The organism is Actinosynnema sp. NPDC059335 (assembly GCF_042752395.1).
Lineage (GTDB): Bacteria > Actinomycetota > Actinomycetes > Mycobacteriales > Pseudonocardiaceae > Actinosynnema.
In genome coordinates, this window is the sequence record NZ_JBHYXZ010000069.1 from 3272 (window position 1) to 43689 (window position 40418).

Annotated in this window: 34 protein-coding genes and 1 pseudogene; 21 read left to right on the plus strand and 14 right to left on the minus strand. The window is 74.5% G+C overall.

What is annotated here, in order from left to right; translation table 11 throughout:
- Positions 1–118: 118 nt before the first annotated feature.
- The 4 genes from ACFXGA_RS21755 to ACFXGA_RS21770 are packed head-to-tail and all read left to right on the plus strand — an operon-like array spanning position 119 to position 3761.
- On the plus strand, positions 119–1018 hold the full coding sequence (locus ACFXGA_RS21755) for a methyltransferase domain-containing protein (protein ID WP_378090628.1): 900 nt from the start codon (positions 119–121) through the stop codon (positions 1016–1018).
- Positions 1018–1656: a YncE family protein gene (locus ACFXGA_RS21760; RefSeq protein ID WP_378090630.1), complete on the plus strand. Its 639-nt coding sequence runs from the start codon at positions 1018–1020 to the stop codon at positions 1654–1656. The genes ACFXGA_RS21755 and ACFXGA_RS21760 overlap by 1 nt, the downstream gene beginning before the upstream one ends.
- A 14-nt stretch (positions 1657–1670) precedes the next feature.
- Positions 1671–2978 (plus strand): ABC1 kinase family protein, encoded by a 1308-nt coding sequence (locus tag ACFXGA_RS21765; RefSeq protein WP_378090632.1) that lies wholly within the window; start codon positions 1671–1673, stop codon positions 2976–2978.
- Between the two features lie 42 nt (positions 2979–3020).
- Positions 3021–3761, plus strand: a complete 741-nt coding sequence (locus ACFXGA_RS21770) for a winged helix-turn-helix transcriptional regulator (RefSeq protein ID WP_378090633.1) — start codon at positions 3021–3023, stop codon at positions 3759–3761.
- Between the two features lie 196 nt (positions 3762–3957).
- Here the strand turns inward: ACFXGA_RS21770 and ACFXGA_RS21775 are convergent, their stop codons facing one another.
- Genes ACFXGA_RS21775 through ACFXGA_RS21795 form a run of 5 tightly spaced genes read right to left on the minus strand, consistent with a single transcriptional unit; the run spans position 3958 to position 9736 of the window.
- On the minus strand, positions 3958–4599 hold the full coding sequence (locus ACFXGA_RS21775) for a hypothetical protein (protein ID WP_378090634.1): 642 nt from the start codon (positions 4597–4599) through the stop codon (positions 3958–3960).
- Complete coding sequence (locus ACFXGA_RS21780; protein ID WP_378090635.1) at positions 4596–6311, minus strand: ABC transporter substrate-binding protein; 1716 nt, start codon at positions 6309–6311, stop codon at positions 4596–4598. Before ACFXGA_RS21780 ends, ACFXGA_RS21775 begins: the two co-directional genes overlap by 4 nt.
- Before the next feature lie 28 nt (positions 6312–6339).
- Positions 6340–7629, minus strand: a complete 1290-nt coding sequence (locus tag ACFXGA_RS21785; protein ID WP_378090636.1) for an aminotransferase class V-fold PLP-dependent enzyme — start codon at positions 7627–7629, stop codon at positions 6340–6342.
- A 50-nt stretch (positions 7630–7679) separates the two neighbouring features.
- On the minus strand, positions 7680–8402 hold the full coding sequence (locus ACFXGA_RS21790; protein ID WP_378090637.1) for a DUF899 family protein: 723 nt from the start codon (positions 8400–8402) through the stop codon (positions 7680–7682).
- Complete coding sequence (locus tag ACFXGA_RS21795; protein WP_378090638.1) at positions 8399–9736, minus strand: DUF885 domain-containing protein; 1338 nt, start codon at positions 9734–9736, stop codon at positions 8399–8401. Before ACFXGA_RS21795 ends, ACFXGA_RS21790 begins: the two co-directional genes overlap by 4 nt.
- Positions 9737–9917: 181 nt before the next feature.
- On the opposite strand from ACFXGA_RS21795, the gene ACFXGA_RS21800 reads away from it, so the two are divergent.
- The 5 genes from ACFXGA_RS21800 to ACFXGA_RS21820 are packed head-to-tail and all read left to right on the plus strand — an operon-like array spanning position 9918 to position 14925.
- On the plus strand, positions 9918–10634 hold the full coding sequence (locus tag ACFXGA_RS21800) for a crotonobetainyl-CoA--carnitine CoA-transferase (RefSeq protein ID WP_378090639.1): 717 nt from the start codon (positions 9918–9920) through the stop codon (positions 10632–10634).
- Positions 10631–11893 (plus strand): aminotransferase class V-fold PLP-dependent enzyme, encoded by a 1263-nt coding sequence (locus ACFXGA_RS21805; protein WP_378090640.1) that lies wholly within the window; start codon positions 10631–10633, stop codon positions 11891–11893. Before ACFXGA_RS21800 ends, ACFXGA_RS21805 begins: the two co-directional genes overlap by 4 nt.
- A 29-nt stretch (positions 11894–11922) precedes the next feature.
- A complete protein-coding gene (locus tag ACFXGA_RS21810) occupies positions 11923–12789 on the plus strand; it encodes a class I SAM-dependent methyltransferase (RefSeq protein WP_378090641.1) in 867 nt (288 codons plus the stop codon).
- 8 nt (positions 12790–12797) lie between these two features.
- The gene (locus tag ACFXGA_RS21815; RefSeq protein ID WP_378090642.1) at positions 12798–13943 is read left to right on the plus strand and encodes a trans-sulfuration enzyme family protein; all 1146 of its coding nucleotides are present in this window, start codon (positions 12798–12800) and stop codon (positions 13941–13943) included.
- Between the two features lie 7 nt (positions 13944–13950).
- Complete coding sequence (locus ACFXGA_RS21820) at positions 13951–14925, plus strand: homocysteine S-methyltransferase family protein (protein ID WP_378090643.1); 975 nt, start codon at positions 13951–13953, stop codon at positions 14923–14925.
- On the opposite strand, the gene ACFXGA_RS21825 is transcribed toward ACFXGA_RS21820, so the two are convergent.
- Both ACFXGA_RS21825 and ACFXGA_RS21830 read right to left on the minus strand, forming a co-directional pair.
- The gene (locus ACFXGA_RS21825) at positions 14836–16197 is read right to left on the minus strand and encodes a metallopeptidase TldD-related protein (protein ID WP_378090644.1); all 1362 of its coding nucleotides are present in this window, start codon (positions 16195–16197) and stop codon (positions 14836–14838) included. The two genes, ACFXGA_RS21820 and ACFXGA_RS21825, sit on opposite strands and share 90 nt — an antisense overlap.
- Positions 16194–17642: a TldD/PmbA family protein gene (locus ACFXGA_RS21830; RefSeq protein WP_378090645.1), complete on the minus strand. Its 1449-nt coding sequence runs from the start codon at positions 17640–17642 to the stop codon at positions 16194–16196. The genes ACFXGA_RS21825 and ACFXGA_RS21830 overlap by 4 nt, the downstream gene beginning before the upstream one ends.
- A gap of 184 nt (positions 17643–17826) precedes the next feature.
- Between ACFXGA_RS21830 and ACFXGA_RS21835 the strand changes: the two genes are divergently transcribed.
- Both ACFXGA_RS21835 and ACFXGA_RS21840 read left to right on the plus strand, forming a co-directional pair.
- Complete coding sequence (locus ACFXGA_RS21835) at positions 17827–18441, plus strand: TOPRIM nucleotidyl transferase/hydrolase domain-containing protein (RefSeq protein WP_378090646.1); 615 nt, start codon at positions 17827–17829, stop codon at positions 18439–18441.
- A 210-nt stretch (positions 18442–18651) separates the two neighbouring features.
- Positions 18652–19713: a spore photoproduct lyase family protein gene (locus tag ACFXGA_RS21840; protein ID WP_378090647.1), complete on the plus strand. Its 1062-nt coding sequence runs from the start codon at positions 18652–18654 to the stop codon at positions 19711–19713.
- 7 nt (positions 19714–19720) lie between these two features.
- Here the strand turns inward: ACFXGA_RS21840 and ACFXGA_RS21845 are convergent, their stop codons facing one another.
- Positions 19721–20590: a GyrI-like domain-containing protein gene (locus tag ACFXGA_RS21845; RefSeq protein ID WP_378090648.1), complete on the minus strand. Its 870-nt coding sequence runs from the start codon at positions 20588–20590 to the stop codon at positions 19721–19723.
- A gap of 331 nt (positions 20591–20921) precedes the next feature.
- Here ACFXGA_RS21845 and ACFXGA_RS21850 point away from each other — a divergent pair, with 331 nt between their 5' ends.
- From ACFXGA_RS21850 to ACFXGA_RS21870, 5 genes are all read left to right on the plus strand, one after another.
- Complete coding sequence (locus ACFXGA_RS21850; protein WP_378090649.1) at positions 20922–24527, plus strand: hypothetical protein; 3606 nt, start codon at positions 20922–20924, stop codon at positions 24525–24527.
- 7 nt (positions 24528–24534) lie between these two features.
- Positions 24535–25539, plus strand: a complete 1005-nt coding sequence (locus tag ACFXGA_RS21855) for a serine/threonine protein phosphatase (protein WP_378090650.1) — start codon at positions 24535–24537, stop codon at positions 25537–25539.
- A gap of 56 nt (positions 25540–25595) precedes the next feature.
- On the plus strand, positions 25596–26159 hold the full coding sequence (locus ACFXGA_RS21860) for a PadR family transcriptional regulator (RefSeq protein WP_378090651.1): 564 nt from the start codon (positions 25596–25598) through the stop codon (positions 26157–26159).
- On the plus strand, positions 26156–26776 hold the full coding sequence (locus tag ACFXGA_RS21865) for a GyrI-like domain-containing protein (RefSeq protein WP_378090652.1): 621 nt from the start codon (positions 26156–26158) through the stop codon (positions 26774–26776). The genes ACFXGA_RS21860 and ACFXGA_RS21865 overlap by 4 nt, the downstream gene beginning before the upstream one ends.
- 89 nt (positions 26777–26865) lie before the next feature.
- The gene (locus ACFXGA_RS21870) at positions 26866–27147 is read left to right on the plus strand and encodes a DUF3040 domain-containing protein (protein ID WP_378090653.1); all 282 of its coding nucleotides are present in this window, start codon (positions 26866–26868) and stop codon (positions 27145–27147) included.
- A gap of 12 nt (positions 27148–27159) precedes the next feature.
- Here ACFXGA_RS21870 and ACFXGA_RS21875 read toward each other — a convergent pair whose 3' ends face one another.
- Genes ACFXGA_RS21875 through ACFXGA_RS21885 form a run of 3 tightly spaced genes read right to left on the minus strand, consistent with a single transcriptional unit; the run spans position 27160 to position 28606 of the window.
- Entirely contained in the window at positions 27160–27576 is a 417-nt protein-coding gene (locus ACFXGA_RS21875; protein WP_378090654.1) for a hypothetical protein, read from the minus strand.
- Entirely contained in the window at positions 27573–28292 is a 720-nt protein-coding gene (locus tag ACFXGA_RS21880) for a trypsin-like serine peptidase (protein ID WP_378090655.1), read from the minus strand. The genes ACFXGA_RS21875 and ACFXGA_RS21880 overlap by 4 nt, the downstream gene beginning before the upstream one ends.
- Positions 28208–28606, minus strand: coding sequence for a hypothetical protein (locus ACFXGA_RS21885; RefSeq protein ID WP_378090656.1), 399 nt, complete (start codon positions 28604–28606; stop codon positions 28208–28210). Before ACFXGA_RS21885 ends, ACFXGA_RS21880 begins: the two co-directional genes overlap by 85 nt.
- A 236-nt stretch (positions 28607–28842) precedes the next feature.
- Between ACFXGA_RS21885 and ACFXGA_RS21890 the strand changes: the two genes are divergently transcribed.
- Positions 28843–31905 (plus strand): NACHT domain-containing protein, encoded by a 3063-nt coding sequence (locus ACFXGA_RS21890; protein ID WP_378090657.1) that lies wholly within the window; start codon positions 28843–28845, stop codon positions 31903–31905.
- A gap of 28 nt (positions 31906–31933) precedes the next feature.
- Here the strand turns inward: ACFXGA_RS21890 and ACFXGA_RS21895 are convergent, their stop codons facing one another.
- Positions 31934–33088 (minus strand): oxygenase MpaB family protein, encoded by a 1155-nt coding sequence (locus ACFXGA_RS21895; protein ID WP_378090658.1) that lies wholly within the window; start codon positions 33086–33088, stop codon positions 31934–31936.
- Positions 33089–33282: 194 nt separating this feature from the next.
- Between ACFXGA_RS21895 and ACFXGA_RS21900 the strand changes: the two genes are divergently transcribed.
- The 3 genes and pseudogenes from ACFXGA_RS21900 to ACFXGA_RS21910 form a co-directional block, all read left to right on the plus strand.
- The gene (locus ACFXGA_RS21900) at positions 33283–34224 is read left to right on the plus strand and encodes a Leg1-related protein (RefSeq protein ID WP_378090660.1); all 942 of its coding nucleotides are present in this window, start codon (positions 33283–33285) and stop codon (positions 34222–34224) included.
- A 404-nt stretch (positions 34225–34628) separates the two neighbouring features.
- Positions 34629–34772: a hypothetical protein gene (locus ACFXGA_RS21905; protein ID WP_378090661.1), complete on the plus strand. Its 144-nt coding sequence runs from the start codon at positions 34629–34631 to the stop codon at positions 34770–34772.
- A gap of 5 nt (positions 34773–34777) precedes the next feature.
- A pseudogene (locus ACFXGA_RS21910) lies at positions 34778–35956 on the plus strand (MFS transporter); the annotation flags it as partial.
- 196 nt (positions 35957–36152) lie between these two features.
- Here ACFXGA_RS21910 and ACFXGA_RS21915 read toward each other — a convergent pair.
- Both ACFXGA_RS21915 and abc-f read right to left on the minus strand, forming a co-directional pair.
- The gene (locus ACFXGA_RS21915; RefSeq protein ID WP_378090664.1) at positions 36153–37754 is read right to left on the minus strand and encodes an ABC-F family ATP-binding cassette domain-containing protein; all 1602 of its coding nucleotides are present in this window, start codon (positions 37752–37754) and stop codon (positions 36153–36155) included.
- Positions 37755–37771: 17 nt separating this feature from the next.
- Positions 37772–39409: a ribosomal protection-like ABC-F family protein gene (abc-f, locus tag ACFXGA_RS21920; protein WP_378090662.1), complete on the minus strand. Its 1638-nt coding sequence runs from the start codon at positions 39407–39409 to the stop codon at positions 37772–37774.
- Between the two features lie 294 nt (positions 39410–39703).
- Between abc-f and ACFXGA_RS21925 the strand changes: the two genes are divergently transcribed.
- Positions 39704–40393 (plus strand): alpha/beta fold hydrolase, encoded by a 690-nt coding sequence (locus ACFXGA_RS21925; RefSeq protein WP_378090663.1) that lies wholly within the window; start codon positions 39704–39706, stop codon positions 40391–40393.
- Positions 40394–40418 lie beyond the last annotated feature (25 nt).

The window sequence follows — 40418 nt, forward strand, 5'->3', positions numbered from 1 at the left end:
GCGGGGTGCGGGGGTGGTCGTGTGTCGGCGGGGGGGGTGCGTGGGCGCCCGCGACCCGCGCGCCCCGCGCCCGCGGCCCGCCCCCGGCCCCCCCCCCGACTCTGGCAGGAAGGCGCCCATGGACCAACGGCTCCTAGTGATGCACCAGGTGATGCTCGCGGACCGTCCCCGGCTGAGCGCCTACGACCGGGCCCTGGCGTCGGTGATCGCGGAAGGCGACGTGGTCGCCGACGTCGGGGCGGGGACCCTGGTGCTGTCGATGCTGGCGCTGCGGCACGGCGCCGGCCACGTCTACGCCATCGAGGCCGACCCGGCGATGGCCGCGGTGGCCGAACGCCTCATCGCGGACAACGACCTGCACGACCGGGTGACGCTCGTCCAGGGCGACGCGCGGGTCGTCCGGCTGCCGCGCCGCGCCGACGTGATCGTCTCCGAGATGATGGGCAACCTCGGCCCCGAGGAGCAGATGGTCGAGATCCTGGACGCGGTGGCCCGGCGCAACCTGCGCCCCGGCGGCGCGGTCGTGCCGCGTCGGCTCACGACCGAGCTGGCGGCCATCGAGTTCGACGGCGAGGGCTGGGGCACCTGGGGCGACGTGGTGCCCGGTTACCGCTTCCACGCCGTGCAGGAGTTCGTCGAACCGCACCCGCAGCTGCACTTCTTCCAGCGGGAGCCACGCCTGCTCAGCCCGCCCGCCCGGCTCTCCGACGACCTGATCGGGCCGGGCACGCCCGGCGGGCCGCGCCGCGAGCTGCGCCTCCCGGTGCACCGGGAGGGCTGCCTGCAGGCCGTGATGGGGTACTTCACCGCCGAGCTGGCCGAGGACGAGGTGCTGTCGAACTTCCCGTCCTACCCCGGCTGCAACTGGGCCGTCTGGGTGTGGCCGTTGCGGCACACCGAGGTGCGCGCGGGCGACGAGGTGCACGTGACCGTGATGCCGCCGCGCGGGCGCGGGCGGGCGCGGGACGCCACCGCGTGGAGCCTGGACTGCCGCATCGTCCGGGCGGGGAGCCGGTGATGCCGTTCGCGGCGGGCACCGTCCGCGACATCCCGGTGCACGGCCTCAAGCTGTGCGGGCTCACGTGGACCGGCGAGTTCCTGATGTTCTCCGAGGCCGTGTCCAACCAGATCATGGCGCTGGACCCGTACAGCGGCCAGGTCGAGCACCGCATCCCGTGTCCCGAGGTGCGCACCGACCTGACGACCGTGGGCGGGAACCTGGTGCAGGTCGTGGGCGAACGCCGGGCGCTGCGCGTGATGGACCCCCGATCGGGTGACGAGCTGCGCGAGTTCCCCAACCCGCGGCCGGGCAACGTGCTGTGCGGGCTGGAGGCCACCCGGCAGGGCATCTGGCTGGGGTACGAGGACCTGCGGCGCATCGACCTGCGCGGCTACGAGGACTTCGAGCTGCTGGACAGCTTCGCGGTGTCGGGCCGGCCCGCCGGTGTCACGGTGTCGGACAACTACCTCGCCTACGCCGACTACGCCGCGTCCACCATCACCATGGTGGACATCGACGAACGGCGCGAGGCGGCCTCGTTCTCGGTCGCGGGCAACCCCACCGGCATCACCTGGGACGGCACCCGGATCTGGTACTGCGACTACACGACCTTGCAGCTCCGGGCCATCGAGGTGCCGGGCGTCGACAAGACCTGAGCAGGAGGCCGGGCATGGCCGTGCGCGTCGCCCGTTCGGATGACCCACCCGGTGCGGTGGCGGTCGTGCTGCGGCTGGGCCGGATCCTCCTCGTCACCACCGCGGTGCTCGGGCCCGCGGCCCTGGCGTGGGCGGCCACGGCGCTGGTGCGCGGCCGGCCCGCGGCGTGGCGGCTCGCGTGGCCGAGGCTGGTGACGCTGCTGACGTGGCTGGGCCCCGCGTTCGTCAAGGCCGGGCAGGTCCTCGGCACCCGGCGCGACCTGCTGCCCTCGGCGCTGTGCGACGCGCTGGCCACGTTGCAGGACTCGGTCGCGCCCCTGTCGGCGGCGCGGGCGGCGGAGGCGCTGGCCGAGGTCTACGGCGACGAGGTGGACACCCTGTTCGCCGAGGTGGACTACGCGGCGATCGCGAGCGGCAGCGTGGCGTGCGTGCACCGCGCGCGGCTGACCTCCGGCCGCGAGGTGGCGCTGAAGCTGCGCCGGCCCGGTGTCGACCGGGCGATGCGGCTGGACCTGCGCCTGGTGCGGCGGGGCGCGGCCCTGGTGGCGGGGCTGCCGCCGTGCCGGGGCGTGCCGGTGGTCGAGGTGGTCGACGCCCTGTGCGCCGCGGTGCTCGGGCAGCTGGACTTCGAACGCGAGGCGGCGAACCTGGTCCGGCTGCGCGCCGACCTCGCCGTCGTGCCGAGGGTGTGGGTGCCCCAGGTGGTGCCCGAGGCGTGCCGGCCGCAGTGCATCGTCATGGAGTTCATCCGGGACCTGGACCTCGACGCGGCGTCCCGCTGCCCGTCGGCCGCGCGCCGGAAGTTCGCCGCCTCCGCGCTGACCGCGATGTACGAGATGCTGTTCGTCAACGGCTTCGTGCACTGCGACCTGCACCCCGGCAACCTCTACTTCACCGAGTCCGCGCAGGTGGTGGTGCTCGACGCGGGGTTCAGCGTCCAGTTGACCGAGCGGCTGCGGCTGCTGTTCGCGGACTTCTTCCTCAACATGGCCATCGGCGACGGCGACAAGTGCGCCGCGATCGTCGTGGAGAGTTCCGCCGAGGTGCGGCCGGACGCGGACCTGGCCGGGTTCCTGGACCGGATGGCCGACCTCGTGCGGCGCAGCCACAAACTGCCCGCGCGGGAATTCAGCCTCATCGCGTTCGCCACCGAGATGTTCGACCTGCAACGCCGGCACGGCATCCACGCCGCCCCGGAGCTGATCTTCCCGCTGCTGTCGTTGCTGGTCATCGAGGGGACGATCCGCGACCTCGACCCGGAGGCGGACTTCCAGGAACTGGCCCGGCCGGTGCTGGTGAAAGGCCGGTTCGGCGCTCGCTGACCGCGACACTTCCGCCGGTTCGCTGCAGTTTATAGTAGTCAAATGGCAGCCAAGCGGACCTACCACCAGTACTGCGGGCTGGCGTCCGCGCTCGACGTCGTCGGCGAGCGGTGGACGTTGCTGATCGTGCGCGAGCTGCTGATGGGCCCGCGCCGCTACGTCGACCTGCTGGCCGACCTGCCCGCCCTGGGCACCAACCTGCTCGCGGAGCGGCTGAAGTTCCTGGTCGAGAAGGGCGTCGTGGAGCAGGTGGACCTGCACGGCACCGGGTCGCGGCTGGCCTACCAGCTGACCGCGACGGGCCAGGAGCTGCGGCCTCTCGTGGCGGGGCTGACCCGGTGGGGCATGCGCTTCGTGGGGGAGGTGTCGGAGGAGGACACCGTGCGCCCGCACTGGGGGTTCCTCGCCGTGGAGGCCATGCTGCGGCCGGAGAAGGCGACCGACGTGGACGAGTGCTACGAGTTCCGGGTGGACGACGCCGTCTACCACATCGAGGTCCGCGACCGCGTGCCGCGCGCGGTGAAGGGGCCGGCGGAGGCGGCCGCCATGGTGGCGACCACGGACGCCACCACGTTCGTGGAGATCGGCTCCGGCCGGCTGACCCCGCTGGCCGCGATGGTGACCGGCCGGCTGTCGCTGGTGGGGGAGGCCGACGCGGTGCTGCGGTGCTGCGACCTGCTGGGCCTGGAGGCCGGGGTGGCTCCCGCCGCCGGTCGGGCGACGGGCCGTGCGACGGGCCGGAAGGGCCGGTCGCCGGTGACCGCCGCACGTCGCCGGGCGTGACGGCAGTGCGCGGCGAGGTCCGACGGGCCGGGTCCGGCGGTTGCACCCGCCGGCGGTGGGGCGGGCTCGCGCCGAGCGCCGACGGGCGTGCCGGCGGTTGCCTGCGACGGTCGGGTGGGCTCGCGCCGAGCGCCGGCGGCGTGCCGGGTTCCGGCGGTGGGTCGAGCCGGGCTGGTGGCCGGGGCTCCAGGGCCGTTCAGTGCAGGACGTCGTCGAGCCGGATGGCCTTGAACCGGCGGGCCCGGAAGTCGCAGTACCAGAGGCTGTAGCCGTCCCAGGCCATCCCGGTGGGCGCGCCCTCGACCAGCGCCGTGCCCACGATCCGCCCGGTCCGGGTGTCCACGGCGCGCACCAGCCCGGTGTCGAACTCGCCGTACACCACGGTGCGGTTGACCACCGTCAGCCCCGAGGGCGACCCCACGATCGGGATCTCCCGCCGCACCGTCATCGTCTCGAAGTCCCGCAGTTGCAGCACCGCGGGCGCGCGCAGGCACATCCACAGGCCCTCGCCGCCCATCTCGACGCCGCACAGCCTGCCGTTGGACGGCTTGACCGGCTTGGTGCCGACGACCTCCCCGGTGTTCGGGTCGACCAGCACGATCCGCTTCGGCCGGTCGCCCACCTGGCACAGCACGCCGTCGTGGTGGGTCAGGTCCGCGCGCACCCGGTCGCACGCCAGCTCGCGCACCACCTCGCCGAACCCGGGGTGGATCGCCCAGATCTTCCCGGCGTCCTGGTCCGAGTGCCACAGCAGTCCGTCGGCCCAGGTCAGGCCGCACAGGTAGTGGCCCGGCGCGGGCAGCGAGCGCACCACCGGGATCGTCGTCGGCGCGGTCACGACTCACGCTCCAGCCACACGTTGGACAGGTCGAACCACCGGTCGATGGTCGGCATCGGGATGGCGTTGCGCACCCGGCTGCCCTTGAGGTGGGGGATGGTCGGCGCGTGCTCCAGGATCGGCACGATCGCCGCGTCCCGCATGACCAGCTCGTCCACCCGGTGCCAGATGTCGTGCGCCCGGTCCTCGTCGACCGTGGTGAGCGCCTCCTCGATCAGCCGGTCCACCTCGGGGTTGCTGTAGCAGCCGTAGTTGCTGGTGCCCCTGGCCCGGTTGGTCTGGAACATCGGCTGGAGGAACGCGCGGCCGTTGTTGCCGAACCAGTCCGGCGTCCACGACGGCGAGGTGAGGTCCCACTCGCCCGCCTCGGCGTGGGCCGGGTCCTGGAGGTAGGCGTAGTAGTCGGCGTGGCCCATCGGCAGCAGGTCGACCGTGATGCCCGCCCGTTCCAGGTCCGCGGCGCACGACTTGGCGACCTCGGGGTTGGCGTCCACGTCGCGGTGCAGGAAGGTCAACGTCAGCCCGTCCGGGTACCCGGCCTCGGCCAGCAGCGCGCGGCAGCGGTCGGGGTCGCCCCGGTCGCCCGGCGTCGGGTACAGGTCGAACAGCTCGTACCCGACGTTGCCGGGCGGGATCGCCGAGCGGGCCGGTCGCATCACCGTGCCCGCCGCGAGCCGGTCGTAGATGTCGAGCACCGCCACCTTGTCGAACGCGTAGGCGAGCGCCCGGCGCACCTCCGGCCTGGCCAGCGCGCCGCCGTTGTTGGGGCTGACCGTGTTGAACACCAGGTACGGGTTGAGCGCGTAGCCCAGGTCGTTGCCCGGGTCGGTCGGGTTCGCCGAGTACGGCTCGGTGACGGGCGAGGCCCACGACAGGTCCGCCTCGCCGGAGGTGATCTTCCGGCCGACCGCGGGCGGGTCGGCCCGCTCCATGACCACCTCGACCGCGTCGACGTGCTGGTTGCGCACCTCGTCGGTCGCCTTGTCCCACACCGGGTTGCGCTCCAGCCGCAGGTGCCTGCCGTGGTCGTAGGCCACGACCCGGTACGGGCCGTTGGAGCGGACGCCGCCGTGCCGGAACTCCTCGCCGTCCGGCACGAGCGCGTCGTACTCGACGGGCGCGGCCGAGGCGAACGGCACCGCCAGGATGTGGACGAAGTCGGCGGCCGGGCGCAGCAGCTCGAACACCAGCGTCCGGTCGTCCAGCACCCGGATGCCGCTGATCTCGTGGCTGTTCTGGAACGCCGCCAGCTCGGCGGGCGCGGCGTCGGCGTGCGGCACGGCGGCCGCGTACGCGGCGGCGAACTCGGCCATGCCCCGGATGGTGCTGGTGAAGTACCGGATCGCGCCCGCGCCGCACACCGGGTTGCACATCCGCTTGAAGCCGCGGACGAAGTCGTGCGCGGTCACCTCGCGCGGCGGCGTGGTGTCCCACAGCACGCCGCGGCGCAGGCGGACCGTGTAGGTCAGGTGGTTCACGCTCAGCCCGGCGTTGTACGTCGTCGGCACCTCGACCGCGACGTCGGGCACCGGCGTGATGGCGCGCCAGTCCCGCAGGTCCTTCACCGCCGGGTAGGTGAACAGCTGCCGGGCGAACAGCCGGATGACCTGGTGGCCCAGCGCGTAGTAGGCCGACGCCGGGTCGAGGTGGTCCATGCTGCCGGGGCCGTAGAGCCGGAGGGTTCCCCCGCGCCGCGGTTGCGTGCTGCTCATCTGCTGGTGACCTCCGGGTCGGGGCGGGTCAGGACATCTCGTCCGCGAGCCGGGCCATGACCTTCAGCGCCCGGTCGATCTCGTCGTGGTGGTTGAACAGGTGCGTGCAGACGCGGGCCGCGTAGTGCATGTGCGGCGAGCCCGGCACGTCGAACTCGACCCACCTGATCCAGATCCGGTGCTCGGACTCCAGGCGGTCGACGTACGCCATGATCTTGTTGATGTTCCAGGCGTCCTCGGGGTCGCGGAACGGCTTGAACGCGACCACCGGCGAGTGCAGGCGCGGGTCGTGCAGCGGCGAGTAGAGGGCGTCCTCGCCGAACAGCTCCACGACCCGGCGCTTGACGTGCCACCCCAGGTCCAGGGCGCGGTGTTCGATGCGCCGGCGGCCGATCCGGTTCCAGATCTCGCACGCCTTGGCCAGCCCGGCGGCGCGGCCGATGCTCGCGCTGCCCGCGCTCTGCAGGTAGTCGCCCATGTTGTAGGTCTCGACCGACGTGGTGGTGCGCTTGGGCATGCCGCCGACGAGCGGGTACCAGGTGGAGATCACCGGCCAGAACCGGGGCAGCGGCAGCGGGTTGTGCTCGGGGAAGACCTTGTTGCGCACGTACAGCAGGCCGGTGCCCAGCGGGCCGCACTGGAACTTCGAGCCCGAGCCCGCCATGAAGTCCACGCCCAGCTCGCGCAGGTTCGCCTCGACCATGCCGGGCAGCAGCGCGGCGTCGGCGATGGTGATGATCCCGTGCCGCTGGGCGAGGTCGCACAGCGCCCGGATCGGCATCCGGGTGCCGGTGTAGAGCGTGGTCGCGGCGAACGCCATCACCTTGGTGCGCGGGGTGATCGCGGCCTCGAACGCGGCGATGACCTGCTCCGCGGTGGTGTCCGGGCCGGACGGCAGGGTGACCAGGTCGACCCGGACGCCGTGGCGGTTGCGCGCGAGGTTGAAGTTCGACAGCACGGAGAAGCACTCGTGCGTGGTGGTCAGCACCGCGTCGTCCGGGCCGAGGTCCAGGCCGGCCACGATCCGCGAGATGCCCTCGGTGGCGTTGTGGCAGATGACCAGCTCGTCCTGGTCCACCCCGAAGTCCCGGGCGATCTGCGCCCGGTACCCGGGGTAGAGGCTGGGCGGGTAGATGTTGGCCAGGCTGCCCGCCCACTCCCGGGTGACCCGCTGGTAGGTCTCGACCACCTCGTGCGGCGTCGCGCCGACGGTGCCGGTGTTCAGGTGGGTGGCCGAGGGGTCGAGCGCGAAGAGGTCCCGGATCGCGTCCCACGACGCCGTGGCGAGGCCGGAGTCGAAGTCGATGCTCAGCGCCACGGTTCATCCCTTCGCGCGACTGCCGGAACGCCCCTCACGCTATCGGAATCTCAAGTGGACGAGGAAGTGACCAATCGGGTGCTCCCACCTTGCGGCACGTAGTCGTTGTCCGCGTACCAGTCGCCGCGGCCACCCGGTAGGAGGTCGAGCACGTTCCACACCGGGTTGAGCAGGTCGATGCCGCGCTCGGTGCCGTCGAAGTGGTTGGCGGGCAACGAGTAGAAGTGGCGCACGGCGTCGCCCTCGGCGCGCAGCACGCTCACCATCGGCCGCTGGTCGCCGTTGGCGCGCTCGGCGTTCAGGTCGGCGTTGAAGGTCGTGCCGTGGCTCGACAGGATGCGCAGGCCGTCCCAGCCGCGCCGGTCCGACCAGGCCCGCAGCTTCTCCAGCGGCGCCTTGCCGATCACCACGAACGCCGTGTGCTGCGCCAGGTGCGTGGCGACGCCGCGCAGCGCGTCCACCCACATCGAGCACATCGGACACGCCTCGGCGTGGTCCGGGTGGAACATCAGGTGGTAGATGAACATCGTGTCGTGCTCGCCGAACAGGTCGCGCAACCGGGTGCGCACCGGACCGCCCGGCCCGTCCTCGGTCAGCTCGTAGTCGCGCAGCACCGGGCCGGGCGGCATCGCCCGGCGCGCCGCGGCCACCGCCTCGACCTCGTCGCGCAGCCTCCGCTCGGCCCTGGCCAGCTCCATCCGGGCGGCCTGGTACTCCGGGCTCGCGCCCGCCGGCCAGATCGGCAGCACGGGCTGGTCGTGGGTACCGCTCATCTCGACCCCTTTCCGTCCGCAGTGGACCGCGCGGCGGCGGCCACGCCCTCGGGCCGCTCGACGCCGCAGGCCCAGGGTTGCCGATCGGCGGGACGGGGCACAACCGCCGCGCTCTGCCCGTTCGGGTGATCCGCCATCACCCCGTCGCGCAGCTCGTCGGGCAGGAACGGCGTGCGCAGCAACCGGTCGAACCGGTCGGCGACGGTCTCCCCGCCGGGCCGCGCGTCGAGCCACGCGGACACCAGCCGCCGACCCTCGACGTAGCTCACGGTGTAGGCGCGCCACAGGGGATCGGTCAGGAACTCGACCATGTGCCGGGCCCGCGGCTCGGGCAGCAGCAGCCACCGGACCAGGTGCGCCACGACGTCCTCGGCGGGCACGCCCCGGTCGTGCAGCATGATCGCCGCGTCCTGGCGCACCCGCATCAGCTTCCACCACGAGCGCATCACCGCCTCCACCCGCTCGCCGTCCACCCGGATGCCCTCCCCGGCCAGGACCTCCGCCGTCCACGGTCCCCAGCCGTCGCCGACGGACGCGTCCAGCGCCAGCTCGGCCGCGCCCTCCGCGACGAGGCACTGCGGGGTGTTGACCAGGGCGAGGGCGTGCTCGGCCTCGGCGCGCCGCTCGACCAGCCCGGCCTGCTTGAGGCAGTGCTCGGTGTGGTGGCCCGGGTAGGACTCGTGCGTGGCGAGCAGGGGCAGGGCGGCGAGGTTGCGGCCGGCGCGCGAGTCGAGCATCACCACGGAGCGGTAGTCGCCCAGGTAGCGGTTGAAGGCGTGCCACGGCTTGTCGTGCACGACCTCGTAGCGGACGTGCTCGCCCTCCGGCAACCCGTGTCGCTCGCGCACCAGCGGGCGCACCGCGTCGGACACGGATTGCACGGCGCGGTGGAGGTCGTCGGGTCCGACCGTGTTGGCGTCGTGGAACCGCTCCAGCCGCGCGCCCAGGTCCCCGTCGCCCGGCAGCAGGGCGCGGATCTCGTCGTGCGCCTCGGCGTAGCGGTCTTGGTCGCCGACTTCGACGTCCACCCGGAAGTAGGCGCGCACCTCGGCGCGGAACGGCACGTCCCGCCCGGCCAGCCGCAGCGCCGTGCACCTCATCGCGGCCAGGTGCGCGTCCAGGAAGCGCTTGCGCCGCTCGGCGAGACCGCCGTCCGCGACGCGCGCCCGGATCTCGTCGGCCTGCCGGGCGAGGTCCGCCGGCGCCGGCGCGGGCTCGTCGGCCACCTCGCGCGACAGCGCCGGGTCGCCGAACCAGCAGTCCACGTAGCCGTCGGCCAGCCTGCCCAGGCGCAGGCCCAGTCGCAGGTACTCGCGCACCTCCGGCTCGTCCATGGCGCCTCCCGCCCTCGGTGTGCGTCGGTGACCGTAGTGCGCGGTCGGGAGGCCGGCAACGCGAAGGTGACCGGGCGCCCGGTCGGGTGGCCGCAGCGTCCACCCGATCAGGTGGCTATAGAAATATATAGCGACTGACTACAGTCGGAACCGTTCGCCCGGCCCGTCGGGAGGTTGTCCTGTGTTCGACGCGATCGTGGACCGGATACGCCCCGACGTGCTGGACCTCCGCCTGGACGAGGCGTTCTGCCGCGAGGTCGCCGACACCTACGAGCGCGCGCCGACGTGGGCGCTGGACCGGGACCTCGCGCGCAGCTACCAGGCGCTCCAACGGGTGAGCCTGCGCCAGTTCGAGCGGGTCGTCGCCGCCGGCCTCCGCGTCGTGCCGTGGCGCGGCGAAGGGCTGCCGTACCGCGACTCCGCCGAGCTGCGCGGCCAGGTCCGGCGCACCGGGGTGCTCGAGCTGCACCTGACCAAGGACGGGCACGGCTCGCCCGGCGGCCCGGCGGACCACCCGATGCGCGCGTCCGCGGGCGTCGAGGTCGACGGCGAACCGTTGTGCCACAACGACGTCTTCCGCGTGGTGCACGACGTGTTCGGGCACGTGGCGTTCGACCAGGGATTCGGCCCGCGCGGCGAGTTCAAGGCGACGTACCTGCACGCGCGGATGTACCCGCCGTCCGCCCGGCCGGCGTTGTTCACCGAGCAGATCGGCCAGGTCTGCTGGTTCTTCTTCGGGCCGCACCTGAGGGACCGCGACGGCGTGCTCCGCTCGCCCGGCGACCACGGGTACGTGCCCGCCCGCGACCGGCCCTACCCCCGGCAGAAGGTGTTCGCCTTCGACCGGCGTTACCTGCACCGGTTCGGTGCGCTGTTCACCACGCAGGAGGCCCGATGAGCCAGGTCCACGCGGGCGCGCTGCCCGCGTCCGTGCGCGACGACTTCCCGCTGCTGCGCGGCGACCGCGCGCCGGTCTACCTCGACAACGCCGCCACCACGCAGAAACCGCAGGCGGTGCTCGACGCGATCGTGGCCTACTACCGCACCGCCAACAGCAACGTCGGCCGCGGCCACCACCGGCTCGCCCTGGCGGCCACGGACCACTACGAGGCCGCGCGGGCCGCGGTCGCGCGGTTCCTCGGCGCGGCGCACCCGGACGAGGTCGTGTTCACCGCCAACACCACGGACTCCACCAACCTCGTCGCGGACGTCGTCGGCCGGCGGGTCGTCGGCCGCGGCGACCGGGTGGTGGTCACGGGCCTGGAGCACAACAGCAACCTGCTGCCGTGGCGGCGGCTCTGCGACGAGGTCGGCGCGGAGCTGGTGGTCGCGCCCGCCGGCCCGGACGGCCGGGTCGACCTGGCCGCGTTCGCCGCGCTGATGGGCCCGGGGGTGCGGATCGTCGCCGCCGCCCACGTGTCGAACGTGCTCGGCACGGTCAACCCGGTGCGCGAGCTGGCCGCGCAGGCGCACCGGCACGGCGCGCTGGTGCTGGTGGACGGCGCGCAGGCGGTCCCGCACCTGCCGGTGGACGTGCGGGAGCTGGACGCGGACTTCTACTGCTTCTCCGGCCACAAGGTGTACGGGCCGATGGGCGTCGGCGTGCTGTACGGCAGGCGGGAACTGCTCGCCGGGATGCCGCCGTACCGGGTCGGCGGCGGCACGGTCAAGGGCGTCCGCCACGACGAGCCGGTCCGCTACGTCCCCGGCCCGGCGCGGTTCGAGGCCGGCACGCCGAACGTGGCGGGCGCGGTCGGGCTGGCGGCCGGCCTGGAGTACCTGCTGGACCTCGGGTGGCCCGCCGTCCGCGCGCACGACGAGAGCCTGGTCGCGGCGGTGCTGGACGCCGTCGCGGACCTCGACGACGTGGACGTGGTCGGCGATCCGGGCGCGACGCCGTGCGGCATCGTGTCGTTGTCCGTGCGCGGCATCCACCCCTACGACGTCGGCGGGCACCTGGACGCCCACGGCATCGCCGTGCGCTGCGGCGTGCACTGCGCCAGCACGTTCCTCGACAGCCTCGGCCTGCTCGGGACCGTCCGGCTGTCCTTCGCGGTCTACAACACGCCCGCGGAGATCGAGTACCTGCGGTCCGTGCTCAAGACCGTGCAACCCGGCACGTGGACCGCCGAGCACCCCGCCGACCGCTTCCTCTGATCGCGACCGACACCACACCGAGAGGCCCCATGACCGCCACCGAGTTCGACCCCGTCCGGTTCAAGGAACGCCAGCGCGACCACTGGGACGCCATCAGCTCCGGGTGGCTGTCCGTGGCCGACACGTTCGAGCGCGGCGCGGCGGTGGTGACCGCGCGCCTGGTGGCTCTCGGCGAGGTGGGGCCGGGCGACTCCGTGCTCGACGTCGGCACCGGGGTGGGCGAGCCCGCGCTCACCGCGGCCGCCGCCGTCGGCCCGACCGGCCGGGTGCTCGGCGTGGACCTCGCGCCCGGCATGGTCGACCTGGCGCGCCGCCGGGCCGACGGGGTGCCCAACGCGGAGTTCCTGGTCGGGGACGTCGAGTCGCTGGCCCTGCCCCGGGACGGCTTCGACGCGGTGCTCGCCCGGTGGAGCCTGATGTTCGTGCCCGACCCGGTGGCCGCGTTCCGCTCGATCGCGGGGGTGCTGCGGCCGGGCGGGGTGCTGGCCGCGTCGACCTGGGGACCGCCCGAGTCCGCGCCCATGCTCTCGCTGGGCTTCCGCGTGCTCGCCGGGCGGCTGCGGCTGCCCGCCCCGCCGCCGGGGGAACCGGGGCCGTTCAGCATGTCGGACCCCGCGGCGCTCCACGAACCGGCGACCGCCGCCGGGTTCGCCGACGTCTCGGTCGTCCCGGTCGAGGTGCCGTTCGAGCTGGAGTCCGCGGTCTCCTACGCCCGGTTCACCAAGGCGATCACGCCACTGGCCCTGCGACGGCTGGCCCGTGAACGGCTCGGCGCGGAGGAGCCCGAGCTGTGGACCGACGTCGCCGCGGCGGTCGCCGGCCACGCCCGGCCGGACGGCCGGATCCCCTTGCCCAGCACGGCGCTCTGCCTGCGGGCGAGCAAGCCGGTCGGGTGAGCCCGGCCATGCGCTTCGACACCAAGCTGGTCCACGAGGGCCAGCGGACCCAGGTCGGCACCGGCGACGTCATCCCGCCGATCCACGTCTCCGCGACCTTCGACCAGTTCGCCCAGGACCCGGCGCGGTACTACTACGCGCGCGGCGAGAGCCCGACCCGGGAGAACCTGGAGACCTGCCTGGCCGCGCTGGAGGACGTGCGGTTCGCGCTCGCCTTCTCCTCCGGCCAGGCCGCCGCCGCGGCCGTGCTGTCGCTGCTGGAGCCGGGCAGCCGGGTGATCGCGTCGGACGACGTCTACGGCGGCACGTACGCGTTGTTCGACCTGTGCCGCAGGCGCGGGGTGGACGTCCGCCAGGTCGACCTGTCCGACCCGGCCGCGGCCGCCGCGGCGCTGGCGGGCGACGTCGACCTGGTCTGGGTGGAGACGCCGACCAACCCGCTGATGAAGATCACCGACATCGCCGCGGTGAGCGACGCCGCCCACCGCGCGGGCGCGGTCGTGGTGGTGGACAACACCTTCGCGAGCCCGGCCCTGCAACAACCCTTGGCCGCCGGCGCGGACGTGAGCCTGCACAGCACCACGAAGTTCATCGGCGGCCACTCCGACCTGGTCGGCGGCGCGCTGGTGCTGGACGACCCGGCGCTCTACCAGCGGCTGGCCGAGCACCGGACGGTCGTCGGCGGGGTGCCGGGCGCGCTGGACTGCTACCTGGCGCACCGGGGGCTGAAGACGCTGTCGCTGCGGGTCGCGCGGCAGGTGGCGAACGCGTGGGCGGCGGTCGAGGCGCTGGTCGCGTCGCCGTTCGTCGGCGCGGTGCACTACCCGGGCCTGCCCGACCACCCGCAGTTCGAGCTGGCCGCCGCGCAGATGTCCGCGCCCGGCTCGATGGTCAGCTTCGAGTACCTGGGCGACGTGGACGAGCTGCTGCGCCGCACGGAGCTGTTCGCGGCCGCGGTGAGCCTGGGCGGCGTGCGGTCGCTGATCGAGTGCCCGGCGTCGATGAGCCACCGGCCGGTGCCGCGGGAGGTCCGGCTGCGGGCCGGCGTGGTGGACCACCTCGTGCGGCTGTCGTTCGGCATCGAGGACCCGGCCGACCTGGTGGAGGACCTGTCCGCCGCGATGGCCGCGGCGTCGTACGCGGAACGGAGTTGAGCACGGGATGAGCGCGACGGTGCTGCTGGACGGCGGTCTGGCGACGGAGCTGCAACGGGCCGGGCTGCCGGTGCGACCGCCCTGGTGGACGACCCGGGCGTTGCTGACCGACGCCAACCGGGCCGTGCTGCGCGAGGTGCACGGGCAGTACCTGCGGGCGGGCGCGCGGGTGATCACCGCCGGCACGTTCCGCTGCAACGAGCGCGCGCTGCGCGCCAACGGGCTGGACGCGGCGGGCCTGGGCTGGATGGTCCACGCCGCGGTCGGCGTGGCCCAGGCCGCGCGCCGCGCGGAGGAGGTCCCGGACGCGCTGGTCGGCGCGTCGATGGCCCCGGTCGAGGACTGCTACCGGCCCGACCTGGTGCCCTCGGACGACGAGCTGCGGCGCGAACACCTCTGGCTGGCCACGGAGCTGGTGCGGGCCCGGGTGGACCTGGTGCTGATCGAGACCATGAACACCCTGCGCGAGGCGCGGATCGCGCTGGAGGCGGTCCGGGCGGTCGGCGCCCGCGCCTGGGTCGCCTTCGTGTGCGCGGACGGGCCCCGGCTGCTGTCGGGGGAGGACCTGGGCGAGGCCGCGCGGGTCGTGGAGGGCGAGGGCGCGGCCGCCGTGCTGGCCAACTGCGTGCCGTTCGCGGAGGCCGAGCCGTGCCTGGAGGCGTTGCGGGCGAACTGCGCCGGTCCGATCGGGGTCTACCCGAACCTGGAGCGGCGCGACGGCGTCGGCCGGTGGGAGCACGTGGACGGCGTGCTGCCCGCGGCCGTGGAGCCGGAGGAGTTCGCGGTCACGATGAGCCGGTGGCGGGCCGACTACGGCGCGGACGTGCTGGGCGGGTGCTGCGGCAGCACGCCGGACCACATCGCCGCGCTGCGCGTGGCGCTCGGGTCGCCGTCACCGGCTGACGGAGGTCAGCGCGAAGTCCTCCACCCGCAGGGCGGGCATGGCGGTGCGGAACTCCCGGTCGTCCCACTCCCGGGGTAGCGCCCGCTCGGTGCGGCCCACGTCGGCGACGCGGGCCAGCAGCTCGACCGGGCTCTCGTCGAACCGGAAGTCGTGCGCCGTGCCCACGACCTCGCCGCCCTTGACGACCTGGACGCCGTCGCGGGTGACGCCGGTGAGCAGCAGCCGCGCCGGGTCGACCTCCCGCAGGTACCACAGCGAGGTCACCAGCAGGCCGTGGTCGGTGGCCGCCACCACGTCGTCCAGGGTGCGGTCGGCGGGGCCGCCGGACAGCGCGAGGTTGCCGATCCGGGGTGTGGGCGGCACCCCGGCGGTCCGCGCCGAGTGCCCGGTGGTGACCAGGTGGGCCAGCCGCCCGTCGGCGATCCACTCGGTGCGCCGCAGGGGCGTCCCGTTGTCGAAGCACGACTGCCCCGGGCCGGGGGCGCGGACGACGGCGAACGGCGCGCAGTCGAGACCGGGCGCGGCGGGATCGCCCGACAGGGTCAGGGGCGTCGCGGTGAGCCGTTCGCCGAGGCGGGTGCCGCCGTCCGGGCCGCTGAACGCCGTGCCGCCGCGCAGCGCCTCCTGCAGGTCCGCCGCGAGGTGCAGGTGGGTCATGAGGTCGGCGACGCACGACGGCGCCAGGATCACGTCGTAGCGGCCGGGGGAGAGGTCGACCCGGTGGCGGGCCGACGCCAGCCGGGCCGCCATGCGGTCGTGGGCCGCGACCACGTCGAAGTCGGCCAGGTCCGGCACGTCCGCGCCGGCCCACGCGGACGCCGTGTGGTCGGCGTCGTGCGCGGTCAGGTCCAGCACGCCGGAGGGTTGCGCGTGGTGCAGCCGCAGCCCGGAGGACGACGCGAGGTAGGTCGTGCGGACCCGGTGCTCGGCGTAACCGGACGCGGAGTGGCCGCGCGACCGGGCCGCGTCGAAGACCTCGGCCAGGCTCGCCACCACGCCCCGCAACGCCTCGACGGACGTCCCGGCGGGCGGCCGCGACCACTGCGACTCCCGGGCGGCGGGCAGCGGGTGCGCGTCCGGCGCGGGCCTGGCCCGGCCGGCGACGGCCGTCGCCTCGTCCACCGCGGCACGCACCGCGTCGTCGTCCAGCGCGCCCTCCCGCGACACGACCCCGACACCGGCCCCCGGGTCGAGGGCGATCACCGTCAGGGTCCGGCTGTGCACGACGCCGTTGCCCGTCACGGCGTTCCCGGCCCACCGCAGGTGCGCGGTCGAGGTCTCGTCCACGATCGCGATCCGCTCGCCGGGCCCGGCGAGCGCCGCCTCGGCGACGTCCTGCGGCGTCCTCACGTGCCCGCCGTGTTCCGGACGCGCACGCCCTGGAAGACCGCGGCCGGGCAGCCGTGGCTCACCGCGGCCGCCTGCACCGGCCGGCCCTTCCCGCACAGGTCCGCCCCGAACACCCGGTAGGACCGCTCGCCGCCGACCGCGGCCAACGCGCCCCAGAACTCGCGGGTGTCCGACTGGTAGGCGACCCCGGCGAGCTGACCGGCCAGCTCGCCGCGGTGGATGCGGTGCGCCTGCTGCGCGGTGAACTGGAAGTTGTCGCGCCGCGCGTCGATCGACCAGCTGTCGGACCCGACCAGGTAGATGCCCTCGCCGACGGACGCGATCAGCTCCTCGACGCCCGCGCCGCCGGGAGCGGGCGCGAGGTTGACGTTGGGCATCCGCGCGAACGCGGGTCGCAGGGCCGACTCGGCGAACGCGCAGCCGACCGACCGCGTCGCGCCGGCGGCGCGGGCCGTGCGCCGGTCGTACTGGAGGCCGACGAGCACGCCGTCGCGCACGAGGTCCCAGGACTGCGCGGCCACGCCCTGGTCGTCGTAGCCGACGGTGGCCAGGCCGTGCGGCGCGGTCCGGTCGGCGGTGACGGTCATCAGCGGCGACCCGTATTGCAGCCCGCCCACGTCGTCCGGCCGCACGAAGCTCGTGCCCGCGTAGGACGCCTCGTGCCCCAGCACGCGGTCCAGCTCGGTGGCGTGCCCGACCGACTCGTGGATCGTGAGCCAGAGCTGGGACGGGTCCACGACCAGGTCGTACGTGCCGGGCAGCACGGCCCGCGCGTGCTGCTTGCCGCGCAGCAGGCCCGGCAGCGCGGCCAGTTCGGCGTCCCAGTCCCAGCCCTCGCCGAGGAGGTACTCCCAGCCGCGCCCGGTGGGCGGGCCGACCGTCCGCAGCGTCGCCGACTCGCCGGCCGCCACGACCTGCGGGTGCACCCGGACCCGGTGCTGGGTGGTGGCCGTGCCGGCGAGGTCGGCGTAGAACTTGTCCTCCCGCGCGACGACCACCTTGGCCCGCACGTGCGCGATCCCCGGTGCCGCGAGCAGGCGTGCGCTCCACTCCGCCAGGAGGCCGGCGCGCTCGGACTCGGGCACGGCGAACGGGTCGATCCGGTGCGCCGACGACCACGAGCCGCGGTGCACGGGTTCGGGGACGGGTTCGTCGGCCCGGTCCGGGAGCGCGCAGGCCCGGGCCGTCTCGACGGCTTGGGCGGCGGTGTCCCGCGCGGACCGCTCCGTCAGGTCGCCCGCGGCGGCGAAGCCCCACGCGCCGTCGTGCCAGACCTCCACCGACAGGCCCGCGACCTCGGCGTCGTGCGCGGACCAGACGGAACCGTCGAAGAGCGTCAACTCCGCGGTCCGCACGCGGTCGAGCCGGAACGACGCGTGCCGCGCGCCGAGCCGGCGGGCGTCCGCCAACGCCGCCTCGGCGAGCGCGGTGGGTGAACTGGCCACGTCGATGAAGCTAGAGGACGATCAAGGCCCGGCAGCCGTCGTTGACTCGAAAGTATGACGGCCGCCCGCCTCGCGGCGGTGGTGGCCGAGCCGGGCGCGGGTGGAAAACCGGTGTCCGTCGGGGACGGCCGTTGGCGATACTCGCCACCGTGGGGGACCGGGTGGGGGAGCCGCGCTGGACGACGTGAGTGGTCCCGACGCGACCGACCGGGCACTGGTCCGCGCCCTGGCGGAACTCGACCGCGCGCGGGCCGTGGTGCTGGTCGAGGGGGTCAGCGACCAGATCGCGGTGGAGGCGGCGGCGTCCGGTCGCGGGCGTGACCTCGACGCGGAACGGGTCGTCGTCGTGCCGATCGGCGGCGCGCACGCGCTCGGCGGTTTCCTGGTGCGGCACGGCCTGCCGGCGACCGGGGTGCGGCTGGCCGGCCTGTGCGACGTGGGCGAGGAGCGGGTGTTCCGGCGCGGGCTGGCGGCGGCCGGGGTCGGGGAGCCCCGCACGCGTGCCGACCTGGCGCGGCTCGGCTTCCACGTGTGCGTGGACGACCTGGAGGACGAGCTGATCCGGGCGGTCGGCGTGGCCGGGGTGGAGGCGGTCTTCGACGTCGCCGGCGACCTGGGCCCGTTCCGCTCGATGCAGGCCCAGCCCGCGTGGCGGGGGCGGGAGCCGGCGGTGCAGATGCGGCGGTTCCTGGGCAGCGGGTCGCGGCGGAAGCTGCGTTATGCGCGGCTGCTCGTGGAGGCGGCGGTGGGGCGGGACGTGCTGCCCCGGCCGTTGGACGCGGTGTTGGCGGCGGTGTGACCGGGTGCGGCGCGGACCGGTGGGCGGGGTCGGTTCGGGCGTGGGCGCGGACCGGTCGGTGGCTGTTGGCGGCGGTCCGGGTCGGGCGCGTCGACCACGGTGCGACCTCGCGCGGGCCGGGTGCGCGGGTGGGTGCCGTCACGGGGTGAGTCGGGCCACAAACCGGGTCTCGACGTGCGGTTTCGTCGGTCCCGTTCGGACACTGGAGGGGTGAGCCCGCCGCTGATCTCGCCCACCCGCATCTACGTGGAGCCCGAGGCCGCGCGGCTGCCGCGCGGGCGCGAGGTGCTCGACCGGTTCCCCGACGCCGAACGCGTGCCGGTCGACGGCCACTGGCGCATCCCCGAGCTGCACGGCGACGAGGCCAACGCCCGCCGCTGGGTCCGCATCAAGCAGGAGGCGCTGGTGCTCGGGGTGAAGAAGTCGCTCACCGCCCGCCGCAACGGCCGCTCGGCCCACTTCATCGCGCCGTCCACCGCCAACGGGTGCGCGATGGCCTGCGCCTACTGCTACGTGCCCCGGCGCAAGGGCTACTCCAACCCGATCACGGTGTTCGCGAACATCGAGCAGATCACCGGCTACCTGGCCCGGCACGTCGCCCGGCAGGGGCCGATGACCGAGCCCGGCCAGGTGGACGACCACGCGTGGGTCTACGACATCGGGGAGAACTCCGACTGCTCGGCGGACGCCCTGGTCAGCGACAACGTGCGCGACCTGGTGCGCCTGTTCCGCGACCTGCCCACCGCCAAGGCGTCCTTCGCCACCAAGTACGTCAACCGAGACCTGCTGGAGTGGGACCCGCGCGGCCGCACGCGGGTCCGGTTCTCGCTCATGCCGGAGCGCACCGCGAAGCTGCTCGACCTCCGCACCAGCCCGGTCGCCGAACGCCTCGCCGCCCTCGACGACTTCCGCGCCGCCGGGTACGAGGTGCACGTCAACCTGAGTCCGGTCGTGGTGCACGACGGCTGGCTGGACGGCTGGCGCGAGCTGCTGGCGGCGTTGGGCGACGCGACCTCGCCCGAGACCCGCGACCAGCTCGCCGCGGAGGTGATCATGCTCACCCACAACGAGGCGCTGCACCGGGTGAACCTCCGCTGGCACCCCCGCGCCGAGGACGTCCTGTGGCGACCGGACCTCCAGGAGCCGAAGCGCAGCGAAGGCGGCGGCGTGAACGTGCGCTACCGGCGCGGCCTCAAGCGCGACCTGCTCGGCGAGCTGCTCGCCCTCGTCCACCGCCACGCGCCGTACCTGCGCGTTCGCTACGCGTTCTGACGGCCCGTCACCCGGGCTCGACCGGCAGCCACAGCTCGCAGGTCGCGGTGCTGAAGTCGTCCGCGCGGTCGAGGACCGTGACGATCGACGGACCCGGCCGCAGGCGCCACGGGTTGGACGGGAACCACTCGGTGGCGGTCGCCGCCCAGGCCGTCTGCAGCGCCTGCGGGTAAGGCCCCGAGGTGTGGAAGACCGCCCACGTGCCCGCCCGGACCTCGATGGCGTCGAGGTCGTCCGGCACGGGCGCGTCCCCGGACACGGCGACCCCGTGCAGGTAGGTCAGCTCGGTGCCCTCGGCGGCGTCGGGGTCGACGTCGTCGGAGACCTGGAGCAGGCCCTTCGGCTCGGTGTCGCCGAGCGCCTTCAGCCGGGTGTGTTCCTCGGGTGGGAGCGCGGCGATGTGCTGCTGGATGTGCGGGTTGACCCCGTGGTGGATGAGCGGCACGCGGGTGGCGTGCCCGACGAGCCGGAACGCGGGCCGGTCGGCGATGCGGGTGTCCATGGGCGTGCTCCCTTCGACGGTCAGGCGGAACCTGAGCTGTGGTTGTGCGCGAAGGGGGCCTCCGTGACGGCGGACGTCGCCCGGCCCGACCCCGTGGACCGCGCGGAACGCGCGGCCGAACGCCTCGGTCGAGCCGTACCCGTGCCGGACGGCGATGTCGAGCAGGTCCTCCTCGCCACGGACCACGTCGGCGGCCGCGACGGTCATGCGCCGGCGGCGCACGTACTCCGACAGCGGCATGCCGGCCAGCGACGAGAACATCCGGCGCAGGTGGTACTCGGTCGTGCCGAGGTCCCTGGCCAGCCCGGCGACGTCGAACTCACCGGTCAGGCGCTCCTCCACGAGGGCGACGAGGCGGTTGAGCGACGAGATCACGATGGCCTCCTTCCGACGTCCACCCTGGCCGAGGGCACCGGTGCGACACCCGATCGCCGCGATCCGATCCGATCATTCGATCACGCACCCGGCCGGCCCGGCCGTGTTGGGCGGGTGGGGCGGTCGGCTGGTGCGGCCGTGTCGGGGTGCGTCGGGCGGCCGGCGCGGCCGTGTTGGGCGGGTGCGTCGGGCGGCCGGCGCGGCCCTGCTCGGGCCGTGTTGGGCGGGTGCGTGGTGAGGCCGGTTCGGCCCTGCTCGGGCCGGGTGCCCGGTGACGCCGAATCACCCCCGTTCTCCCACCCGTGCCGCGTGGGGCGTGATGATGGTGGCGATGAGCGGTGACGGGATCGACCGGACCGGGTGGCCGTGGCTGCCGGCCGGTCCGCCGGCGGACCTCCGGGCGCGGCCGCGCGCCGAGGAGGGCGCGCCGTCGTCGGACGAGGTCGCCGCCCACCCTCCCGGCGTGCCGCTGGACGCGGTGCTGGATCCGTTCGACCTCGAAGTGCACCGGCCGATCACCGTCGAGGGCGTGGAGGGGCTGCCCGACCTGACCCCGTACGTGCCCCGCGCGCACGACCACCGCCTGGCCGAGGTGGTCGACCGGGCCGGGGCCGGCGGCGGGCGCCGGGCGGGGGTGGGCGGCGGGGGGGGGGCGGGGCAGAACACCCCCCGGGGGGGGAGCGGCGCGGCCCGGCCCCGCGCGCGCGCGATCGCGGTGCTCGTCGCGGAGTCCTCGGCGGGCAAGACCCGCGCCTGCTGGGAAGCGCTCGCGCCGCTGCGCGCGGCGGGCGGCTGGCGGCTGTGGCACCCGGACCCCACCCGTCCCGACGCGGTGCTGCGGGACCTCGCCCGCGTGGTCCCGCGCACGGTCGTGTGGCTCGACGAGGCGCAGAACCACCTGGGCTCCCCGAACGGCGACCGCGTCGCCGCCGCGCTGCGCGCCCTGCTCGCCGGCCGACGGCCGGTGCTGGTGCTGGGCACCCTGTGGCCGCAGCACCACGAAGCCCTCACCCGCGAGCCCGGCTCGCCGGTGCGGCACCTGCTGGACGGTGCGATCGTCCCGGTGCCCGACGCCTTCACCGACGACGACCTGGCCGCCATGACCCGCGCCGCCCGCACCGACCCGAGGCTCGCCTGGGCGGTGCGGCACGCCCCGGACGGCCGCGTCACGCAGCAGGTGGCCGGCGGTCCCGAGCTGCTCACCCGGTTCCACACCGCGCCGCCCGCCGCCAAGGCCCTCATCACGGCCGCGATGGACGCCCGCCGCCTCGGCCACCGCCCCGCCCTGCCGTTGCCGCTGCTCGCCCACGCGGCCGCCGCCCACCTCGCCGACCACCAGCTCGCCGACCTGCCCGACGACTGGCTCGACCTCGCCCTGGCCTACGCCACCCGGGCCGCGAAGGGAGCGCCCGGACCGCTCACCCGGGTCGTCGTCCGCCGCACCGGGCGCGGCGTCCCCGGCGACGGCCCGCCCGAGTACCGCCTGGCCGACTACCTCGACCAGTGGGCCCGCGACCACCGCGCCAACCACGTGCCGGCCCTCGACTTCTGGGCCGCGGTCGCCGACCACGCCCGGCCGGACGACCAGACCGCCCTCGGCCGCGCCGCCTGGAACCGCGGCCTGTACCGCGACGCCGCCCGGCTCCACCGAAGAGCCGCCGCGGCCGGCGACCTCACCGCCGCGCGCCTGCTCATCGAGGAGTTGCAGGCGGTGCACCCCGGGGACAGCCGACCGGCTCGGTGGTTGTCCGCCCAGGACCTCCAGGTCGACCACACCCTCGCGTCGACGCTGATGACGGTCCTGCGCCGCGGCGGTGAGGACGCGGACGAGCTGGCCCGGCGGATCGCCGCGCGCGTCGACCTGCGGGACGTCGAGGACGTGGCCCGTGCGCTGAACGCGCTGCGCGTCACCGGGGCCGACGACCGGGTCGCCGCGCTCGCCCGCGACGTGGCCGAGCACGTCCCCGTCGACCACCCCGACGTGCACGTCCTGCTGTGGTCGCTGTGGCACTCCGAGACCCACGAGCAGGGCAGGGCGCTCGGCCGCCGCGTGGCCGCGCACGGCTCCCTGCACCACGCCGAGCGGATCGCGGACCTGCTGACCGACCTGCACGAGGCGGGCGACACGGCGGAGGCGGCCGTGCTCGCGCGACGCGTCGGGGAGGCCGACCCGCCCGTCCACCCGGCCGACGCGATCGACCTGCTGGGGTCGCTGCACGAGGTGGGCGCGGAGGAGCCGCCGGCCGCCCTGTGCCGGCAGGTCGCCGCGCACACGGCGGTGGACGACGGCTTCTGGGCGACCGACCTGCTGGTCCGGCTCCACCAGGTGGGCACCGCGGCCGACGTCGACACCCTGGCCGACCGGATCGCCGCGACCGCGCCCGGCGACCCGGTGAGGACGGCGTACCTGCTGTTGGCCTTGCACCACGTGGGCCGGCCGCGGCAGTGGGCGGAGGTGGCCCGGCGGGCGCTGGGCCGGCTCACCGCGGAGCACGCCACGTCCGCGGACTGGCTGGTGTGGGCGCTGCACGAGGCGGGCGGGATCGGCCTGGTGGCCGAGTGCGCGAACGTCGACAGCCCGGACGTGGTGGTGTGGTTGGCGCGGACGCTGCGCGAGGTCGCCGGACCCGGGCACGTCGCGGCGCTCGCCGCGCGCGCGGCCGGGCACACCGCGCTCGACCGGGCCGACGCCGTGACGCGGCTGCTGGACGCGTTGGGGGAGCTGGGCCTGGCCGACGAGGCCGCGGTGCTGGCCCGTCGGGCGGCCGCCGAGGCCGCCCTCACCCCGCACTACGCGATAGCGAGGTTGGTGGCGACCGTGCGGGAGTCCGACCCGGACCTCGCCGCGGCGTTGGCCACGCGGGCGGCCGCCCGGTCCGACCTCGAATCCACCGCGCGCGTGGCGATCCTGCTGCGCGGCCTGCGCGCGGCGGGCTACGCCGAGGCGGCCGGAGCGCTCGCCGCGCGGGCCGTGGCGCACGACCCGCTCGGTTCGCCGTTCGACCTGGTCGACCTCGCCGAGGCCCTGCGGGACGTGGGGGCCGTCGAGCAGACCGCCGTGCTGGCCCGGCGGCTCATCGAGGCGGCCGGCCGGCCGGACACGTCCGCGCGGGACGCGGCAAACGGCCTGCTGGACGCGTTGTGGCTGGTCGGCGCGCACGACGAGTTCGCCGCGCTGGCCGACCGCACGGCCGCGGGCATCGACCCGGGCGACCACCGCGTCGTCGTGTCGCTGCTGCGCACGCTGCGCGACCGGGGTGCGACGCGCCCGCTCGCCGTGCTGGCCCGACGGGTGGCCGCGGACGCGCCCCTCGACCGCGCGCACGTCGTGACCGGGTTGTCGGGGGAGCTGCGGCAGGTGGGCGCGGCCGACGAGGCCGCGGCCCTGGCCGCGCGAGCGGCCCGGCACGTGGCCGTCGACCGGCCGGCGGAGGTCGTGCGCCTGCTGGACGCGCTGGCGGACGCGGGCGCCACCGAGGCACGCGCCGTGCTCGCCCGGCGTGCGGCGGCGCAGTGCCCCGCCGACTCGGCCGCCTCGGTGCTCACGCTGTTGCCGGCGCTGGGGGAGGAGGACTCGGACGTGCTGGCCGGCCGCGCGGCCGCACGGGTCGAGTTGCGGCCCGGGAGCGAGCTGACCGCGTTGGTGGCGACGCTGCGGGGCGAGCACCGGCACGCCCTGGCCTGGCGCGTGGCCCGTCTGCGACCACCGAACGGGATCGTCGCCTCGGCCCTGGTCGAGGCCCTGCGCGCCGCCGGCTGCGAGGACCAGGCGGAGGCGCTCATCGACCGGTTGCCCGCGGCCGGGTGCTTCGACGACTACCTGGCGCTCGTGCCGGACCCGACCCCCTTCCGCCACGGGCGGGAACCGGACGGGACCGCCGCGCCGCCCTGGTCGTGGACCGACCTGGACCGACCACCCGACCCGCCCCGGGGATGATCGGGGGATGACGGCTGGCCGGCGTGCCCGCCACGAGTCGCTCTCCGCCTTCCTCGCGTCGCGCGCCGATGCCGAGTTGGCCGCGCTCGTGGACGCGGGCCGGCCCGGCGGGGTCGGGGTGGGCGGCGGTTCGGCGACGATCGACGTCGGCGGTGTTCCGGTGTTCGTCAAGCGCGTCCCGCTCACCGACCGGGAACTCGCCCACCCCCGCTCCACCGCGAACCTCTTCGACCTGCCGCTGTTCTGCCAGTACGGCGTCGCGAGCCCGGGGTTCAACGCGTGGCGCGAGTTGGCCGCGAACCTGGACGTCACCGGAGCGGTGCTCGCCGGCGAGACCGAGTCGTTCCCGCTGCTGCACCACTGGCGGGTGCTGCCCGGCCGCCCGCCCGTCGCCGACGAGTTCGCCGACGTCGAGGGCGTGGTCGCCGCGCTGGGCGGCTCGCCGGCCGTGCGCGCCCGGCTGGAGGCCCTGGCGGCGGCGACGCACAGCCTCGTGCTGTGCTGCGAGCACATCCCCTACCCGGTGGCCGACTGGCTGGACGACGACCCGGTCGGCAAGGCCGGCGCGGTGGAACGGCAGTTCGCGGAGATCGTGGCGTCCCTGCGCCGTCGGGAACTGCTGCACATGGACGGCCACTTCGGCAACGTCCGCACCGACGGCGAACGCCTCTACCTCACCGACTTCGGCCTCGCCACCTCGCCGCGGTTCGACCTGTCGGACGCCGAGCGGGACTTCGTCCGGCGCAACGCCGCGCACGACGCCGACTACGCCGCGATGCGGCTCGTCAACTGGCTGGTGACCTCGGTGTGCGGGGTGACGACGCCGGCCGGCGGGGCGCCCGCGGCCCGGAACGACTACGTGCGCCGGTGCGCCGAGGGCCACATCCCCTCCGACGTGCCGCCCGCCGTGGCCGCGGTCCTGGCCCGGCACGCGCCCGCCGCGGCGATGATGAACGCCTTCTACTGGCGGCTGTTCGACGGCGAGACGGACGCGGAGTACCCCGGCCGCTGAGGTCGCCTGCCCGTCCGCGACGGGCCGCGCGTTTATCCTAGTGCTAGAATAGGCACGTGCCCTCGGAACTGACCCCCGCGGAGTTGACCCTGCTCGGTCTGCTGGTGGAGCGACCCCGGCACGGCTACGAGCTGGAAGAGGTGATCACCGCGCGGGGCATGAGGGAGTGGACCGAGATCGGGTTCAGCTCGATCTACTACCTGCTGGCCAAGTTGCGCGACCGGGGCCTGGTGGCGGAGGTCGGCGACCCCGGACCGGGGCGCGGCAAGGCCCGCAAGGTGTTCGGGCCGACGCCGGAGGGCCGCCTGGCGTGCGCGCGGGCGGCCGAGGCGGCGGTGGCCGAGCCGGAGCCCGTCTTCCCGCGCCTGCTGGTCGGGCTGGCCAACCAGCCCGTCATCCCGCCGGAACGGCTGCGCGCCGCGCTCGACCGGCGGGCCGCCGCCCTGACCGCCAAGATCGCGGAGCTGCGCGCGGCCGTCGCCGCCCAACCCCACGCGCCCCGCTTCGCCCGCGCGATCTTCGACTACTCGCTGGCCCAGCTCGAAGCCGAGCGGCGCTGGCTGTCCGCCTACCGGACCGAACTGACCGACTCGCCCGACCAGGAGGAAGGCGGACCATGACCCAGGACCGCTACGACGTCAAACGCGCGCTCAAGCAGCTCTACGCGCCGAAGAACACCGACTGGGCTCTCGTGGACGTGCCCGAGCAGCGGTTCATCGCCGTCGACGGCCGCGGCGACCCCAACACCGGCGCGGAGTACGCCCGCGCGCTGGAAGCGCTGTACCCCGTCGCCTACGCGATCAAGTTCGCGAGCAAGCGCGCGGGCCGCGACCTGGTCGTCGGCCCGCTGGAAGGGCTGTGGTGGGCGGACGACCCGCAGGTCTTCACCGCCCGAGCCAAGGACTCCTGGCACTGGCGGATGCTCATCAGCCAACCCGACTGGATCACCGGGGACCTGGTCGAGGAGGCCAAGGAGGCCGTCGCGGCGAAGAAGTCGCTCCCGGCCCTCGCCGACGTGCGCCTCGAAGTGCTGCGCGAAGGGCTCAGCGCGCAGGTCCTGCACATCGGGCCCTACGACGACGAAGGGCCGGTGCTGGCCAGGCTGCACGACGAGTGGCTGGCGGCGAACGGGCTGCGGATGGCCGGGCTGCACCACGAGGTCTACGTCGGCGACCCGCGCCGGGTCGAGCCCGCGAAGCTCAGGACCGTGCTGCGCCAGCCCGTCCGGCGCGACTGACCGGTTCTCCCCGGTTGCGCGCTTCATAGCGTTTCGGTCACGTTAGGGTCACACTGGAGGCAGTCGATCCGACCCGGAGGTGAGTGGGGATGGAACTGCAGGACCACGAGAAGCGCGCGTTGGCGCAGATCGAGCAGCAGTTGGCCGACGACGACCCCCGCTTCGCCGCCCGGCTCTCCCGCCCGCGTTCCTGGGCCCGGGTGCCGCGGCGGGTGCTGTTCGCCTCGGTGCTGTGCCTCGCCTACTCCGTGGGCCTGCTGACCATCGTCGCCGGCGTGACCCTGCCGTCCGCCGTGCTGGTCGTCGTCGGCGCGCTCGTCACGGCCGCGTTCCCCACCGCGGTCGCGGTGCGCGCCTGGCGAGGGCGCTGACCGCCCCGGCCGTCACCCGCCGACGACCCGGACCTCGGTCGGCGGCTCGCGGGTGAGGTCGACCACGGCCGCGTCGCCGACCGGCCGGTCCAGCCGCACGGTCTCGGTGCGGGTGAAGGCGTTGTCGGACACCGGTTCGTCCGCGGCGGGCACCCGTTCGCGCACCGTGGCCCGGATGCCGATCCGCTCCGCGGACTGGTCGACCTCGATGCCCACCAGGGCGTCCGGGCCGTCCGAGAGCGCCGAGAACCCCACGCGCAGGACGAGTTCCCGGTCCGTCGGCGCGGGCGCCCGTTCCAGCACCACGCTCGGGGCGGGCACGACGCGGGATCCCCGCCCGCCGTCGTGCCCGCCCCCGGCGCACCCGGCGGGCACGGCCGCCAGCGCGACCAGTCCGGCCGCGAGCAGACGAGCCGTGCCGCGCCTCACGCCAGGTTCCTCACCGACTCGTAGAGGTTCTTCGCGCCGTCACCGAAGTACGGCCCGTAGATCTGGGTCAGGTCGTCGCCGACGTGGTAGCTGTTCACGCTGACCGTGTAGCCCCAGTCCTGGTTGAAGTCCGCGAGCCACGCCCCGCCGCTCGCGCCGCCCTGCATCGTGCAGGCGAGCTTGAGGTCGCCGAAGAAGACGTAGCGCTGCGACGTGGGGCCGTCGCACGTGATGAGGTCCTCTCCGTCGAACGGCGAGTTGAGCGGGAAGCCGAAGTGCCACACCGACGGCGTGGTGGGCCCGTTGAACCGGATGCCCTGGCTGCCGGTCACGTCCATCAGCTTGGTGCCGTTGAGCGGGTGCATCACGGCCGCGCCGATGTCGTAGGCGCGGTCGTTGTCGTTGATCCACCCGTTGAGGGTCCACAGCTGCCGCGCCGCCCACGTGCCCAGCGGGCGGTCGCCGTAGTAGTAGTCCGGGATGAAGGTCCAGTTCCGGTCCAGCCAGGTGCCGCCCTTGCCGCCGTGCACGCAGTGGCCCGCGGTGAACACGGTGTTGCGCGCCTCGGTGGTCACGACCACGCCGGAGCAGTGCCACAGGCCGTTGTCCTCGTAGAGCACCTTGCCGTTGGTCAGGGACACCCAGTCGTGCCGGTACGGCCACGACGTGCCGGTCGCGCCGGCGAGCGCGCCGACCTTGCCGTCCTTCGCCGCCACCGGGGCCTGTCCCCCACGGCGAGTTCGCCGAGCACCGAACTCTGCGCCGTGCTGCGCAGTTCGGCCAGGCTGACGCCCTGGTCGGCCGGCTTGGCCGCGGCGATCCGCTCGGGCGTCCAGAACCGCGCCAGGGCGGTGCCCGGGTCGGCCGAGAGCGCCGCCGCCTCCGGGCTCAACCCGGCGGGCGCGGACTGCGGCGTGGCGGCGTCGGGCACCGCCGGCGCGGCGTGGGCGGTCGTGGGCGCCGCGGCCAGGGCGGCCGCGAGCAGCGAGCCCGCCAGGATTCTTCGCGCGGTGGTCGTTCGTGCACGCATCGACTCCCCCTTCGTGTCGTGTCGGCACGATCGTGCCGGGGACGAGGAGGTCGAGGAGGGGTTCGCGGGCGGACAACCCGGATGTCGCAGCCGTTCGCGCGGCCCCGGGTAGGCCGACCGGGTCACGTCGGGAGGCGGGCGGTCCCGCGAGGAGCCGGCACTCGGCCGTCGTGCCGCACCGGTTCGACGCCGCGGTGAACGGGTCCGCAGATTTGCGCACTGCCACGATCGCTCCGGTGAGGAAACGGTACGGGTACTCCGACGCGGTCGTCCTGCTGGGCAAGGGCGAGCCGAAGCTGCTCGCGGCTCTGGACGGGTTGGTCGGCGGAGCGCTGCTCGGAGGGGTGGCGATCGGCTTCCTCGACCTGCTGAGCTGGTTCGACGCCAAGGCGGAGTTCGTCCGACTGGCGACCGACCTGCTCTCGAAGGTGGGCGTGCGCGCACGGCGCGCGGGACGCCGCGACCGGACGGAGTTGCTGCACGCCGCGCACGCGGTGATCGTGGTGGTGGCCTTCTTCGAAGCGGTGGACGCCGCCGTTTCGCCGCTCCGCCTCGCCAAACTCGGGATCGACAAGGAGCGCCAACGAGAGCTCCTCAGGCTCGGTGACCTGTTCGACGGCGCCTGGCCATTGCCGACGGCGGACCGCAACTACGAGGACAACCTGGGCGCGCTGGCCGAGGCGTACCGGACGGCCGCCGGTTCCCTGGTCGTCGTGATCGAGGCGGCCGACACCTACGCGAAGCTCGATTCCGGCGCTCAGGCGACGCTGCGCCGGAAACTCTTGAAGATCAGCGACACCGCCGTGGCCCGGTACGAGGAACTTGTGAAGCGCCTCGCCTCGGACTTCCCGGAACTGGCGTTCTGGCTCCAGTTCGAGCAGGAGCGCACGGTGGGGGCGAGCCTCGCCCGGGTGGAAGCGGCGCTGCGGGCCATGACCCGCGGTCGTGTCGCGGAGGTGCGCCGGGCCGAATTGTCCGCCCGGCACCGCGCCGTGCTCGACCGGCCGATCCTGGACACCGACGACGTGCCGGTCGGCCTGCGGTTGCCGCTCACCGGCGACGCCTACGTCGACCCGGATTTCCAGGTCGTGGCCATGACCGAGGAGGCGAGGCCGGAGGAGCTGGGCTGGTGGGCGACGTGGCCGGTGCGCACGGACTTGCACCACTTCGTGGTCGGCCACCTGACCGCGCCCGACGCGCTCGCACACCCGCTGGTGGTCCTCGGTGATCCCGGCTCCGGCAAGTCCCTGCTGACCAAGGTGCTGGCCGGTCGGCTGCCCGCCGAGGACTTCGTGGTGGTCCGCGTCGAATTGCGCACCGCGCCCGCCGAGGACGACGTGCTCAACCAGGTGGAGCACGGCATCCGGGCAGCGCTGCACGAGGCGGTCAGCCTCGCGGAGCTGTGTCGCGCCTCGGGCGACGCGTTGCCGGTGATCATGTTGGACGGGTTCGACGAGCTGCTCCAGGTGACCGGCGTCAGCCACACCGACTACCTCGTGCGGGTGGAGCGACTGCAACGCGAGTGCGCCGAAGCCGGGCGTCCGATGGCGGTGATCGTCACCAGCCGTATCGGCGTGGCGAGCCGGATGCGGATACCGCGGGGCACGCGTGTGCTGCGACTGGCTCCGTTCACGGCGGAGCAGGTGCGATGGTGGGTGGACGTGTGGAACAGCGCCAACATGTCGCACTTCGAGCAGCAAGGCCGTGAACCGCTGTCGGCGGCGTCGGTGCTCGCGCATCCCGACCTCGCCGGCCAGCCGCTGTTGCTGCTCATGTTGGCGCTCTACGACAGCACCGACAACGCGCTGCGGCGGGACCTGCACCTCGCCCGCGCGGTGCTGTACGACCGGTTGCTCGTCGGGTTCGCCCGACGGGAGGTGGCGAAGGACCGGATGGGCGACCTCTCGGCCGAGGTGGACTTCGAGCTGGACCGGCTGTCCGTGGTCGCGTTCGCGATGTTCCACCGAGGGGCGTTGTGGGCCTCGGAAGCCGACCTCGACGCGGACCTGGGCGCGCTGCTCGAACTGCACCGACCGGCGCAACGGGGGTTGCGCGCGCCGCTCGGTCCCGGCGGCGCGGTGCTGGGGCGGTTCTTCTTCATCCAGCGCGCCGAAGCGCGTGACCACGAGACGACGCTGCGCACGTACGAGTTCTTGCACGCCACGTTCGGCGAGTACCTCGTGGCGCGGTTCACGTGGCGGTGCCTGCTGGAAGTGAGTCTGGTCGACGCCGTGAAACTGAGCCGGCACACTGCGGCACACCTCGACGACGACAAGCTCCACGCGGTGCTCTCGTTCACCCCGTTGACGGAGCGCCGCACGGTGCTTGACTTCCTCGCGGAACTTGCCACGGCCGCGGATGCCCCGAAGCGCGCACACCTGCTCGACATCGTGGGCCGACTGTTGCTGGTGGCCGACGACGCCCGGCCGCGTCGGCTCGGCCGGTACCACCCCTCACCGCGCACGGTGCCCGCGCGGCACGCGATCTACGGCGTGAACCTCGTGCTGCTCGGCGTGGTCTTGGCCGGGCACCTCGACGTGGCGGACGTGTACGTCGAGGATTGGCCGCGGACGACGGCGTTCTGGAGGTCGCAACTCGCCCCCGAGGAGTGGGAGTCGTTGGTGAAGACCGTCCGGGTGGCACTGCGACCCGGACGGGACGTGGTGCTGAACCTCGGCAGTGGCACCCCCGCCCACCTGGAACCCGAGATGCTCGATCCCGACTTCTCGTTGGTGGACGCGACGATCGAGGCGACCTTCACCACCGACCCGGCGACCAACGTGTTCCGATATCCGCTGGAGGCTCTGCCGTCGACGCGTTTCACGCTGGACTACGCACGCGCCCTCATCGAGCTGAGCGCCTCGCCCGTGTCGCCCACCGATCGCGCCGCGCGGTACCTGCGCTGGGCTTGGACGTTCCCCGACCTCGTGCTCGACCGCCTGCAACATGACGTGTTCGTCGGGATCGACACGTTGCGGCAACTCGCGGACACGACGGCCGGCCGAGCACCCCGCTTCGTGTTCGTCCTGTGCGAGAAGTTGGGGCGCGGCGGCGCGGACGCCGAGTTGTTGGACCTGATCGCGGCGGTGGGAAACCTGAGGGGCGTCAACGAGGTGAGCCTGCTCGACGCGTGGTTGCGCCTGCACGAGCAGGGGACGGCGTTCGGTCCGCACCCGGACCTGATGGCGGTGCTGAGTCGGCTCGACCGGGGACGGATCGAGAGCCTGCGGCCCGACTTGATCAAGCGTGCGACGGCGGCGCTCGGGGACTTGGGCGAACCGGGCGGGGAGGGTGTTTGACCCGTTCCCGAGCGCGGGCTCGTGCCCGTCAGTCCCGCGTGGTGCCCCCCGCCTCGGTGGGCAGGGGCGAGCGGCCGGCGGCTTCCCAGCGCTCCTTCAGGTCGGCGGGGATGGTGAGCGTGGTGGACTGGCCGTTGGTGAGCGTGCGGACGCTGCCGCCCAGCAGCAGCGCACCGGCGCGGTCCAGGATGGTGGTGGCCAGGGTGCTCGTGTCCTCGTAGCGCTCCAGCGCCCGCACCAGGCCGGTGCCCGCGGTGACCACCCTCGCCCAGCCGCGGGAGTGGGGGACCTCCATCCAGTCCGCGACCTCCGGGTTGACGACCTGGCGCACCATCGCGGCGACGATGCCGTCGAACACCTTGCCGGGGAACAGCTTCTCGTAGAGGTCGAGCAGGTGCCGGGTCAGCACGACGCCCTCGGAGGACGGGCCGTAGGCGGTCTCCACCAGCGCCTTGCTCAGCTCGGTGGCCTCCTCCACGGTCTCCGGGAGGGCTTCGACGGGGATGCCGAGCATCGCGCCGGCCACCCGCCACACGTAGTAGTAGTGCGCGGCTTCGGTGTCGGTGACGGAGATGCCGATGCGGCGCATGCCCTCGACCACCTGGACCGAGAAGATCAGCAGCGCTCCCACCATGTCCTGCTGGCAGATCGGCACCCCGTCGCGGGCGACGTCCCAGCGGCCCGACGCGCCGAGGAAGTGGCGGACGGCCGCGTGGATGAGGCGGGTCTTCTGGATCGTGGGCACGAACGCGCCGCCGGAACCGAACGCGTCGCGGCCCATCATGTTCATCACGAACTGGGAGGTCTCCGACAGCCGCCGGTGGGGCTGCGCGAGCGCGTGGGTCAACGTCAGCGCCCGCGAGGCGCGGGGCTGGGCGTAGCAGTTGACCATGGCACCGAAGGTGAGCACCGAGGCGACGTGCACGCCGTCGTCGACGAAGAAGTCGTAGGCCCGCGCCACCCGGTCGGGGTCCACCCACTCGGGCGGGTTGTCGGTCGCGACCAGGAACTCCCGCACGGTGTCCGGCAACTGCTCGGGGATCGGCTGGTCGTTGGCCCGGAAGTGCTCCAGCACCGCGTTGACCGCGCCGACCCGGTTCGTGGCGACGAGGTCGGCGATGACCGCGTCGGCGAGCGGGTCGCCCTGGAACTTCAACGCCTCGAACGCGGCTGTGTCGATCAAGGGGACCACCTTCTCACTCTGGGCTGACCCTCACCTCACACGCCGTGCACGGCTCACGCCAGGACACGATCCGGTGACGCACGCCGGCGCGGTGCCCACCGACCGTGGGCCAACCGCACATGGCGGAAGCCGACCGGGGGAACGCCGGTCCCGGAGGGTGACCTCGCGGCCGGACCGGGCGAAGAATCCCGGTCATGGCGCACCCGGAAGGGCTCCCGGCCCTGGACCTGTACGCGGTCTGGACCGCGGCCCCGGAGCTGGAGGGCGCGTTCGACCCGTTCCGCTTCGAGCAGCGGATGGCCGCGTACCGGACGATGATCGACCGCACCAACCGGGGGGACCGGTTCGGCGCGGACAACCGGCGCAACCCCTTGTGGGGCCTGATGTTCCAGCACCAGTGGCAGTACCGCACCGGCCGGCTCGGCCCCGACGTCCGGCGGGACGGGCGGATCGACCCGGACGCGCCGTGGGGCTACGGGAACTACGCGCTCAGCGCCATCCCGTGGCTGGGCGCCGCGGCGGCCGGCGTCGTGCCGCCCCTGCCGGTCGCCGACCCGCCGTCCCCCTCGCGGTTCCGGTACGTGACGGGCGGGGCGGCGCCGGCGGAGTTCGCCGCCGCGGTGGCCGACTGGCGGGCGTACTTCGCCCTGGTGGGCGGGAGCGGGCCGGTGGACCTCGAACAGGCGCGGCTGGCGCTGTGGCGGGCGCACAAGACGTGCCTGGACGTGGTGGTCGACGTGGTCGCCGAGGTCGACACCGCGCCGTGGCCGGAACTGGAGGTCGCGTTCCTGCGCGGCTGGTGCCGGATGGTCGACTACCTGTGGGCGGCGGCCTGGCCCACCGACTTCGACTTCATGACCGCGCACGGCCTGGACGTGCTGCCCGAGTCGCTGCTCGTGACGCCCGGGGACGTGGCCGCGCTGCCGCCGAAGGCCCGGCGCAACGTCGACAACGTGCTCCGGCTGGCGGACACCCCGCGGTGGCGGTACGGCCTCAACCTGGCGTTGTGGAAGCGGGTCATGCGCACCCGCGAAGCCCGTGACCGGGTGCTGCCCCTGCTCGACGCCGTGTTCGACCCCCGACCCGACAACGCCGCCGAGCGCCGCAGGCTGCTCGGCTACCTGCTGCGCCCCTGACCCGCCCGCCGGCGGGCGGAGCGCGTCCGCCGCATCCCGACGGCCGGGTCTGCGCACCGGCGGCCCGACCGCCAAGGCCACCGACACCGGCGGGCCGACCTCGCGCGACGCGGCCGGGCCGAGGTGTTCCCCGTGCCGCCGCCGAAGATGCGGCCGACCCGCGCCGATCGACGGTCTGCTGTGGACTGATCGTGGATCCGGCCCGGCCGCGCGTGCGGTCTGGTTGGATTGATCCGTGCGGTTCGAGGGCGCGGTCGAGCCGGTCGGTCGGGGGCCGGAGCCCCGCGGTCGAGGCGGTGGATTGCCTCGGCGGGGTGGCGGTCGGGCCGTTCGGCCCGGGAACGACCTGCTCCGCGCCCTGGACGAGCGGCACGCGCAGTGGCCCGGTGGACGGGGGGCACCTGGTGACGGACGACCCGCGGGGGCACCCGCCCGGCGGCCCGGCGGCCGACACGGCGGCGCTCGGCCACGCCGACGTCGTGCCGCTCGACGTGGCCGGGACGTGGCCGGCGGTCTTGGCGACCGGCCCGGCCCGCGCCGGGGTCTGACCGCCATGCCGATCACCAGCGCGTGGGCCGCGTTGCGGGTGCGCGACATCCGGCTCTACCTGATCGGGTTGACGCTGTCGCTGTTCGGCGACTCGGTGTTCCTCGTGGTCGCCGGCATCTGGGTCAAGGACCTCACCGGCAGCGACGGCGCGGCCGGCATGGTGAACTTCTGCATCTGGGCGCCGTCGTTGATCGGGCCGGTGTTCGCCCTGGCGGCCGACCGCATGCCGCGACGCCGGCTGCTCGTGATCGTCAACGTCGGCGCGGCGGTGGCGTTGTTGCCGCTGCTCCCGGTGGACCGCGCCGGGCTGGTGTGGGTCGTCTTCGCGGTGATGACGGTCTACGGGGTCGTCTACGCGCTGATCGGGGCCGCCGAACCGGCGCTGATGTCCACGCTCGTCCCCGAGGAGCACCTCGGCGGCTACAACAGCGCTCGGCTGACGTTGTCGGAGGGGTTCAAGCTGCTCGGCCCGGCGGCCGGCGCGGCGATCTACGCGGCCTTCGGCGGTCCGGCGGTGGCCGTGCTCGACGCGGTCACGTTCCTGGCGGCGGCGCTGGCGCTGTCGCTGATGACCTTCCGGGAACCGCCCGTCACCACCACCGCCCGCGAGCACTGGTGGCGCGAGCTGCGCGCCGGGATCGACCGGATCGTCACGGTGGCGCCGCTGCGCCGGCTGGTCGTCGGCTCGGCGGTGGTGTTCGGCTTCGGCGGCCTGCTGACCTCCTACGCCTACGCCGTGGTCGAGTTCGGCCTCGGCCGGTCGCCGGAGTTCGTCGGCGTCGTGGTGACCGCGCAGGGCCTCGGTTCCGTGCTGGGCGGCCTGGTCGCGCCGGCCCTGATGCGGCGCCGGGGCGAGGTGGGCCTGGTGGGCGCCGGCATGCTGGTCGCCGCGACCGGGTGCCTGCTGACCGCCCTGCCGCCGTCGGTGTGGGTGATCCTGGCCGGCGCGGCGCTGCGCGGTTTCGGCCTGCCGTGGCTGCTGATCGGCACCACCACCCTGATCCAGCGCACCACCCCGCACGACCTGCAGGGCCGCACCGGCAGCGCCGCGTTCACCGCCTCGTTCATCCCGTCGACCCTGGCCATCCCGCTCGGCGCGGTCCTGGTCGAACTCCTCCACTACCGGGTGCTGTTCGGGGCCGCCGCCGCGGGCATGGCCGCCTGCGCCGCCTACACCCTGCGGTCGCGGGGGGCGGGCCCCCCCCCCCCCCCGGGGCCCTCCCCCACCGCCCCCGCCCCCCCCCCCCCACCACCCCCCCACACACCCCGGGGGGGTGTGGGGGCCCGCCGCGGCGTGCTGGGCCGCCTGCGCCCCACACCCCGTGCGGGCGCGGGGCGACCCTCCCACCGACCGGTCGGCGGAGCCCGCGTAGCGCCGCTCACCCCACCGGGTCGACGCGGAACTCCGCGCCACGCCACCGCGCGCGCAGCCGGCGGTCGTGGCCGGCCAGGACGACGGAGCCGGGGCCGGGGCCCAGGGCGTCCTCCAGCTCGTCGCACAACGCCGGGGACAGGTGGTTGGTCGGTTCGTCCAGCAGCAGCAGTTCCGGCGGGTCGGCCACCACCAGCGCCAGCGCCAGGCGGCGCCGCTGGCCCACCGACAGCTCGCCGACCGGCCTGTCGGCGTCCCACTCGGACAGCAGCCCGAGCGACCGCAGCGGCACGGCCGCGGCGCGGGCCGGACCCAGGGCGGACTCGTAGGTGGCCCGCGCGGTGCGGTCCGGGTGGTCGAAGCGCGTGTCCTGGGCCAGGAGGCCGACCCGCAGGTCGGGGCGTCGCCGCACGCCCGGCGGGTCCAGCAGGCCCGCCAGCACGAGCAGCAGGGTGGACTTGCCCGCGCCGTTCGGTCCGGTGACGAGCAGCCGTCCCGCGGCGGGCACGTCGAGGTGGTCCACGGCCAGCCGGCCGGGCACGCGGACGTCCCGCAGCGACACCACCACCTCGCCGGCCGCCTGCTCCGCCGGCGCGTCCGGGCGGAAGCGCAGCGGGGTCGGCGGCGGGGGGACCTGTCGGCGCTCCAGCTCCGCCAGTCGCCGCGCGGTGTTGCGGACGCGGCGCGCGATCTGGTTCTGCACGCGACCCGCCCGGTGCCCGTAGCCCATCTTCTCGTTGTCGCGCGGGCCCCGGTCCGGCGCGACCCGGCGCGTCGTCACGCCGAGCGCCTCCCGCAGGGCGGCGAGCTGTTCCTGTTCCGCGGCGTGGCGCTCCTGCCACCGGGCCCGTTGCGCGCGTTTCTCCGCCAGGTACGCGCTGTAGTTGCCGCCGTAGCGCACCGGACCGTCCGGCGCGGGGTCGAGGTCGATCACGTCCGTGCACACCGCGTCGAGGAACGCCCGGTCGTGGCTCGCCACCACCACGGTCCCCGGCAGGCCGCGCAACTGCTCCTCCAGGAAACCCGCCGCGTCGTCGTCCAGGTGGTTGGTGGGCTCGTCCAGCAGCAACGCGGACGGCCTGCGGACCACCAACGCCGCCAACGCCAACCGCGCGCGTTGGCCGCCCGAGAGCGACGCGAGCGCGCGGTCGCGCCCGACGTCGCCCAGGCCGAGGCCGGTGAGCACCACGTCGGCCCGCCGGTCGGCGTCCCACGCCTCCTGCCGCTGCGCTTGGTCCAGCCGCTCGGCGTACCCGGCGAGCAGGTCCGGGTCGTCCGGCGACGCGGCGAGCAGACCGGCGAGCCGGTCCAGCTCCGCGAGGGCTTCCCGCGCGTCCGCCAACGCGTCGTCCAGCACGTCGGCGACCGCGGCCCGCGGGTCGAACGCCAGTTCCTGGCGCAGGTAGCCGAGGTCCGGCGGCCGCTCGACGTGCCCGCGGTCGGGCCGGTCCACCCCCGCGAGCACCCGCAGCAGCGTGGACTTCCCGACGCCGTTCTCGCCGATCAGGCCGATCCGACGGCCCGGCGAGGCGGTGAGCGAGACCCCGTCGAGGACCCGCCGACCACCCAGGACGCGCACGAGGTCGTGCGCGCGCAATGCCGCTTGCACCACGTCCGCCCCCCGGTTCAGCCGGCCGCGGTGGGCTCGGGCGCGTCCAGCAGCCGGCCGCCGTCGAGCCGCAGCCGCCGGGTGATCCCGATCCGGGCGAGGAACCGCTCGTCGTGGCTGACGACCACGAACGCGCCCTGGTAGGCGTTGAGCGCGCGTTCCAACTGCCCGGCGCTGACCAGGTCGAGGTTGTTCGTGGGCTCGTCCAGCAGCAGCAGTTGCGGCGCGGGCTCGCCGAACAGGACGCACGCCAGCGTGGCGCGCAGCCGTTCGCCCCCGGAGAGAACGCCGACCGGGAGGTGCGCCCGCGCGCCCCGGAACAGGAACCGCGCCAGCAGGTTCATCCGCTCGGCCGGCGGCATCGCCGGGGCGAACGCGGCCAGGTTCTCGGCCACCGTGCGGTCGCCGTCGAGCAGGTCCAGGCGCTGCGACAGGTAGGCGATCCGGCCGTCGGCCCGCTTGACCTCGCCGCCGCGCGGTTCCAGGTCGCCGTGGACGATCCGCAGCAGGGTGGACTTGCCGACGCCGTTGGGCCCGGTGAGCGCGATCCGCTCCGGGCCCCGGATCGCCAGGTCCACGCCCTCGCCCGCGAACAGCTCCCGCTCGCCGTGCCCGGCGCGCAGCCGTTCGCCCAGGAAGAGCGTCCGCCCGGCGGGCACGGCGGTCTGCGGCAGCTCCACCACGATCGCCTGCTCGTTGCGCAGCGCCTTCTCGGCCTCGTCCAGCCTGGCCTTGGCCGCGCCGACGCGGGCCGCGTGCGTCCCGCTCGCCTTGCCCGCCGACTCCTGCGCGTTGCGCTTCATGGTCCCGGCGAAGATCCGGGGCAGCCCCGCGTTGCCGAGGTTGCGCGCCGCGTTGCCCGCCCGGCGCGCGGCCCGTTCGCGGGCCTGCTGCATCTCCCGCTTCTCCCGCTTCAGCTCCTGCTCGACGTTGCGGACGTTCTTCTCGGCCACCTCCCGCTCGGCCTCGACCGCCTGCTCGTAGTCGGTGAAGTTCCCGCCGTGGTAGCGGATCTCGCCGCCCTCGATCTCCGCGATGCGGTCCACCCGGTCCAGCAGCGCCCGGTCGTGGCTCACCACGAGGAGGCAGCCGGCCCAGTCGTCCAGCACGTCGTGGAGCCGGTGGCGGGCGTCCAGGTCGAGGTTGTTGGTCGGCTCGTCCAGCAGCAGCACGTCCGGCCGCTTGAGCAGCTGGGCGGCGAGGCCCAGGGAGACCACCTGACCGCCGCTGAGCGTGTGCAGGCGGCGGTCGAGGGCGAGGTCGCCGAGCCCGAGCCGGTCCAACTGGGCCCAGGTGCGCTCCTCGACGTCCCAGTCGGCGCCGATCGTGGTGAAGTGCTCCTCGTCCACGTCGCCGGACTCGACGGCGGCCAGCGCGCGCAGGACCGGCGCGATCCCGAGCACCTCGGCCACGGTCGGCTCGCCGGTGAGCGGCAGGTCCTGCGGGAGGTAGCCGAGGACGCCGTCGACCGCGACGCTGCCCGCCGACGGGCGCAGCTCACCGGCGATCAGCTTGAGGAGGGTGGACTTCCCGGACCCGTTGGGCGCGACGAGCCCGGTGCGGCCGGACGGGACGGTGAAGGACAGCCCGTCGAACACGGGCGTGTCGTCGGGCCAGGAGAAGGACAGGCCGGAAACGACGATGCGACTGGACATCGGTGGGACCTCGGGCGTGACGCGGGCACAGTGGTGCCCTGAGGGAGAAGGTGGACGACAGAAGACGGCCACGGCGGCCAAGCGCCGGCGGCCCGTCACATCCGGGGCTCACCCGGAGATGTCGTCTTCACCTGCCACGTCGGGTCTCCTCACGAACGGTTCTCCGCCCGACACCATACCAGCCGCCCCCGACGCGGTCCGATGAGCCGCGCCACGTCGTACCGGAAGCGGATCGTCCGGATCCGGGCCTACCGTGCTGCGCACCGAACGGATCCGAGGGAAGAAGACCTGACCGTGGACATCCTGCTCATCGCCGGCCTGTGGCTCGACCGGACCGCCTGGGACGACGTCGTGCCCGCCCTGGCAGCGCTCGGCCACCGCCCCGTGCCGCTCGCCCTGCCCGGACAGGGGGACGGCGCCCGCTCCGCGACCCTGGACGACCAGGTCGCCGCCGTGCTCGCCGCCGTGGACGCGTCACCCGACCGGGTGCTCGTGGTGGGGCACTCCGCCGCGTCCACGCTGGCCTGGCTGGCGGCCGACGCGCGGCCGGACCGGGTCGCCGGGACGGTGCTCGTCGGCGGCTTCCCGACCGGCGACGGCCGGCCGTACGCCGACTTCTTCGACGTGGTGGACGGCGTGATGCCGTTCCCGGGCTGGGAGCCGTTCGACGGACCGGACTCCGCCGACCTGGACGACGACGCCAAGCGCGCCTTCGCGGCCGCCGCGATCCCCGTGCCCGAGGGGGTTGCGAGAGGGGTGGTGCGCCTGACCGACGAGCGCCGCTTCGACGTGCCCGTCCTGCTCGTGTGCCCCGAGTACACGCCGGCCCGGGCGAAGGCGTGGATCGACGCCGGCGACGTGCCCGAACTGGCGCGCGCGAAGCACGTGGACTACGCCGACCTGGACTCCGGCCACTGGCCGATGCTCACCCGGCCGGTCGAACTAGCCCGCGTCCTGGCCGCGGCGGCGACCGCGGTCGCCTGAGCACCACGCCGCCCCGGGACCGGAT

Coding starts and splice junctions, on each gene's coding strand:
- ACFXGA_RS21810 (WP_378090641.1), top strand. CDS start 11,923: ATGACCGCCACCGAGTTCGACCCCGTCCGGTTCAAGGAACGCCAGCGC.
- ACFXGA_RS21780 (WP_378090635.1), bottom strand. CDS start 6,311: ATGAGCAGCACGCAACCGCGGCGCGGGGGAACCCTCCGGCTCTACGGC.
- ACFXGA_RS21795 (WP_378090638.1), bottom strand. CDS start 9,736: ATGGACGAGCCGGAGGTGCGCGAGTACCTGCGACTGGGCCTGCGCCTG.
- ACFXGA_RS21760 (WP_378090630.1), top strand. CDS start 1,018: ATGCCGTTCGCGGCGGGCACCGTCCGCGACATCCCGGTGCACGGCCTC.
- ACFXGA_RS21855 (WP_378090650.1), top strand. CDS start 24,535: ATGACGGCTGGCCGGCGTGCCCGCCACGAGTCGCTCTCCGCCTTCCTC.
- ACFXGA_RS21770 (WP_378090633.1), top strand. CDS start 3,021: ATGGCAGCCAAGCGGACCTACCACCAGTACTGCGGGCTGGCGTCCGCG.
- ACFXGA_RS21820 (WP_378090643.1), top strand. CDS start 13,951: ATGAGCGCGACGGTGCTGCTGGACGGCGGTCTGGCGACGGAGCTGCAA.
- ACFXGA_RS21850 (WP_378090649.1), top strand. CDS start 20,922: ATGAGCGGTGACGGGATCGACCGGACCGGGTGGCCGTGGCTGCCGGCC.
- abc-f (WP_378090662.1), bottom strand. CDS start 39,409: ATGTCCAGTCGCATCGTCGTTTCCGGCCTGTCCTTCTCCTGGCCCGAC.
- ACFXGA_RS21885 (WP_378090656.1), bottom strand. CDS start 28,606: ATGCGTGCACGAACGACCACCGCGCGAAGAATCCTGGCGGGCTCGCTG.
- ACFXGA_RS21755 (WP_378090628.1), top strand. CDS start 119: ATGGACCAACGGCTCCTAGTGATGCACCAGGTGATGCTCGCGGACCGT.
- ACFXGA_RS21865 (WP_378090652.1), top strand. CDS start 26,156: ATGACCCAGGACCGCTACGACGTCAAACGCGCGCTCAAGCAGCTCTAC.
- ACFXGA_RS21805 (WP_378090640.1), top strand. CDS start 10,631: ATGAGCCAGGTCCACGCGGGCGCGCTGCCCGCGTCCGTGCGCGACGAC.
- ACFXGA_RS21815 (WP_378090642.1), top strand. CDS start 12,798: ATGCGCTTCGACACCAAGCTGGTCCACGAGGGCCAGCGGACCCAGGTC.
- ACFXGA_RS21900 (WP_378090660.1), top strand. CDS start 33,283: ATGGCGCACCCGGAAGGGCTCCCGGCCCTGGACCTGTACGCGGTCTGG.
- ACFXGA_RS21870 (WP_378090653.1), top strand. CDS start 26,866: ATGGAACTGCAGGACCACGAGAAGCGCGCGTTGGCGCAGATCGAGCAG.
- ACFXGA_RS21765 (WP_378090632.1), top strand. CDS start 1,671: ATGGCCGTGCGCGTCGCCCGTTCGGATGACCCACCCGGTGCGGTGGCG.
- ACFXGA_RS21790 (WP_378090637.1), bottom strand. CDS start 8,402: ATGAGCGGTACCCACGACCAGCCCGTGCTGCCGATCTGGCCGGCGGGC.